Annotated in this window: 55 protein-coding genes (1 of these 55 only partly in view); 35 read left to right on the top strand and 20 right to left on the bottom strand. The window is 51.1% G+C overall.

Translation table 11 applies throughout. The annotated features are described in order from the left end of the window. Both QKW35_RS18175 and QKW35_RS18170 read right to left on the bottom strand, forming a co-directional pair. Positions 1-59: the 5' portion of a cupredoxin domain-containing protein gene (locus tag QKW35_RS18175; RefSeq protein WP_282355428.1), read on the bottom strand. The gene continues 310 nt to the left of window position 1, outside the view; the window shows 59 of its 369 coding nt (coding positions 1-59); the start codon lies at positions 57-59; its stop codon lies beyond the left edge, outside the window. A 14-nt stretch (positions 60-73) separates the two neighbouring features. Further along, complete coding sequence (locus QKW35_RS18170; RefSeq protein ID WP_282355427.1) at positions 74-2320, bottom strand: heavy metal translocating P-type ATPase; 2247 nt, start codon at positions 2318-2320, stop codon at positions 74-76. A gap of 372 nt (positions 2321-2692) precedes the next feature. Between QKW35_RS18170 and QKW35_RS18165 the strand changes: the two genes are divergently transcribed. The 6 genes from QKW35_RS18165 (at position 2693) to QKW35_RS18140 (ending at position 12112) form a co-directional block, all read left to right on the top strand. Then, complete coding sequence (locus tag QKW35_RS18165; protein WP_282355426.1) at positions 2693-3901, top strand: hypothetical protein; 1209 nt, start codon at positions 2693-2695, stop codon at positions 3899-3901. Positions 3902-4433: 532 nt separating this feature from the next. Then, entirely contained in the window at positions 4434-5651 is a 1218-nt protein-coding gene (locus QKW35_RS18160) for a TolC family protein (protein ID WP_282355424.1), read from the top strand. A gap of 31 nt (positions 5652-5682) precedes the next feature. Further along, the gene (locus QKW35_RS18155; RefSeq protein ID WP_282355423.1) at positions 5683-6846 is read left to right on the top strand and encodes an efflux RND transporter periplasmic adaptor subunit; all 1164 of its coding nucleotides are present in this window, start codon (positions 5683-5685) and stop codon (positions 6844-6846) included. 13 nt (positions 6847-6859) lie between these two features. Next, positions 6860-10045 carry an efflux RND transporter permease subunit gene (locus QKW35_RS18150; RefSeq protein WP_282355422.1) on the top strand — a complete coding sequence of 1062 codons (3186 nt, stop codon included), beginning with the start codon at positions 6860-6862 and terminating at the stop codon, positions 10043-10045. 91 nt (positions 10046-10136) lie between these two features. After that, a complete protein-coding gene (locus QKW35_RS18145; protein ID WP_282355421.1) occupies positions 10137-10805 on the top strand; it encodes a response regulator transcription factor in 669 nt (222 codons plus the stop codon). Then, entirely contained in the window at positions 10802-12112 is a 1311-nt protein-coding gene (locus QKW35_RS18140; RefSeq protein WP_282355420.1) for an ATP-binding protein, read from the top strand. The genes QKW35_RS18145 and QKW35_RS18140 overlap by 4 nt, the downstream gene beginning before the upstream one ends. A 148-nt stretch (positions 12113-12260) precedes the next feature. On the opposite strand, the gene QKW35_RS18135 is transcribed toward QKW35_RS18140, so the two are convergent. Then, a complete protein-coding gene (locus QKW35_RS18135; RefSeq protein WP_282355419.1) occupies positions 12261-12875 on the bottom strand; it encodes an OmpW/AlkL family protein in 615 nt (204 codons plus the stop codon). Between the two features lie 352 nt (positions 12876-13227). Beyond that, positions 13228-13398, bottom strand: a complete 171-nt coding sequence (locus tag QKW35_RS18130; protein WP_282355418.1) for a hypothetical protein — start codon at positions 13396-13398, stop codon at positions 13228-13230. A 277-nt stretch (positions 13399-13675) separates the two neighbouring features. On the opposite strand from QKW35_RS18130, the gene QKW35_RS18125 reads away from it, so the two are divergent. The 11 genes from QKW35_RS18125 to QKW35_RS18075 all read left to right on the top strand — a co-directional run bounded on the left by QKW35_RS18125 (position 13676) and on the right by QKW35_RS18075 (position 24525). Further along, positions 13676-14653 (top strand): dihydrodipicolinate synthase family protein, encoded by a 978-nt coding sequence (locus QKW35_RS18125; RefSeq protein WP_282355435.1) that lies wholly within the window; start codon positions 13676-13678, stop codon positions 14651-14653. A 3-nt stretch (positions 14654-14656) separates the two neighbouring features. Continuing rightward, the gene (locus tag QKW35_RS18120; RefSeq protein WP_282355417.1) at positions 14657-16174 is read left to right on the top strand and encodes an aldehyde dehydrogenase; all 1518 of its coding nucleotides are present in this window, start codon (positions 14657-14659) and stop codon (positions 16172-16174) included. 181 nt (positions 16175-16355) lie between these two features. Then, positions 16356-17705, top strand: coding sequence for an NAD(P)/FAD-dependent oxidoreductase (locus QKW35_RS18115; protein ID WP_282355416.1), 1350 nt, complete (start codon positions 16356-16358; stop codon positions 17703-17705). Between the two features lie 63 nt (positions 17706-17768). Next, positions 17769-18878, top strand: coding sequence for an FAD-binding oxidoreductase (locus QKW35_RS18110; protein WP_282355414.1), 1110 nt, complete (start codon positions 17769-17771; stop codon positions 18876-18878). 123 nt (positions 18879-19001) lie between these two features. Next, positions 19002-19721 (top strand): AzlC family ABC transporter permease, encoded by a 720-nt coding sequence (locus tag QKW35_RS18105; RefSeq protein ID WP_282355413.1) that lies wholly within the window; start codon positions 19002-19004, stop codon positions 19719-19721. Then, a complete protein-coding gene (locus QKW35_RS18100) occupies positions 19721-20047 on the top strand; it encodes an AzlD domain-containing protein (protein ID WP_282355412.1) in 327 nt (108 codons plus the stop codon). The genes QKW35_RS18105 and QKW35_RS18100 overlap by 1 nt, the downstream gene beginning before the upstream one ends. A 23-nt stretch (positions 20048-20070) precedes the next feature. Then, positions 20071-21009 (top strand): LysR substrate-binding domain-containing protein, encoded by a 939-nt coding sequence (locus tag QKW35_RS18095; RefSeq protein WP_282355409.1) that lies wholly within the window; start codon positions 20071-20073, stop codon positions 21007-21009. Positions 21010-21113: 104 nt separating this feature from the next. Beyond that, entirely contained in the window at positions 21114-22766 is a 1653-nt protein-coding gene (locus QKW35_RS18090) for a nitrite/sulfite reductase (protein WP_282355408.1), read from the top strand. Further along, positions 22750-23259 (top strand): DUF934 domain-containing protein, encoded by a 510-nt coding sequence (locus QKW35_RS18085; protein WP_282355406.1) that lies wholly within the window; start codon positions 22750-22752, stop codon positions 23257-23259. Before QKW35_RS18090 ends, QKW35_RS18085 begins: the two co-directional genes overlap by 17 nt. Next, entirely contained in the window at positions 23259-24083 is an 825-nt protein-coding gene (locus QKW35_RS18080) for a hypothetical protein (RefSeq protein WP_282355405.1), read from the top strand. Before QKW35_RS18085 ends, QKW35_RS18080 begins: the two co-directional genes overlap by 1 nt. Before the next feature lie 157 nt (positions 24084-24240). Further along, on the top strand, positions 24241-24525 hold the full coding sequence (locus QKW35_RS18075) for a hypothetical protein (protein ID WP_282355404.1): 285 nt from the start codon (positions 24241-24243) through the stop codon (positions 24523-24525). 429 nt (positions 24526-24954) lie between these two features. On the opposite strand, the gene katG is transcribed toward QKW35_RS18075, so the two are convergent. Both katG and QKW35_RS18065 read right to left on the bottom strand, forming a co-directional pair. Then, positions 24955-27162 carry a catalase/peroxidase HPI gene (katG, locus tag QKW35_RS18070; protein WP_282355402.1) on the bottom strand — a complete coding sequence of 736 codons (2208 nt, stop codon included), beginning with the start codon at positions 27160-27162 and terminating at the stop codon, positions 24955-24957. 225 nt (positions 27163-27387) lie between these two features. Beyond that, positions 27388-27681 carry a putative quinol monooxygenase gene (locus tag QKW35_RS18065; protein WP_282355400.1) on the bottom strand — a complete coding sequence of 98 codons (294 nt, stop codon included), beginning with the start codon at positions 27679-27681 and terminating at the stop codon, positions 27388-27390. A gap of 127 nt (positions 27682-27808) precedes the next feature. Here QKW35_RS18065 and QKW35_RS18060 point away from each other — a divergent pair, with 127 nt between their 5' ends. Both QKW35_RS18060 and QKW35_RS18055 read left to right on the top strand, forming a co-directional pair. Beyond that, the gene (locus QKW35_RS18060) at positions 27809-28708 is read left to right on the top strand and encodes a LysR family transcriptional regulator (RefSeq protein WP_282355399.1); all 900 of its coding nucleotides are present in this window, start codon (positions 27809-27811) and stop codon (positions 28706-28708) included. 157 nt (positions 28709-28865) lie between these two features. Continuing rightward, positions 28866-29195: a hypothetical protein gene (locus QKW35_RS18055; RefSeq protein WP_282355398.1), complete on the top strand. Its 330-nt coding sequence runs from the start codon at positions 28866-28868 to the stop codon at positions 29193-29195. Between the two features lie 10 nt (positions 29196-29205). Here QKW35_RS18055 and QKW35_RS18050 read toward each other — a convergent pair whose 3' ends face one another. Then, positions 29206-30078 (bottom strand): LysR family transcriptional regulator, encoded by an 873-nt coding sequence (locus QKW35_RS18050; RefSeq protein WP_282355397.1) that lies wholly within the window; start codon positions 30076-30078, stop codon positions 29206-29208. A 126-nt stretch (positions 30079-30204) separates the two neighbouring features. On the opposite strand from QKW35_RS18050, the gene QKW35_RS18045 reads away from it, so the two are divergent. Both QKW35_RS18045 and QKW35_RS18040 read left to right on the top strand, forming a co-directional pair. Next, positions 30205-30936: an SDR family oxidoreductase gene (locus tag QKW35_RS18045; RefSeq protein ID WP_282355396.1), complete on the top strand. Its 732-nt coding sequence runs from the start codon at positions 30205-30207 to the stop codon at positions 30934-30936. Positions 30937-30970: 34 nt separating this feature from the next. Continuing rightward, positions 30971-31558 (top strand): 2-hydroxychromene-2-carboxylate isomerase, encoded by a 588-nt coding sequence (locus QKW35_RS18040; RefSeq protein WP_282355394.1) that lies wholly within the window; start codon positions 30971-30973, stop codon positions 31556-31558. A 140-nt stretch (positions 31559-31698) separates the two neighbouring features. On the opposite strand, the gene QKW35_RS18035 is transcribed toward QKW35_RS18040, so the two are convergent. From QKW35_RS18035 to QKW35_RS18020, 4 genes are all read right to left on the bottom strand, one after another. Further along, the gene (locus QKW35_RS18035; RefSeq protein ID WP_282355393.1) at positions 31699-32043 is read right to left on the bottom strand and encodes a DUF2956 domain-containing protein; all 345 of its coding nucleotides are present in this window, start codon (positions 32041-32043) and stop codon (positions 31699-31701) included. A gap of 263 nt (positions 32044-32306) precedes the next feature. Further along, a complete protein-coding gene (locus QKW35_RS18030) occupies positions 32307-33305 on the bottom strand; it encodes a cytochrome d ubiquinol oxidase subunit II (protein WP_282355392.1) in 999 nt (332 codons plus the stop codon). Further along, positions 33298-34683 carry a cytochrome ubiquinol oxidase subunit I gene (locus tag QKW35_RS18025; protein WP_282355390.1) on the bottom strand — a complete coding sequence of 462 codons (1386 nt, stop codon included), beginning with the start codon at positions 34681-34683 and terminating at the stop codon, positions 33298-33300. Before QKW35_RS18025 ends, QKW35_RS18030 begins: the two co-directional genes overlap by 8 nt. Positions 34684-34750: 67 nt before the next feature. Further along, positions 34751-35296 (bottom strand): GbsR/MarR family transcriptional regulator, encoded by a 546-nt coding sequence (locus tag QKW35_RS18020; protein WP_282355389.1) that lies wholly within the window; start codon positions 35294-35296, stop codon positions 34751-34753. Between the two features lie 305 nt (positions 35297-35601). On the opposite strand from QKW35_RS18020, the gene QKW35_RS18015 reads away from it, so the two are divergent. Then, positions 35602-35910: a cytochrome c gene (locus QKW35_RS18015; protein WP_282355388.1), complete on the top strand. Its 309-nt coding sequence runs from the start codon at positions 35602-35604 to the stop codon at positions 35908-35910. A 100-nt stretch (positions 35911-36010) separates the two neighbouring features. Here the strand turns inward: QKW35_RS18015 and QKW35_RS18010 are convergent, their stop codons facing one another. The 3 genes from QKW35_RS18010 to QKW35_RS18000 form a co-directional block, all read right to left on the bottom strand. After that, positions 36011-36766 (bottom strand): SDR family NAD(P)-dependent oxidoreductase, encoded by a 756-nt coding sequence (locus QKW35_RS18010; RefSeq protein ID WP_282355386.1) that lies wholly within the window; start codon positions 36764-36766, stop codon positions 36011-36013. Positions 36767-36776: 10 nt separating this feature from the next. Beyond that, positions 36777-37544 (bottom strand): SDR family NAD(P)-dependent oxidoreductase, encoded by a 768-nt coding sequence (locus QKW35_RS18005; RefSeq protein ID WP_282355385.1) that lies wholly within the window; start codon positions 37542-37544, stop codon positions 36777-36779. A gap of 126 nt (positions 37545-37670) precedes the next feature. Then, positions 37671-38108, bottom strand: a complete 438-nt coding sequence (locus QKW35_RS18000) for a LysR family transcriptional regulator substrate-binding protein (protein ID WP_282355384.1) — start codon at positions 38106-38108, stop codon at positions 37671-37673. Between the two features lie 315 nt (positions 38109-38423). On the opposite strand from QKW35_RS18000, the gene QKW35_RS17995 reads away from it, so the two are divergent. Next, positions 38424-38789 (top strand): hemerythrin family protein, encoded by a 366-nt coding sequence (locus QKW35_RS17995; protein ID WP_282355383.1) that lies wholly within the window; start codon positions 38424-38426, stop codon positions 38787-38789. 6 nt (positions 38790-38795) lie between these two features. On the opposite strand, the gene QKW35_RS17990 is transcribed toward QKW35_RS17995, so the two are convergent. Then, positions 38796-39524 carry a sulfite exporter TauE/SafE family protein gene (locus tag QKW35_RS17990; RefSeq protein WP_282355382.1) on the bottom strand — a complete coding sequence of 243 codons (729 nt, stop codon included), beginning with the start codon at positions 39522-39524 and terminating at the stop codon, positions 38796-38798. A 542-nt stretch (positions 39525-40066) separates the two neighbouring features. Between QKW35_RS17990 and QKW35_RS17985 the strand changes: the two genes are divergently transcribed. Beyond that, entirely contained in the window at positions 40067-43024 is a 2958-nt protein-coding gene (locus QKW35_RS17985) for an MFS transporter (protein ID WP_282355381.1), read from the top strand. Between the two features lie 51 nt (positions 43025-43075). Continuing rightward, a complete protein-coding gene (locus tag QKW35_RS17980) occupies positions 43076-43954 on the top strand; it encodes a DMT family transporter (RefSeq protein WP_282355380.1) in 879 nt (292 codons plus the stop codon). Positions 43955-44071: 117 nt separating this feature from the next. Here the strand turns inward: QKW35_RS17980 and QKW35_RS17975 are convergent, their stop codons facing one another. Then, entirely contained in the window at positions 44072-44350 is a 279-nt protein-coding gene (locus tag QKW35_RS17975; protein WP_282355379.1) for an HlyU family transcriptional regulator, read from the bottom strand. A 137-nt stretch (positions 44351-44487) separates the two neighbouring features. Here QKW35_RS17975 and QKW35_RS17970 point away from each other — a divergent pair, with 137 nt between their 5' ends. The 3 genes from QKW35_RS17970 (at position 44488) to QKW35_RS17960 (ending at position 46418) form a co-directional block, all read left to right on the top strand. Then, positions 44488-45228: a DUF952 domain-containing protein gene (locus tag QKW35_RS17970; RefSeq protein WP_282355378.1), complete on the top strand. Its 741-nt coding sequence runs from the start codon at positions 44488-44490 to the stop codon at positions 45226-45228. 115 nt (positions 45229-45343) lie between these two features. Beyond that, positions 45344-45913, top strand: coding sequence for an NUDIX hydrolase (locus tag QKW35_RS17965; protein ID WP_282355377.1), 570 nt, complete (start codon positions 45344-45346; stop codon positions 45911-45913). Positions 45914-45974: 61 nt separating this feature from the next. Next, positions 45975-46418, top strand: a complete 444-nt coding sequence (locus QKW35_RS17960) for a hypothetical protein (RefSeq protein ID WP_282355376.1) — start codon at positions 45975-45977, stop codon at positions 46416-46418. A gap of 145 nt (positions 46419-46563) precedes the next feature. On the opposite strand, the gene leuA is transcribed toward QKW35_RS17960, so the two are convergent. After that, complete coding sequence (gene leuA / locus QKW35_RS17955) at positions 46564-48222, bottom strand: 2-isopropylmalate synthase (protein WP_282355373.1); 1659 nt, start codon at positions 48220-48222, stop codon at positions 46564-46566. A gap of 378 nt (positions 48223-48600) precedes the next feature. Between leuA and QKW35_RS17950 the strand changes: the two genes are divergently transcribed. The 5 genes from QKW35_RS17950 to QKW35_RS17930 all read left to right on the top strand — a co-directional run bounded on the left by QKW35_RS17950 (position 48601) and on the right by QKW35_RS17930 (position 52651). Further along, positions 48601-49089 (top strand): Lrp/AsnC family transcriptional regulator, encoded by a 489-nt coding sequence (locus QKW35_RS17950; RefSeq protein WP_282355371.1) that lies wholly within the window; start codon positions 48601-48603, stop codon positions 49087-49089. A 208-nt stretch (positions 49090-49297) separates the two neighbouring features. After that, positions 49298-49756: a hypothetical protein gene (locus QKW35_RS17945; RefSeq protein ID WP_282355369.1), complete on the top strand. Its 459-nt coding sequence runs from the start codon at positions 49298-49300 to the stop codon at positions 49754-49756. A gap of 40 nt (positions 49757-49796) precedes the next feature. Continuing rightward, a complete protein-coding gene (locus QKW35_RS17940) occupies positions 49797-50849 on the top strand; it encodes an ATP-binding protein (protein ID WP_282355366.1) in 1053 nt (350 codons plus the stop codon). Positions 50850-50897: 48 nt separating this feature from the next. Then, the gene (locus tag QKW35_RS17935; RefSeq protein ID WP_282355364.1) at positions 50898-51581 is read left to right on the top strand and encodes a response regulator; all 684 of its coding nucleotides are present in this window, start codon (positions 50898-50900) and stop codon (positions 51579-51581) included. A 239-nt stretch (positions 51582-51820) separates the two neighbouring features. Further along, entirely contained in the window at positions 51821-52651 is an 831-nt protein-coding gene (locus QKW35_RS17930; RefSeq protein WP_282355362.1) for a hypothetical protein, read from the top strand. A gap of 166 nt (positions 52652-52817) precedes the next feature. On the opposite strand, the gene bamJ is transcribed toward QKW35_RS17930, so the two are convergent. After that, a complete protein-coding gene (gene bamJ, locus QKW35_RS17925) occupies positions 52818-53291 on the bottom strand; it encodes a BamJ family beta-barrel-assembly machinery protein (protein WP_282355361.1) in 474 nt (157 codons plus the stop codon). Positions 53292-53414: 123 nt separating this feature from the next. Further along, positions 53415-54035 carry a TetR/AcrR family transcriptional regulator gene (locus QKW35_RS17920; protein ID WP_282355360.1) on the bottom strand — a complete coding sequence of 207 codons (621 nt, stop codon included), beginning with the start codon at positions 54033-54035 and terminating at the stop codon, positions 53415-53417. 118 nt (positions 54036-54153) lie between these two features. Between QKW35_RS17920 and QKW35_RS17915 the strand changes: the two genes are divergently transcribed. Next, positions 54154-55287, top strand: coding sequence for an MBL fold metallo-hydrolase (locus tag QKW35_RS17915; protein WP_282355359.1), 1134 nt, complete (start codon positions 54154-54156; stop codon positions 55285-55287). A gap of 168 nt (positions 55288-55455) precedes the next feature. On the opposite strand, the gene QKW35_RS17910 is transcribed toward QKW35_RS17915, so the two are convergent. Next, positions 55456-56295, bottom strand: coding sequence for an enoyl-CoA hydratase-related protein (locus tag QKW35_RS17910; RefSeq protein ID WP_282355356.1), 840 nt, complete (start codon positions 56293-56295; stop codon positions 55456-55458). Positions 56296-56647: 352 nt separating this feature from the next. Here QKW35_RS17910 and QKW35_RS17905 point away from each other — a divergent pair, with 352 nt between their 5' ends. Continuing rightward, positions 56648-56830 carry a tautomerase family protein gene (locus QKW35_RS17905; protein ID WP_282355354.1) on the top strand — a complete coding sequence of 61 codons (183 nt, stop codon included), beginning with the start codon at positions 56648-56650 and terminating at the stop codon, positions 56828-56830. The last annotated feature ends 188 nt before the right edge of the window (positions 56831-57018 follow it).

Raw genomic sequence — 57018 nt, 5'->3', positions numbered from 1 at the left:
CAAAACCACCATACGACGACAACAATTAGTACTAGGCCTATTAGGTTCACGATTATCATTATTTCCTCTCTATTTAGTGCTCAGCTGCTTTAAAAAAACGTAGACGATTGGCATTGCTTACGACCGTTAGAGATGAGAACGCCATTGCAGCACCAGCAATGACGGGGCTAAGCAATAGTCCGAAAAACGGATATAACACGCCTGCCGCAAACGGTATTCCTGCAATGTTGTAAATAAAGGCGCCAAAAAGGTTTTGTTTAATATTGCGCAAGGTGGCTTTGCTGACGGCTATGGCATCGGCGAGGCCGTGTAATGATCCTCTTATCAAGGTAATGTCAGCACTTTCAATGGCAACATCGGTGCCTGTTCCGATTGCAAATCCCACGTTGGCTTTTGCTAATGCTGGGGCATCATTAATTCCATCGCCAGTCATGCCGACGATTTCTCCTTGAGCCTGCAATTCGGTTACCTTGTTTGATTTGTCCTCTGGTAAAACTTCGGCAAAGTATTCGGTGATGCCGACTTTTTTAGCGACGGCTGCTGCTGTAGCCCGGTTATCGCCGGTAAGCATAACGACGCGGATACCATTAGTTTGCAAACGTTTAATTGCGGCAATTGAGTCGCTTTTTACTGGGTCTGCTACCGAAACAATACCGGCTAGAATGCCATCCACCGACAAGTACATGGGAGTTTTGGCTTCAGCTGCCATCCTTTGTGCTTCGTTAACGTAGCTCTCGATCGTTACCGATTGCTCGCGCATCAGTTTCTCATTACCGAATAGCAATGTTTTGTTATCAACTGTCCCTTTCACACCACGTCCGGTGATTGAATGGAAGTCGCGTACAAGGCCTAGTGGAATGTCCTTTGACTTGGCTGACGCAACTATAGATAGAGCCAAGGGGTGTTCTGAGCCTGTCTCGAGACTTGCGGCCAGACGTAGGATGTCATTCTTGTTCCAGTCCTGAGTACCGATTATTTCGGTAACCTCGGGGTTTCCTTCTGTGATTGTTCCCGTTTTATCAAGAATCATTGCAGTAATTTTTGATGCTGTTTGCAGTGCTTCGCCGTTTCGGATCAAGACGCCAGATTCGGCAGCCTTCCCAACACCAACCATAACTGACATAGGTGTGGCCAAGCCCAGTGCGCAAGGACAGGCAATAATTAATACCGTTGTGGCTGAAACTATGGCAAAAGCAATGGCAGGTTCAGGTCCAAAGTTCAGCCAGGCCAAAGCACTCAGGATGGCTACAATCATGACCACAGGCACAAAGTAGCCAGAGATTACATCAGCCAATCGGCCGATGGAGGGTTTTGAATTTTGGGCGCGCTTGACCATTTCGATTATGCGTGAGAGCGCGGTGTTTGTACCTACACGGGTTGCGCGGAATAAAAAGGTTCCTGATTTATTGATAGTTCCGGCAACGACCTCATCACCTATCTGTTTTTCTACAGGCATGGGTTCACCGGTTAACATGGATTCATCTACGGCTGTAGAGCCATCAGTGACGATACCGTCGACGGGGATTTTTTCGCCAGGGCGAACGCGCACTAGGTCTTCGAGTTCAACAGCTTCAATGGGGATATCAACTTCGTCGCTCTCGCGTATTACTCTGGCGGTTTTGGGGCGTAATCCGATAAGGCGTTTGATCGCCGCTGATGTCCGCCCTCTGGCTTTGATCTCCAAAGCGAGACCCAGATTAATCAGGCCGATAATCATTGCGGTGGCTTCAAAGTAAACATGGCGTGCCATCGCGGGTATCAGATCCGGAATGAACACAACCGTCATGGAGTAAATCCATGCAGTGCCTGTGCCTAATGCGATCAATGTATCCATATTGGCACTATGGTTGAGAAAGGACTTCCAAGCTCCAACATAGAAGTGTTTTCCGGCGAAGTACATGATTCCCAAAGTAAGCAGGCCAATTATCAGCCAAGCAGAGCGTTGGAGGTTTGTTGAAACCGTCATCTCTCCGATGAATAAGCCATAGACCATCAAGGGGGTGCCCAATGACAAGGCAATTACAGCCTCTTTCATTAAGCGTTTATAGTAGGTGGTATCTGCATGTTCTTGTTCAGTAAGAACATCGTGTTTATTCGGGTCTGCCACATGCCCGGTATAACCAATGCTTTCGAGTGCGTTAAGTAGATGATCATCGTTGGGTGTACCGGTAATTACGACGATCTTTTGCGCAAAATTCATCGAAACATGGTCTACGCCAGGAACGTTGGATAAAGTCCGTTCGATTTTTTCGACGCAGCTTGAACAAGCTGCGTTTTCAATAATTAATAGTTTTTGTAATGCTGAGTTTTCATCGCTCATGCTGAATGACCGTTATGTTTTGGTGGTTACATGAAGGCATTAACTTCAAATTGTTTATTAGGTTAAACCTTCCATAGGGTGGAACGTCAAGAGCGATTTATGTTGAGGTGTTTTTAGTCATGTTAAGTCGCTTTTGGTCAACGAAAATGAAACGTAAATGAAAACATTAAGATAGTCTTAGTATTTGTTTGTGGTTTTTGTTGTCTGTGTCCTTTTTTATTGAATTGTTCATCGCTTCATAAATAATTTGTGTGGATTCACTTGTTGAGTGTGGGGTGACCTCCCTTCTTCATCCCGCACTTTTTTTGAATCGCTTACAAGTTTTTGCTGTTATTCAGCATCCTTAATCCACCAATTTTTTGAGTGTGAATTATGAAAAATAAGACAATGATTTCGACGGCAGCGCTAATAGGTGCTTCTGCATTTGGTATGTCTCAAACGGTTCTGGCTGGTGACTACGAACATCTGCAAGAGCAGGTTACTTCTATGAAGGCAGAAATTGAGAAAATGCAATCCCAGCAGGGTAAAGGGACTGTTTCGACTCACTCAGATAAGGTGAGATTGGAGGTTTCCGGTCACGTCAATCGTGCGATTCAGGGAGTTGATGATGGTTCCGACACCTATCTCAACTCGGTTGATAACGATAATTCGTCTACTCGCGTTCGATTTATTGCGGAGTCTGATTTGAGCAGTGAGTTGGTTATGGGCGGAGCGTTAGAAGTTCAGCTTGAGTCAAACAGCACGTACAAAATTAATCAGCTGAATGAAGAAAGCGGCGATGGAACCGCGACGTTTACTGAGCGTCGTGCAGAAATTTATTTTGACCACGAACGTTTCGGCAAATTGTGGTTAGGGCAGGGATGGGCTGCAAGTGACAATGTTTCTGAGCTTGATTTGTCGGGTACCTTCCTAGCCAATGGTGCGTACGCCGGGGGCGGTGCAGGTCTGCTTTTCAGAAACGCGGATGGTTCTCTAGACTCCACTACTTTGTACAGTCTGACTAGCGATTTAGATGGTTTGGGCCGTAACGATCGTATTCGGTATGACACTCCCGAGGTTGGCGGCTTCTCTTTCGCCACGAGTGCAGTGCAGGGCGGCGCCTGGGATATCGCGGGGCGTTATGGATATGAGGATGATGGAATGCATCTGATGGCTGCACTGGCATACTCAGACTCTTCTCGAAAAGAAGATTCGGATATCGATTCCCGCGTAAATGGCTCTGTTGCTGTTCTGTTTGATAGTGGATGGAATGGCTTGGTGTCATTTGGTGCAGATGATTTGAAGTCCACCGGAACTCGGGCCGCTAACGGCGCAGATCCTTCAAACCTCTACACAAAAATCGGATACCGTACGACGTTAAACGACATGGGACTTACTTCATTCTCCGTGGACTATCGTTTGAGTGAAGAGCAGCAGCGAGCTGATGAAGAAGTCAAAGGATACGGTTTTCAAGTTGCCCAGCAAATTCGCGATTTCAAAGCGGATGTGTATTTCGGGGTGAATCAATACGAGCGTACTGCGCCTGGCAAAAACTTCGATGATATTACCGTAGCATTGGTTGGTGCTCGTATTAGATTTTAATAGCTGGATGCAGCGCTAGGGGGGATCTATAGCGATCGGGTTTGGGCTTCCTATGCTGTTGTTTAAGTGGTTAGGCGTTATGTTCGCTTTCTGTGATGCGGCGAACCGGGTTTATCTTTAGTGAGTGTGTCCTTGTCACTTGATTAGGAATTCCTGCTTTTACGTCTCTGCTTGACCAGGTAAAGCCGACTGGATAGTTTCAGTCGGCTTTTTTTTCAATATGGCTATTTATTTCGGTTAGTACTTATATGGTACGTCCTGTTCCGGGAGGGGAGTTTAAGAAGAGATTGTGTTTATCATTTTAGACTCATTTACACCGTTTATATTTGAGTTTGGTGGGTTTTAGATGCTTCAGTGTCCTTCTTGTTGATGTGAAAACCAGAGTGTCTTGGTTCTGATTTGTTGAATGTCAACGGTTTAAATCAGAAGTTATATTCAAGGTGTGCATATGCCTTTGTAAGCCCCCCAAAAAAATTGTCATTAAATTAGGGTGTCAGTTTGTTTGGAGCTGAGCTTGTTGAAAGGGTGTTAGATGAGAAAAGAAACAACCACAAAAAATATACTGGCAGGTAGTATTTTACTTTCTTTGTTAGCGTTGAGTACTTCAGTATCAGCTGCACAGTGGTCTGAATCACTGTTGGGTCAGCTACAGAAACATCCGCGATGGAAAGTTACGGATACTGAGGTAAACGCCGCGATCAAAGACCAGGTGGCGGCATCTCAACCATTGTATAACCCAGAATTGGAGTTGAGTTACGAAGACACATCGGAACGCGCGTATCAGATTGGTGTTTCTCAACAACTTGATCGAAGTGACAAAGGTCTGGTTCTTAGTCAAATTGGAGCGGTAAATGCAGACATTGCTCGTTTTGAGCAAATGAAAAAGCGTAATGAGTTGGCAGCGAAAGCGCTGATAGGGATGGTAAGCCTTCGTCGAGCGAATGAGGTACTTCTACTCGCCAGTAATCAGCAAAAAATTACACAAAACTTAGTAAATATTGCAGAAGAGCGCCTACGGGTTGGGGATATTGGTGCCCTGGATGTTCAGTTAGCACGCTTGGCATCAACTGATTCAACCAAATCATTGGTTGAAGCTCAAACAGAAAGGGATCGAACTCGCTTGGAGTTATCGACAATCTTGGGCGAAAGCAATGTGGCACTGCCTAACTACTTTGCCTACATGCAGCTGCCAGAGCCGGACTTTGAAGAACTGTTACAGCAAGAACCCGAGGTGCTTATTGCTGAAGCACAATCCAGGAAAGCGTTGCTTGATGTACGTAAGGCTGAGAAAGAAACCAAAGCCGATCCCTCTATTGGTATCGGTCTAGGGCGAGATGGCAATGACAATGTAGTGGCGCTGACCTTTAGCATGCCCCTATTTGTGCGTAACACATACAGTGCAGAAGTAGATGCGGCAAGGATGCGTGGTGAATCTGCGGACAAGCGACTACAGGATGTAAAAGCGCGAAAAGTCGCTGACATGACAAGTAGTTGGCGTGCATATAAACGTTATGACAAACAAATGCGTGCATTCCAGTCTGGCAGTCATGACAGTATGTCACGTTTAAATCGTCAGCTCGAAAAGCTTTGGCGCTTAGGTGAGCTGACCACCACTGCCTACCTCCAGAACTTGCAACAGACTAATGCCTCTCTTTTTGCCGAAATTGAGATTGAAGCACAAGCCGATTTGAACTTTGTCGAATGGTTGCGCAGTAGTAACCAAGTTTTAACGTGGCTCCAAAATCAGTAATACATCCCACAATTTCGAAGATGAGTAACTTATGAACGAAAAGAAAATTCAGAGTGTTCTGTTATCCCTTTTTCTGATGGGAGGCTGCACTGCAGTGTATGCCGGTGCTGTGGATGAACATAGTGATACGTTGGAGCTGTCTTTAGTTGAAACCCAGGATCATGATGATGTTGAGGCTGAAGATGGTGTAATTCACATTTCGCCTCAACAGCGCGAAATGATTGGATTGAAGGTTGAGCGAGTCTCGTTAAAGGATATGGCACAGACGTTGCGGGTGCCTGGTGAAGTTACTTTCAATGCCTACCGAAGTAGCGTTATTTCTCCCCGCTCCGACGTTCGAGTGGTTAAGCGCCATGTGATGCTTGGTGACCACGTTAAAGAGGGTGCGCCTCTGATTACGTTATTTTCAAAAGAGTTGGCCGAGAGATTATCAGAGCTGCGTGTCGCTGAGAAAGAGTGGGAGCTAGTAAATAAGATGGGACGAAAATTGGCAGGGAAACAGCGGTTTGTTGCCACTAAATCAGCCTTTTTACAGGCGAAAGCGCAAGTTAAGTCTTTCGGTTTGAGTGAGACTGAAATACAGCAGCAGCTGAATAATTCCCATTCAGAAAGTCTGGGGGAATTCGCTTTGCGCGCGCCTCATGATGGTGTGGTCCAGCGGGACGATTTTTTGGTCGGGCAGCAGTTGGCAGCTGGTGATCAACTGATTGTTTTAGTGGATGAGCAAGAAATATGGGTAGAAGCACAGGTATCCCCTAACCATCCGATTAACAGCCCGGTGGGTACAGCTGTACAACTTCAAATAGGTAACGGTGCTTATACCGGTTCTTTACAGCAGGTAGCACATACGATTGATGAAATGACTCGAACGCGGATGGTGCGAATTACTGTCGACAATAGTAACCACGCACTACATCCGGGGCAGTTCGCCCAAGTCGATGTCCCCACCCGGGAAACGAAACCACAGCTTGTGCTTCCTGAGTCAGCTTTTACGCGTACGCCAGACGGTGATTGGGGAGTATTTGTTGAACAGCAGCCTGGCGAGTACAAGCTTCAGGAGGTAGAGGTGATCAGAGATTTACGTGGCCAGCGTATCGTAGACGGTATCAAGGCTGGTACGCCTGTTGTGGTGGCAGGTACCTTCTTCCTATCTTCGGAACAGTCCAAATCCGGCTTCGATATTCATAACCACTAATAGGAGGACAGGCATGCTGAATAAGGTTATCGGGTGGTCGGTCACAAACCGGATTCTTATATTGATCGCTGTTATCGTTGCCTTGGTGGGTAGTGTCTTTTTGATTCCTCGGTTGAATCTGGATGCGTTTCCTGATGTAACAAATGTACAGGTGTCTGTGAACGCGGAGGCACCGGGATTGGCCGCAGAAGAGGTAGAGCAACTGATCACCTTTCCTATCGAGTCGGTAATGTACTCAATGCCAGATGTGGAAGCGGTGAGATCCATCTCAAAAACGGGCCTAGCAGGTGTAACTGTTGTTTTTAAGGAAGGTACTGATATCTACTTTGCGCGGCAACAGGTATTTGAGCAATTGCAGGCGGCGAAAGAGATGATCCCTGACGGTGTTGGCATTCCAGAAATGGGACCTAATACCTCAGGACTTGGGCAGATTTATCAATACTTCCTTAAAGCTGAGCCAGAGAGTCCATACGATGTAATGCAATTGAGAAGTTTGAACGATTGGGTTGTTAAGCTGCTTTTAATGCCGGTGGAGGGGGTGACTGATGTACTCTCTTTTGGCGGTGAGGTGCGGCAATATCAGGTAAATGTAGATGCAGAGAAGCTGTTGGCATATGGGGTTAGCGTTGATGACTTGGTTGTTGCCCTGGAAGAAAACAACCGCAATGCCGGCGGTTGGTACCTGGATCGCGCGGGCGAGCAACTCGTCGTGCGTGGTGTGGGGTGGTTGCGTAGTAATGCTTCAGGCCTGGAAGATATCGCATCGGTTCCGCTGAAAGAGGTGGATGGCACTCTGGTTCGCATCGTTGATCTGGCAAAGGTTGAGTATGGTGTAGAGATTCGCCAAGGTGCTGTCACAATGTCCCGAAAGACTGAAAACGGAGAGATTCAGAATCTGGGAGAAGTTGTGACGGGTATTGTGCTTAAACGCATGGGTAGTAATACCAACACGACTATTAATGAAATCGAGCAACGCATCGAATTGATTAACCGTGCATTGCCGGATGGGGTGACTTTCGAGGCGTACTATGATCAGGCTGATCTGGTAAAAAAGGCGATCAGTACGGTGGTCACAGCGCTTGTTCAAGCGTTCATCTTCATTGTGATTGTTTTGGCCCTTTTTCTTCTGAACGTGCGCGCGACGACATTGGTATTGTTGTCCATACCACTTTCTGTCGGGCTGGCTTTGGCCGTTATGGCTTATTACGGAATGTCAGCGAACTTGATGTCTCTGGGCGGCTTGGCAATAGCTATCGGAATGATGGTAGATGGCGCGGTCGTGATGATGGAAAACATCTTCAAACATTTGTCTCGACCAGATCGACGTCACGAAGGGCATACGGCACCAGGTGCTGAAGATCCGTTTGATGCACAGCATGACACCCACGGTATTGCGTTGCGTATCAAAATCGCAGCGACTGAAGTTGCGCGGCCGGTGTTTTTTGCTGTGATGATCATTGTGGTGGTGTTTGCGCCATTGTTCACATTGCAAGGAGTCGAAGGGAAGTTATTCCAGCCTATGGCTATCACTATCATCATTGCGATGTTGGCTGCGCTGCTGGTGGCTTTGGTGGTTGTGCCTGCGTTGGCAAGCTTGGTTTTTCGCACGGGTATCCGTGAGAAAGAGAGTTTTATCCTGAAGCCGATTGATCGAGCTTATCGAGCCGTGCTGTCTGTTGCGATGAATAATCGAAAGGCTGTCGTAATAGCTGCTTTGGCGGGCTTTATCAGTTCTGCTGCGCTCATCCCGAAACTTGGAAGCGAATTTGTGCCGGAGTTGGAAGAGGGAACGATAAATCTGCGCGTTACCTTAGCTCCCTCGGCAAATATGAGTTCAGCGCTAGCTGTTGCACCGCGTTTGGAAAGGGAGCTTTTGAGTTTTCCAGAAGTGACCTATGCCTTGAGTCGTATAGGTCGAGCCGAGTTAGGCGGAGACCCAGAGCCAGTATCGAATATAGAAATTTATATTGGTCTGAAGCCAAAAGAAGAATGGACTTCTGCATCAACCCGGCAGGAGCTGCAGTCTTTGATGCAGGAGCGGATGAATGTTCATCCGGGTTTGCTGTTTACATTCTCTCAGCCGATCGCTACCCGTGTGGATGAGCTTCTTTCTGGTGTTAAAGCACAATTGGCAATCAAGTTGTTTGGTAGTGATCTGGATACACTCGCAGCTAAAGCGCGTGAAATTGAGGCGGCCGTCAAGCAGGTTCCTGGAGCTGCTGATGTTTCTATGGAGCAGGTCGAGGGCGAGGCTCAGTTAGTAGTGCGTCCTAATCGCGAAAGTCTCTTCCGATATGGCCTTGCTGTCTCTGATGTGATGGATTTGGTCGAAACCGGTATTGGGGGCACAAGTGCAGGTCAAGTTATCAATGGAAATGAGCGTTATGATATTTATATTCGCTTGCAATCAGATCAGCGCAGCAACATTGCGGCTATTCGAGATCTGCGAATGCAGTCGGTAAATGGGGCTCGTGTCCGGTTGGGGGATGTCGCTCAAGTGACAATAGAAGAGGGGCCACCTCAGATTCGCCGCGATGATGTTCAGCGTCGTGTGGTGATACAGGCAAACGTGTCAGGCCGAGACATGGGCAGTGTAGTAGCGGACATTTACAAAAAAATCGAAGACGATGTGGAATTACCCGCCGGTTATACTGTCGACATTGGTGGTCAGTTCGAGAACCAGCAGCGGGCCCAGGCCCGGTTGATGATAGTCGTTCCATTATCCATCGCACTGATTGGATTGTTGCTCTACTTCTCGTTCGCATCTTTGGGACAGGCAGCATTGGTCTTGCTGAACTTGCCATTGGCGCTGATTGGTGGAATTGTCGCGCTGTTTATTTCCGGTCAATACCTATCGGTACCGAGCTCTATCGGTTTTATTACCTTGTTCGGTGTAGCGGTGTTGAACGGCGTAGTTATGGTCGAAAGTATCAATCTACGAGTACAGGATGGTGAGAAATTGCAGCAGGCGATCTTTGAGGGAGCGTGTTCCCGTCTGCGTCCTGTTCTGATGACCGCGTTAACCTCAGCGTTGGGCCTGCTTCCGATCTTGATGTCTAACGATATTGGATCCGAGATCCAAAAACCTCTGGCAACGGTAGTCGTGGGTGGACTGATTTCGTCAACATTACTGACCATGTTGGTGTTGCCAACTTTGTATAGCGCATTTTCACGCTTTAAATACCAAGCAGAGCAATAATCGAACAATGGATGTGAGGCCGTGGGCTGATGAATGCGTTCGTTAGGCCACGGCTTCTTGTTGTAACAACGCAAGAGAAGGAAAAGCAATCGTGAGATTGTTATTGGTAGAAGATGATCCGCAGTTAGCGGAACAATTGAGTGTCAATCTCCATTCGGCAGGTTATATCGTTGATGTCAGCAGAACAGCTTCTGATGCAGATTATAAGATGAACGAGATCCGCTACGACATCGCAATACTTGATCTTGGTTTGCCGGATCGCAATGGTATTGAAGTACTGACCGGCTGGCGTGGTATCCACAATCACACACCAGTATTGGTATTAACGGCGCGCAGTGAATGGGAGGAGAAGGTATCTGCATTTCGAGCGGGTGCTGACGATTATCTGTGCAAGCCATTTCATCGAGGAGAGTTGGAAGCTCGGCTAGAGGCGTTGCTGCGTCGAAGCCAACCGCACCGATGCCCGCAGTTGGAAGTAGGCGGTGTGAGACTAGAACCCGAAATGCAACAAGCGGTTATTGTCTCTACCGGCGAAAGCCTGACACTTACGTCTACAGAATACCGTTTATTACAGCATTTTATGCGCAGCTCTGGGAGGATCATCAGTCGGCAGCAGTTGTTAGATCATTTGTATCAGTTTGATCATGAGCCAGAGAGTAATATCGTAGAAAGCTATATTCGTCGTTTGAGGTTAAAGCTTGGTAAGGGAGCCATCGTTAACAAACGCTTTCAAGGTTATATCTTTAGAGGGGTGGAATGATTTCTATAGAACGGTCGCTACTTAAGCGTATTTTTATTATGGCGCTTGTTCTAATATCGCTCAGCACCTTTCTGCATCAATGGTGGTTTAGTAGTGTGTGGCTGAATATTCATCAGGGTCAGTTAGTTCGTGAAGCGGAGGCACTGAAAAAACATCTCAATGAGGAACAAATGGATAAGGTTTCTAGTGTTAAAATTTCACTTCCGAACCACAGCTCACATATTTATATAGTAACTCAACGGAATAAGGTATGGAGCTCTGCTCCTGACGTTGTTCGGTCCATGCCTCTGAGAGCCTGGCAGAATACGGCTGGTTATTTTGAGTACACTGGAAGCGAAGGAAAAAAATTCTTGGGGTTAGTTGACATTCTCGATGACGAATTTTCAATTATTGTGATAGAGGATATCTCATTTTCGTCGTTGGAGTTAACAAAAGGGCATCGATACCTTTTAGCGATTTCTTTAGTTGCGGTTATTTTTCTAATGTATCTGCAAAGAATACTGATAGTAAATGCTTTCTCCCACCTCAATCTGCTTATCAAGGAGGTTAATATGATGCAGCGAGGTGATGCTCCCAGATTAAAGAGTAGCTCGATTAAGGAACTAGAGCCTTTGGTCGGTGCAATCAATCAGTTGCTGGGTTTTTTGGAACACAAGTCACGTCGTAATCGTCATGCTATTGGTAACTTATCACACGCTATGAAGACGCCTCTTGCTGTTATACGCCAGGTAGCCGAGCGAGATGATAATGGCCTGATCAATAGTGATCGGGATTTACTTCTACAGCAAGCAGAACAGCTGTCATTGATTGTAGAAAGAGAATTAAAGCGGGCGCGAATTTCTGGACCAGGGAGTAAGTCTCAGGTATTTTCAGTGGAGCACGTTATTCAGGATCTTTCCGGAACAATCAAGATGATCTACCCGCAAAAGCCCATATTTGTAGAGGTGGATTGTGCTACCAATGTTGTTTTTCCCGGAGATCGTTCGGACTTTATCGAGTTGATGGGAAATCTGTTAGACAATGCAGGGAAGTGGTGTAAGAGTACGATTTCCGTGACGGCGAAATCCAGTGAGAGTTTCCTCTTGATCGATATTGTTGATGATGGTCCAGGAAGCGGTCTGGATGACCCGAGCCATCTGCTTCAGCGTGGTGTTAGAGCTGATGAATCAGAGCAAGGACACGGTCTTGGGTTGAGTATTGTTGTGGATATTGTGGATCAATATGGTGGTAGGGTGGATCTATCAAACGATGATAAGTTGGGTGGGTTGAGAGTTTCCTTGATGATTCCCTATAGGCAGGGTCATTAATCGAATATGATGTTGGAAGTTGTGTGTAACAAGTCCCTGTCTTTTTTGGGTGTCGCTGTGGCTTAGCTAGAATCATACGCTAAAACTGAATGTGACGCAGCGAGTGCATTGACTCGCTGCGTTTAGGTTTTAATTAACCTCTCGTTTATTAAAACTTATAACCCAATCCGACCATGTACACCCATGGGTCAATTGACACTGTTCCAATGTCCGAACCATTAAGCGTGGTATCTGAATCGATGTCTATATACCAAACCGCAGCGTTTAACAGGACATTTTTGGATATTGCATAATCGATGCCTGCTTGCGCAGACAGTCCAAGTGAATCGTCGAGTTTAAGTCCCCCAAGCGTGCTTTTTTCAGAAAAGAAGGTTGTGTAGTTTATGCCGACTCCCAAATATGGTTGCAGCGTTGAAGATGCTTCCAACGGGAAGTATTGGAGAGAGAGTGTTGGTGGAAGCTGTTTGGTTTCGCCGATTTTAGCGCCATTGGCCATAATGTCATGTTTGAATGGTGTAGCTGCAAGAAGCTCCAACCCCATGTTGTCGCTTAACATATAAGATGCGGTAATACCTAATTGCTCGTTATTACCCAAACCACCGTTTATTGAATCCAAGGTGCTCCCGGATTCCATTGTCTCATTTGGCTGCACCGATATAATGCCAGTACGAACTACGATGTCACCTGATTCGTATGCGAAACTACTGAGCGGCGTGGTGATAAAAGCGATTCCGAGAATTGTAGGTTTTAGTAGGCTTTTCATGGTTTGATCCCTTTTGAGTGGTTGTTGATCAATGTATGAGGTATTTAAACATCAACGTATTTTAAGAATGTTGATTTGAGTTCATGTGTTTTTTGAATTTTTATTTAAGGTTTGGTTAGGTGTTGTGGGTCAAAAAATAATGGTTATTCGGCAAATATTCATTTTCAATTAACTTTTGTGTGTAAGTGAAATTTTTTTGGAGATATATTTAAAGCGCAATGAGGTGATTTGTTTTTATTTGAAGGGAAGTTTTTGAAGTAAAGTGTTGGTTTTGTCGGGTTGTTTTCAGCGGGGAACGGATGGTTATCTGCCCCCAAGGGGCAGATAACCCACTAACGTTAATTAAATGGATTTAGTCATTACCTCTTTGATCCAGTTGTCGCCATTCCGGGGTAAAACGCATTACCCGTGAATCCCAATCGTCATCATAGTCGTGTGATGGACGTATAGGGTCTGCAGATACACTACCTACGACCACCAACGCGGCAATCACTCCTAGTAGGGATTTGCTGATCAGATTCATTTTTTTCTCCTCTTCAAGATGAACCGTCACTATAGGAATAATGGTTGAATCGAGGATGAAATTTCATCTAATCAATGTTGTGGAGTCACCTTGATTAAGGAGTACGGCGCAGCGCTTACTTGGCGGGTTTTTCCATAACCTGACGTTATGTTTTGCGCGAAAAAAAGGTTGATTGTGGGCTATCGGATCGCCTCGTTACCATTGTGTGAAGCTCGGATAACACATCGAAGAGATCAAAATCCGATCCCAAAGAACAATGATAACTAAGGTGAAACAGATGCACTTCGAAGGGATATATACCCCGGTGATCACCCCGTTTGGGGAAGATTACTCAATCGATTTCGATGCTTACGCTGCCCACGTACAGTTCCTGCTGGACTCTGGTGTACACGGTCTGATGATCGGTGGTACCACGGGTGAATATTACGTAGAAAGCCACGAAGAGCGTGTAGAACTGCTGAAAGTCGCACGTGAAGTGGTGGGTGACAACATCCAGATTATTTTTGGTACAGGTTCCGTTAACCCGGATGCCTCTATCAAGCTGGCAGAAGACGGCGCGAAAAACGGCGCTGATGTCCTGCTGGTGGCAACACCGCCTTACTCTCTGCCAACACAGCGCGAGTTGGCACTGCATGCACTGGCGGTTGATCGCGCAGCGAATCTGCCGATCATGCTGTACAACTATCCGGATCGCATGGGCGTGAACATGGAAGAGGAATTCCTCGACCGCGTGGGCCGCTCCGCTAACTTCTGCGGTATCAAAGAGAGCTCCGGCGATATCAACCGCCTGCACATGCTGGCGCGCGACTACCCGCACATTCAGGTGTCCTGTGGCATGGACGACCAGGCGCTGGAATTCTTCGCCTGGGGTGCAAAGAGCTGGGTCTGTGCCGGTTCCAACTTCCTGCCTAAGGAACACATCGCACTCTACAAAGCGTGTGTACAGAACAATGACTTCCGTACTGGTCGTCGCATCATGTCTGCAATGATGCCCCTGATGCGTGTCCTGGAGCAGGGCGGCAAGTTCATCCAGAGCGTTAAGTACGGTGTGACCCTGGACGGCCGTTTCTCCGGCGAAGTACGCAAACCGCTGCGTGGCCTGAACAAAGACGAAAAACGCGCAATGGCTCAGGTGGTGAAAACCCTGAAGACCACCATCGCTTCTATCGAAGCGGAAGCACCGGCGCAGTTTGTTGAGTCGATTAAAGCCAGCATCAGTGAAGTAGAAGTAACCAGCAACGAGGCGGGGGAATAAGCCATGTCTGATCTGTTAACCCTGGAAGAGTACAAGGCAATCGCCGCTGAATTGACTCCACCTGCGATGAGCTTTGTTGACGGTGGTTACCGTCCATCCGTTTCCGGTAACACCTTCGAGACCGTTAATCCGGCGACAAACGAAGTACTGGCCAACGTTGCGGCATGTAATGCAGAAGACGTTGACTTCGCGGTAGCCAAAGCACGTGAAGCGTTTGAAGACGGTCGCTGGAGCAAGCTGCATCCGGGTGAGCGTAAAGAAGTGCTGATCAAGCTGTGCAAGCTGGTGAAGCGTAACAGCCGTGAACTGGCAGTACTGGAAAGTCTCGACTCCGGTAAGCCGATCGCAGACTGTGAAAACATCGATATCCCCGAGTTCATCCACACACTGACCTGGCACGCGGAAGCGATCGATAAGATCTACGACCAGACTGCTCCTGTGGGCTCAGATGCAATCGCCATGGTTGTACGCGAGCCGGTTGGTGTTGTGGGTGCCGTCCTGCCTTGGAACTTCCCGCTGCTGATGCTGGCGTGGAAGATCGCTCCGGCACTGGCGGCTGGCTGTTCCATGGTTGTGAAACCGGCCGAACAGACGTCACTGACTGCACTGCGCATTGCTGAATTGGCTGCTGAAGCCGGTTTGCCGCGTGGCGTACTGAACATCGTAACCGGCGGTGGCGCTGAAGTGGGTGAGCCACTGGGTATGCACATGGACGTGGATATGGTGACCTTCACCGGTTCAACCGTAACCGGCCGTCGCTTCCTGCGTTACGCAGCGGATTCCAACCTGAAAAAGGTAGTTCTTGAGCTGGGTGGTAAGAACCCATGCATCGTACTGGATGACGCGGAAGACCTGGACAAGGTTGCCGAGCAGGTATGTGCAGCAGCGTTCTGGAACATGGGCGAAAACTGCTCCGCCGGTTCCCGCCTGATCGTACAGGAAGGTGTCAAAGACGCGCTGCTGGAACGTATCCAGGCACATGCCCGTGACTGGAAAGTGGGTGACCCGCTGGATCCAAACAACGCGCTGGGCGCGATGATCGACAAAGGTCACTTCGCTAAAGTGTCCAGCTACCTCGATGAAGGCAAATCTGCCGGTCACGATCTGGTACTGGGTGGCGAAACTATGGATGGCATCTTCATCCAGCCAACCATCTTCGACGGTGTAAACAACAGCGATAAGCTGGCGCAGGAAGAGATCTTTGGTCCGGTTCTGTCCGTGATCACCGTATCCAGCTACGACGAAGCGATCGCTGTAGCCAACGACACCGAGTACGGTCTGGCAGCCTCTGTGTTCACCGCTAACGCTAAGAAAGCGTTGCGCGCTGCACAGGCAGTACGGGCGGGTACCGTAACCGTTAACTGCTTCGGTGAAGGTGACATCACGACGCCATTTGGCGGCTACAAACAGTCCGGTTTCGGTGGACGTGACAACTCCATTCACGCCCACGACCAGTACACCGAACTGAAGACGATCTGGGTTGATCTGAGCGACGATGCCGTAGACGGCTGCCTCGACTGATCGCACTGATCTTCTTAATCCGGAGCCTGTGACCCGCTTCTATCGTCCGCGACTAGCTTCTCGGATGTGGTCCAGGCTCTCCTTAAAGCGTTATCTCCAACAGGAGAGGGCCACCCCTGTGTCTCGGCTCAGGGCGGCCTGCGCCTGAAGGACAGCATTTTGGTCCGGATGGGAACAAAGCATGAGCAAAAAAATAATAACAGTTAAGCGCTTACCAAAAGATCCTGGCCCTGCTGCCTGGAACCGAATTTTGACGCCTGCACCGGAATATCCAGCATTGGCTGGCAGCGTGCAGGCAGACTGGGTGGTTATTGGTGGCGGATTCACCGGTCTTGCAGCCGCGCGACGGCTGGCACAGCTGACCGGCAACGACAGTATCGTTGTGCTGGAAGCGGGCCGACTTGCAGATGGACCTGCCGGACGTAACAGCGGTTTTATGATCGACCTGCCGCACGAGCTGAATTCTGAAACCTACGCGGGTGCACACGACCACGATCTGCAGCAGATCCGTCTGAACCGTGCTGCCATTGCCTTCGCGGCTGAGATGGCCGAAGAGTACGGCATGGGACGCAAAGTCTTCGATCCATGCGGCAAAGTGACCGCTGCAGGTTCTGATAAGGGTATCGCCCATATCGAAAGTTACCGCAAACACCTGGACGCACTGGGTGAACTCTACGAATTGCGAAGTGCGCTGGACATGAAAGATTGGACCGGTAGCGATTTCTACCGCCAAGGCCTGTATACGCCGGGCGCAGTGATGATCCAGCCGGCGGCGTTTGTCCGCCAGGCCGCACGGGGCTTAAGCGACCGTGTGTCGATCTATGAAAACAGCCCGGTGGTTGAGATGGCGTTGGGTAGCGATCACCTCCTAACGACGCCAAAAGGACAGATCCGTACCAAAGGGGTGATCCTCGCGGTGAACGGCCATGTACAGTCATTTGGTTTCTTCCCGCGTCAGTTGCTGCACGTATTCACCTTTGCATCGATGACCCGTGCACTGACGCCAAGTGAAGTAAATCGCCTGGGTGGTGCGGACGATTGGGGTATCTTGCCTGCTGATCCGATGGGGACCACCGTGCGTCGTTCATCCAATTTGATGGGCAGTGGCGACCGTATTGTGATCCGTAACCATGCCACGCTCAACCAGTCGATAGAAGCCAACGAGAGCAACTTGCGACGTGCAGCGAAACTGCAGGATCGCTCGTTTGCCAACCGTTTCCCAATGCTGAAAGGTGTCGAGATGGAACACCGCTGGGGAGGACGTTTGTGTCTTTCCTGGAATTCCATGCCCGCGTTTGGCGAAGTGGAAAACCGGGTGTGGTCTGCCTGCTGCCAGAACGGTCTGGGCACGGTTAAGGGCACGCTGTCCGGCATGATGGCGGCCGAACAGGCGGTGTTGGGCAGCTCCGAAATGCTGACCGAATTCCTCGACCATCAGCAGCCTAAGTTATTGCCACCAGAGCCATTTTTGTCATTAGGGGCTAATATGACAATGCGCTGGAAAGAGTGGCAAGCCGGTATCGAATTATAGGGCCTGTCAATGCTAAACAAGAATAATGAACCCACAGGTCTTGTACCTGACCGGGAGAGGCTGATGAGCGAATTTAACACCTCTGACTTTATGAATCCGATGCTGACCCAGACCTGGACCAACGGTCGTCATCTGGTCCGCTGTGTAAAAGTCATTGCTGAAACCCACGACGTAACCACGTTTACCTTCGGCATGAGCCAGCCGGTGCTGTTCTTCTTCAAACCGGGGCAGTTTGTCACACTGGAGCTGGAGATTGATGGTGAGCGTGTGATGCGTTCCTACACTATCTCCAGTTCCCCTTCGATCCCGTACAGCTTCTCCATCACCGTGAAGCGTGTGCCGGGTGGGAAGGTGTCTAATTGGCTGCACGACAACCTGAAATCCGGTGACCAGATTGCGGTACACGGCCCAGTGGGTCAGTTTAACTGCATGGATTTCCCGGCCGACAAGGTGCTGCTGTTATCCGGTGGTGTCGGTATCACGCCAGTGATGTCGATGGCACGCTGGTGGTTCGATACCGATTCCGAAGTGGACATGGTGTTCGCCCACAGTGCACGCACGCCGAACGACATTATCTACGCCAAAGAGCTGGAGTATATGTCGACCCGTATTGATAACTTCCAGATGCACCTGATCTGTGAGCGCAACGAGATCGGGCAGGCGTGGGGTGGTTATCGCGGCTATATGAATCTGCATATGCTGAGCCTGATCGCGCCTGACTTTATGGAGCGAGAGGTGTTCTGCTGTGGTCCTGAGCCGTATATGGAAGCGGTGCGTAACATGCTGCGGGACGCCGGTTACGACATGGACCGCTACCACGAAGAGTCCTTCGGTGAAACGCCGGCCAAAGATGTTAAGCAGGCTGAGAAGCATGCCGATGAGGCCGAGCTGGAAGAGCAGCAGCCAAAAGAAACCGTGCAGATCTCGTTTGCCGATAGCGATGCCACAGCGGCAGTCGAAGTGGGTGTCACGCTGAATGAAGCCGCAGCAGAGGCGGGCGTAAACATCGCCAAAGCCTGTGGTGTTGGTATCTGTGGTGCGTGTCGTGTGAAGGTCGTGAGCGGTGATGTGGAGATGGCCCACAACGGCGGTATCACCGAAGAAGAGATCGAAGCAGGGTACGTGCTCTCTTGCTGCACCCAAGTTAAGGGTGACGTACAGATCGAAACTTAAACCCAAGTTCTTTTTGAGCCCTCCTAAGGTTCATAGCACTCTTTGCAGGGTCCCTTCCCAGGTCCCCTGCTTTTTTAGTTTGGGCGCAATAAACCAAAGGAACGGGTTGTCGGAGGTAGGTGGATGCAATTCAGTGCATATCGAGCAGAATTCTGGCAGGGCGTGCGTGACCTGCTGCCGCTGGTATCCGGCGTGTTGCCCTTTGGCTTGATCGCCGGTGCCAACGGTGTGGCATTGGGGATGAGTCCTGAAACCATCATGGGTATGACGGTGCTGTTCTTTGCCGGTTCTGCGCAACTGGCTGCCTACCAACTCATCCAGGAAAACGCGCCGTTTGTGATTATCCTCGTCACCGCGGTGGTCGTGAACCTGCGCTTTGCCATCTACAGTGCCACTTTTGCACCGCTACTCGCGCCGATGAAGCGAATCAAACGCTGGCCACTGGCCTATATGCTCTCCGACCAGGTGTATGGGTTGTGCTCGGTCCCCGCGCAGCAGCAACGCTCGGACGGTGAGCGGCTCTGGTACCTTATCGGCGTAGCAACCTCCATGTGGCTGAGTTGGGTACTGTCAGTGGTCGCCGGGATCGCATTGGGCGCCAGTATTCCGTCCGAGTGGTCGTTGGAGTTCACCATTCCTCTCGCCTTTCTGGCGATGTTGGTGTCCACGATTACCCGTCCGATTTTGCTGTTCGTCGCGGTCGTATCTGGCCTGAGTGCGGTGTTGTTTCAGATGCTGCCGTATAACAGCGGGTTTATCGTTGCGGTTGCCGCAGGTGTGAGTGCCGGATTGCTGCTACCTAGACTGTTGGGCCGTCCGGTCAAACCGCAGGAGGGGCGCTGATGGATACGGTTACGCTCTGGTTGCTCTTTTTCGCGGTGGGTCTAGGCACCTTTCTGGTGCGAGTCTCCTTTATCGAACTGCATGGCGCGACCCGAGAACTACTGGATCGCAGCAAAGACATTTTAATGCTGCTACCGCCGGCAATTTTGGCGGCGCTCTGTATCCCCGCGATTCTGTTTACCCGTCCCGCGACCGAATACCAGCTGGATATTGCCCAGGTGATGGCTGCACTGGTGTGTATTCTGATTGCTAAGTTTAGCCGCAGCGTATTCTGGCCGGTGGTGGGTGGGATGATCTGCCTCTGGTTACTGCGCTGGTTGCAGTAACTAACTGACGAAAAGAGGCTGGTATGGAACAAAAACCGATCTTCCTGCCTCCGCTAAATGCGCTACGCACCTTTGAAGCGGCAGCACGCCTTTGCAGTTTTAAGGATGCAGCGGATGAGTTGTGCGTCACACAGGCAGCGGTCAGCCGTCAGATCAGGTATCTGGAAGAGTCACTAAAAACTGATCTGTTCCTGCGGTCACACAGGCGGGTGGAGCTCACCGAAGCAGGGCGAAAGCTCTACGCCACCGTACATCGAAGTCTGATCGATATTGCTGAAACCAGCCGCGAAATTCATCACAGTTCAGGTCCAGCCCACCTCAATCTGCATGTGACCAGCTCCTTTGCCCAGCTTTGGCTGGTGCCCCGATTGAACGCGCTTCGCAGTCTGTATCCTGGTATACATCTCAATCTCGTTAGCGTGGATGAAAACCCACTGGTCGCGGATAAGTTTGATGCCGCGATCACGTTGGGGTTGGAAGAAGATGCGGGTTACCAATCCGAGTTCCTGTTCGCCGAGGAGATCTTTCCGGTGTGCACACCTGCATTTCGAGATGCCCACCCTGAAGTCAACACGTTGCAGGGGCTCATACAGCATCCGTTGCTGGATCTCGATCCTCAGTTCTGGAGAGCACGCTGGTGGTCGCCCGTAGATTGGAACTTCTGGCTGCGGCAGTGTGGTGTTGATGCCTCACCGGTTAAAGCCGAGATGACCTTCAGCCACTTTCCGATGTTGCTGGATGCGGTGTTGCAGGATGTTGGTGTAGGACTGGGGTGGCGACACCTGGTTCAGGATCGGTTGGACGATGGCCGCTTGATTCGACCGGTACGCGATAGCTACCCAGCGCCAGCGCGTGGGCACTACTTTGTGTGTCGAAACGATCTGGCTCAGCTACCTGCAATGCAGATGTTGCGCAGTTGGGTGCTGGAGCAAACCGCTGTGCTTCGGAACGAACACTCCTGATTTCTATCTGTGCTCCTATTTATTAAAAAATTGTACCTGTACCCGTTTGGGCGGAACCCTTACCGTGTGAGCTATTACAACAAATAGCGTGAGTCCTTTCCTCGATGTACAGATATGATGAGCTTGATCATCAGGTTGTCCGCAACCGAGTTTTACAGTTCAGTAACCAGATGGCGCGCTACCTCAAGGGTGAGATCAGTGAGGAGGCGTTTCTGCCTCTGCGTCTTCAGAATGGCTTGTATGTACAAAAACATGCGCCGATGCTGAGGGTTGCCATCCCTTACGGCATGCTGTCGTCAAACCAGTTAAGGATGCTGGCCCGTATCTGTCGGGATCACGACAAGGACTACTGTCATATCACCACGCGCCAGAATGTGCAGTTCAACTGGGTGCAGCTGCACGAGGTGCCAGAGATCCTGAACCTGTTGGCCAGTGTGGAGATGCACAGCATCCAGACCAGCGGTAACTGCATTCGTAACACCACCTCCGATCCGCTGGCAGGTGTGTGTAATGACGAAGTGGCGGATCCAAGACCGTACTGCGAAATCATCCGTCAGTGGTCATCCCTTCATCCCGAGTTTGCCTTCCTGCCGCGTAAGTTCAAGATCGCCGTGATTGGCGCAGACGAGGACCGAGCGTCGGTCCGCTTGCACGATATTGGCCTTCAACTGGTGCGTGACGACAGTGACGCGCTTGGTTTTAAGGTCTGGGTGGGCGGCGGCTTAGGCCGCACGCCGATGCTTGCGCAGGTGGTGCGCGAGTACCTGCCGCAGGAACAGTTGCTGGGGTATCTGAAGGCTATTTTGCGTGTTTATAACCGTTATGGCCGCCGCGATAACAAGTACAAAGCACGTATTAAAATCCTGGTGGGCAGTTTGGGTATCGAGGCCTTTACCCTGCAGGTGGAAGCGGAATATCAGAAGAACTACCGCGACGATACGCTGCTGACGACAGAAGAAATCGACTACGCGAAGTCGTTTTTCAGCGCACCGGAGTATGCGCCGCTGATTGCTGAAACTGCTGCTAAACCCGCGCAGGGCTCCGCCTACGGTCGTTGGCTGGAGCGCAATGTGAAGCAACACAAAGTACCGGGCTACCGGATTGTGACGATCTCGCTCAAGCATAAGAACCAAGCACCCGGTGACATCACAACTCACCAACTGGAGCAGATTGCAGACTTGGCGCAGCAGTACTCCTTTGGCGAAGTCCGGTCCACCCAGCAGCAGAATCTGTTGCTGACCGATGTGAAGAGTTCGGATCTCTATGCGCTCTGGAAACAGCTGGACGCGCTGGACCTCGCTACGCCAACCGCAGGCACATTGATCGACACCGTCTGCTGTCCGGGCGGGGATTTCTGCAACCTGGCCAATGCTCGTTCGCTGCCTATCAACGAGGCGATCCTGCAGCGCTTTGGCGATCTGCAGCAGCTCTACAACCTGGGCGATATTAGCTTGCGTATTTCCGGCTGTATTAACGCTTGTGCGCATCACCATATCGCCAACATCGGTATTCTGGGTGTCGATAAAAACGGTGAAGAGTTTTACCAGATAACTCTGGGAGGTGAGACGGGCCAGCGCTCTGCCGTTGGCAAGGTTCTGGGGCCATCGTTGCCAATGGAGCGGGTCGCCAGTGCGGTCGAAAAGATCATTGATGTTTACGTAGAACACCGCGCGGATAAGAACGACAGCTTTGCCGCTGTTTACGCGCGCTTAGGTAAAGCCCCGTTTAAGGAACGCGTTTATGCCTCACATTCTTAAAAATGGTTCTGTGCAGCTTGATAACTGGCTAATGGTGGCGGAAGAAGCCGCTGAACCGAACTCTCTTACCCAAGGCCAGTTGATTCTACCGATTGAGCAATGGCTCAAGCTGCAGCCTGATTTCGAAGGGCTTGAACACACGCCTGGCTTCTGGCTGGATGCGGGGCAGGTGACCGACGAGATGGAAGTGGTGATCAATGCCGCGCCTGTCGTGGCGATCCGCTTTACCAGCTTCACCGATGGCACCGGGTTCTCCGATGCCTCGCTCGTGAGGGAAACCTTTGGTTTCACGGGTGAACTGCGAGCGACCGGGGCTTTGCTGCCCGACCAGGTGCCATACCTGCTGCGTTGTGGGTTTGATGCGATTGTACTCTCAGAACAGAAAGATCTGGAACAGGCGCTTCAGCTGCTCAGCCTCAGCGCTGAGAGCTATCAGGGCAGTGTGACTTCACCGCGAACACCGTTCCATCGACGCACGCAGAAGCTAAGCTGATGGAGATCATCCGTAGCACTCAGGCACTGAGTGATGACGTACGGAATGAGATTCTGTTTCGTGGGGATTTGGTGGTGTTTTGCCAGATCCCAGCGCTGCAGGCACTACAGGGTTTGTTAGATCGGTTGGTTCGGCAAACCCTGGGGGATTGGTTTGAGGATGTTGATGTGTACTCAAGTGACTTCAGTGCACGGATGGCAGCGTTGCAACAGCGGTTTAATGTAATGCCTCAAACACGGGAGTTGTTTGCCCACGCCCTTGCACAGAGTGGAATGGATGTTACGCGTAATTTTGCGGATAAGTTGTTCCTGCGGTGCGTTCCGCCTACGGAAAATTCGCAGGCGCAGTTTAGAGGCAGTATCGGCTATCACCGGGACACATGGGGCAGTAATATCCAGCAGCAGATCAACTGGTGGACGCCGCTGTATCCCATCTCGGAAGCGAATACCTTGGTTTTATATCCTGACTATTGGAGCAAGCCTGTCGCCAACACGACTGCAGAGTGGTCGTTCGAAGCGTTTCGTGAAGCCCGCCGCTTGGCGCGATCCCAATCCTCAGATGCCCAGATCGATTACCCTTACGCCCCAGAAGCGAAAGAGGCGATCAACAGTGACAACGGTATTCCGATCCTAATCGAACCGGGTGATCTGCTCTGTTTCTCCAGTGCTCACCTTCATGGCAGCAGCCCTGAACCACGCTCAGGGTTCCGCTTTAATCTGGAAATGCGCTCATATGGAGCTAAGGGCAAACCAGGTGTGACGCCGCCCGAAAATATCGATAACGCCCAGAGCGAACCGAACTACCACTGGTTTAAGCCGTTATAAAAGGCAGCGACATGTTTTCTCATGCCTCGCAGTTACTTAGCCATGTCCGCAACCAGGACAGATCGCAACGGATTGCCTTGTCACGGTAGCCTTTCTCTCATGCTGTGTTAGCCTATACAGAGCAATCGCTATTTGCACGAATGAAAGAAGGTTAAGTATGAGAAGATCAGGATACAAGCGTGCCAATCCGAAGAAGGTCGGTCGGGGTATCATGGAAGCAGTAAAAACCGAAGGGCCTTACAACGATTGGGTGGGCATGCCTCAGTACTACATTCACCGCATCACCGTAGACTCTGAGGAATTTAGTTACCTGTCACCTGACAAAGAGCTGCCAATCGAAATCGGCAAGAAAGTGACCTTCAGGTACAAAGAAACCACGAAGGATAAGATGATCGACAAAAACTCTCTGGGCGTTGTGATTGACCCAAGTGAGTTGATGTAAGGTTCTGCATTACCCGCAGGGCGGGGGCATCTGACCGGATGCTCCTCCTTCCCGCCCCAAGCAACACAATCCGTGCTTGTTGATCACGCCACGCAGGCATCGCTTTCATAAAGTGACCCGCGCGCTAACGCCGTCTCATCATCAATCTCCGGTTGCCAGGACTTCAGCCACAGTGGGACACCCCGTTGCACGTTCTTTTGTGATTTCAGGTTTCCGGTTTCAGCTACACCGTATTTGTATAGATCTCTGATCTACCTTTAAAGACAGGGTATTCGAGTGGTACGCGGCATGAGTGGCAGAGATTGGTCATGGTTGGCCGCCTTGCGCTAACACGCATTGTGATGGATAGGTTTTGCGTCACACTTTGGAACGCGCAAGAAAAAGAGGCCTCTGTAGGCCTCTTTTGGCGAACTGCACACCTGATCAGTTCTACTTCAGATCAAATCGATCCGCGTTCATCACTTTCACCCATGCATTCACGAAGTCGTGCACGAACTTCTCTTGTGAATCATTGCTGGCGTACACCTCGGATAGGGCGCGCAGCTGTGAGTTGGAGCCGAACACCAGATCAACGCGGGAGGCGGTCCATTTGAGGGCGCCGGTGTGACGATCACGGCCTTCGAACTCGTTCGCTTCTTCGGTGATCGGTTTCCATTCGGTGCTCATGTCGACCAAATTGACGAAGAAGTCGTTACTCAGTACACCTGGTCGGTTGGTGAACACGCCACGCTTGGACTGGCCATAGTTGGCATCCAACACACGTAAGCCACCGACGAGCACAGTCATTTCTGGTGCGGTCAGGGTGAGCAGTTGGGCGCGGTCTAACAGCAGCTCTTCCGCGGAAACACTGTAGCGAGCTTTCTGATAGTTGCGGAAGCCATCAGCCACTGGCTCCAGCACGTCAAAAGATTCTGCGTCGGTTTGATCTTCGCTAGCATCGGCGCGACCCGGTGTGAATGGTACGTTGATACTGAAACCAGCATCCTGCGCCGCTTTTTCAATGGCTGCCGATCCACCCAGTACAATTAAGTCGGCTAGTGAGACCGCTTTGTTGCCGGATTGAGCATTGTTGAAGTCACGCTGTATTGACTCGTATTTGCGCAGTACTTGATGCAGCTGATCAGGCTGGTTCACTTCCCACTTATTCTGGGGAGCCAGGCGGATACGTGCACCGTTGGCACCGCCGCGATGGTCTGATCCACGATAGGTTGAGGCAGATGACCAGGCGGTGTACACCAACTGCGGCACGCTCAGGCCGGAGGACAGAATGGTTTGTTTCAGCTGAGCAATGTCGCTGGCATCCACCAGATCGTGATGAACTGCTGGCAGCGGGTCCTGCCAGATGAGGTCTTCAGCCGGCACTTCCGGACCCAGATAGCGAGACTTAGGTCCCATATCGCGGTGAGTTAGCTTGAACCAGGCTCGGGCGAACGCATCGGCGAACTCGTCGGGGTGCTGGTGGAAGTGCTCGGAGATCTTGCGGTAGGCCGGGTCTTCACGCATCGACATATCAGCGGTGGTCATCATAATACCCACGCGTTTGGATGCGTCTTCGGCGTCAGGGGCATGGTCGTTCTCCGCCAGGTTTTTGGGTATCCATTGATGGGCACCGGCCGGGCTTTTGCTCAATTCCCAGTCATAGCCCAGCAATACATCGAAGTAACCGTTGTCCCACTGGGTTGGGTTGGGTGTCCACGCACCCTCTATACCACTGGTGATGGTGTCGCTACCTTTTCCGCTGGCGAACGTGCTTTTCCAGCCGAAGCCCATCTCTTCGATCGGTGCCGCTTCCGGTTCCGGCCCAACATGGGCGGCATCACCTGCACCGTGGGCTTTACCGAAGGTGTGACCGCCAGCAGTCAGGGCGACGGTTTCGTAGTCGTTCATCGCCATACGGGCGAAGGTTTCGCGCACGTCCTTACCCGACGCGATCGGATCAGGATTGCCGTCAGGGCCTTCCGGGTTCACATAGATCAGGCCCATCTGTACGGCGGCTAGCGGATCTTCAAGTTCGCGCTCACCGCTGTAGCGTTTGTTGTCGAGCCATTCGGTTTCGCTGCCCCAGTAAACGTCCTCTTCTGGTTCCCAGATATCTTCACGGCCACCGCCAAAACCAAAGGTCTTCAGGCCCATGGATTCGATTGCTACGTTACCGGCCAGAATGTACAGATCGGCCCAGGAGAGTTTATTGCCATATTTCTTCTTCACCGGCCAAAGCAGGCGACGGGCTTTGTCCAGGTTGCCGTTGTCTGGCCAGCTGTTAAGAGGCGCGAAACGTTGGTTACCGGTGTTAGCGCCACCACGGCCATCGGCACTACGGTAGGTGCCCGCTGCGTGCCAGGCCATACGAATCATGAACGGGCCGTAATGACCGTAATCCGCTGGCCACCAGTCTTGAGAGTCGGTCAGCACGTGCTCGATATCGGATTTAACTTCGCTGAGGTCCAGTTTACTGAACTCGTCAGCGTAGTTAAAACCGCTGTCCATCGGGTTGGACTTGCTGTCGTTCTGGTGGAGTATTTTGAGGTTTAACTGGTTGGGCCACCAATTCAAATTCTTGGTGCCGCTGCCGCCCATGCGCGTGTTGCCTCCGTGCATAAACGGACATTTGCCTGCAGAAGTGTTCTTGGTATCCATTGTGTTCACCTGCTTGAAACTGTTGGTTGAGTGCTAATTCAACGACGGTGTATTCAAGGTAGGACAGATTAAGGAGAGAGCACAGTTGGTTTTATTGAACGGGTTGATAGTTATTTTTTAGCGAACGAAAAAACGCCTCGGCTGATGCAGGCTGGCGTCGAGTCAGGCCGGTAGATATAGACGAGAGAGCAAGTTTCAATCTATCGGCCATCGCGAAGGGAAAGGTTAACCGATACGGCTCATCTCACTCACTGAGAAGTTGGCTACTGCGCCGTCGACCGCTGCCAGATAGGCTTTCAGGTGGTCGTTTTCCATGTGTGCCTGCCACAGTTCACGGGTTTCCCAATTCTCGAAGAACAGAAACACCTCTGGTTGGTTGTTGTCCTGGTGCAGGTCGTACTGGATGCAGCCGGTTTCCGCACGGGTTGGTTCGATCAGCTTGATCAATTCGGACCTCACCAGCTCGACTTGGTCTGGTTTGGCCTCAATACGTGCAACAATGGTGAGAGGAGTGCTCATGGTGTATTTCCTTGGTTCATGGTCCGTTTAATGGAGCAATGATAGCAATGGATAGAGACATTGTGTGCGAATCTAATTAAGCTAAAAACAGGGTAATCATTTAGTTAGTTTCAATATATTTTTGATAATGAATACGTCCGATCTTGCTCTGTTTATTCGTACGGCTGATACCGGCAGTATCACCGCGTCGGCTGATCAGTTGGGGATTACGCCTGCTGCGGCTAGCGCCGCGCTGAAGCGACTGGAGAAGCAGCTCGAAGTGCAGCTGTTTATCCGCTCCACCCGTCAACTGCGCATTACCTCCGAGGGGGAGCGGTTTTTGCTCTATTGCCGTAATGCTCTGGATTCGCTGGAGGAGGGTAAAGCCTCGCTGGATGCCATGCGCGGCAAAATCGCCGGGGAGATCCGGTTGTCGGTTTCTTCGGATCTGGGACGCAATATCGTGCTCCCCTGGTTGGATGAGGCGATGGAGGAACACCCCGAGCTTTCATTGCATCTGAGCGTGGGGGATTCGCTGTCGGACTTTTATCTGGATCGGGTGGATGTCGCGCTGCGCTATGGTGAGCCGGAAGACTCCAGCATGGTCGCGTTTCAGATCGCAACGGCAAAACGCATTGCGTTTGCGTCACCAGAGTACCTGGCCAAATACGGTGAACCCACACATCCCGAGGAGCTTCGCGAACATAACTGTTTACGCTACCTGATCGGCAGTCGGGCATTCGATACCTGGGAGTTTATGAAAGACGGTGAGCGTCACAAAGTTCAGGTGAAAGGAAATCGCGAAAGTAACGATGCGGATATTGTGCGACGCTGGGCGGTTGCGGGTAAGGGAATCGCATTTAAATCTGGCCTGGATCTGAGCGCGGATCTGCGGGCGGGCAATATCGTGAGGCTGTTGCCTGAGTACGAGTCTGAACCACTCAATGCATGGTTGCTCTGCCCAAGCCGAAAGCAGGTTACACCAGCAATACTGATGTTGCGCGATCTGTTGCGAGAGAGATGTGCTGAGGTGTTATCGGAGCTGTGAGCAGCAGACGTAGTAAGGTGCCTCGGACTTGACCAAGATCTACTCCCACAATCACAGGATTACCTAGAATTGATCGGACATTCTATTATTTATGTATCCGGCCAGTTGCACTGGCGCTGGCGGGATACCCAACGTGTTGTAATCGGGGGTAACACCTATGAGCACCGGCCTAACCAACGCATTACATATCCTGGCGCAATGGCAATGCACGCCAAACCAAGCACTGGCAATTCTTAAACTCGATCCTGATCAACCGTTTCCTGAAGTCCTGAGTGATGAGCAATGTGAGCGTGTCACCTTCGTACTCAACATCCATTCGGATCTCAGTTCTATCTATAACGATCCCGAAGAAGTATACGGCTATATGTCAGCACCGCACGACGATCCGTACTACGAAGGTAAGTCGCCGCTTGAGCTGATCGGTACCGGCGATCGCACTGTGTTTGGCCGGGTGTGTTGGCATATTGATGCAATGCGGGTGAATTGACACCCGCACCTCACTTCCAACGCGCTGTGCTGGCAAACTCCACAAAGCGCGTAACCTCTTCCTCGCTTTCGCCTGATCCCCATTCAAAGCCAATTGCCCGATGGTCCTGCATCTCCTTTAGCGGACAGGTCACAATGCCGGGCGAGCGGTAGCCTTCGGGCACAATCGCAATGCCAACCCCCGCTGCAACCAGTGCCAACGCGCGTTCGTCCTGATTGGTCACGTAGGTGACATTTAATCGTATACCGTATGACTTCAACAGGGTTTGGATGATGCGTCGATGCTCGCAGTGGGAGCGGGCTATGAACGACTCTTTGGCGATGTCTTCCAGGCTCACCAGCGGTGATCGACCGAGGTGGTGATCGGGAGACATCGCCACTACATAGGATTCACGAAACAACTCTCTGGTGTGCATGAATATGCGAGTGTTGCCGGGTTGATCCGATAACAGCGTCAGTGCCAGATCGATACGATCTTCCCGCTCCAGTCTTTCGATCTCCGGTCCGCTGGCATCAATTACGCTCAACGTCAGGCTTGGGTTTTCTCGACGGTACTGTTCGATCAAGCGCGCGACCTGGGTGATGGGAAGGGTATTGATTACGCCCAGTCGAAGAATACGCTGCACGTCGTGCAAGCGTAGCTCGTCTTTTGCTTTGGAACACTCTCCCACAATGATCTTTGCCCGTTTTAAGAGCATTCTGCCTGCTGGCGTAAGTACCACGTTACGCTTATTTCGGGTGAAGAGTTTCACCCCCATCTCCGATTCCAGTTTGGAGATGGATGCCGAAAGGGCGGGTTGGGACACAAAGGCACGCTCGGCGCCACGGGTGAAGCTTTCCGATTCGGCAGCCGCCAGGAAAAGTCTTAATTGCTGTAGCTCCACATCGTACCCCTCAAGAGAATAGCCATAACTAGTAGTTATCGTAATTATTCAAATAATCGATTTTAATTATTTTATGCTGCGTCATACACTTTTTCTAGTTATCACGCAGACAAGAAGGAAAGGGGCATGACAACAACTCAAAGGCCTATAGCACTGATCATCGGCGCGGGTGATCACCTGGGTGCGGCCATTGCCCGACGCTTTGCCAAAGAGGGATTTCACATCGTCGCCACCCGCCGTCGTGGCGACCTGAATACCTTAGTCAATGAGGTTCAGACGCTGGGATCTGAGGCGAGGGCGATGCATTCGGATGCACGGGATGAAGATCAGGTGATCAATCTGGTCGAGACAGTGGAATCCGAACTGGGGCCAATCAGCGTATTGGTCTTTAACGTCGGCGGAAATGTTCGCTTTAGCATTACTGAAACCAGCAGCCGTGTGTACCGCAAGGTGTGGGAGATGTGTGCTCTGGCTGGTTTTCTGGTGGGGCGGGAAGTGGCGAAGAAAATGCTCACCCGTCAGCAAGGGACGATTCTGTTTACCGGCGCGTCGGCCAGCGTTCGCGGCAACAGTGGCTTCGCTGCATTTGCAGGTGGTAAACATGCGTTGAGGGCGCTGGCACAGAGCATGTCGCGTGAATTGAGCCCGCAGGGGATTCACGTGGCCCATGTGGTGGTTGATGGCTTGATTGAGAACCAGGCGACTAAGGAGTTCCTGCCTGATCTCTACGCCAGTAAAGGCGATGACGGCATTATCCAACCGGACGAACTGGCGGACGTGTACTGGCAACTGCATAACCAACCGCGCAGCACCTGGACCTTCGAGCAGGATGTGCGTCCGTACGCAGAGCCTTGGTAATCCAACAGACGAACAACAATAAGAGGAATTATTGATGAGCAAGACGGTAGATTTTTATTTCGACTACATCAGTCCGGCGTCCTATATCGCCTTTAAGCGTTTGCACGATATCTGCGAGCGTACGGGCGCAACAATCAACTACAAGCCGATGTTGCTGGGTGGTGTTTTCAAAGCTGTAGGCAACACCAGTCCGATCACTGTTCCGGCAAAGTGGGAGTGGATACAAAAAGACTTCGCCCGCTATGCCGAGTACTACGGCATTCCGTACCAGATGAATCCGCATTTTATCTTCAGCACTGTCAGTGCCATGCGTGGTGCGATGTGGGCGCTAGAAGAGGGCTGCATCGAGGCTTACTGCCAGGCGATGTACAAAGCCGCGTGGGCCGATGGGAAGGATCTGTCCGATGCAGAGGTTTTGACCGATGTGCTCAATGAAGCGGGTTTTGATGCTGCACAAGTGATGGAAGCGATGACTCAGTCAGAGATAAAACAGGCGTTGATTGCCGCAACCGGAGAAGCCTCCGAGCGTGGCGTGTTCGGTGCGCCGACAATGTTTGTCGATGACGAGATCTACTTCGGGCAGGATCGGCTGGAGTGGGTAGAAAGGGCACTGACAGACTGAGATTTGCACTTTCTGAACACCGCTGTAAAACAGTATCTGAGTTTGGGGCCGAAATGTCCGCTTTGCTACAAAGCGGACACAGACCATTTTCCCGAAATGGAAACCGCAATTTGGGTTAAGAACGCAGCGCCAGCAAAAACTCAGTTCCCTTGTTGCTGGAACAGGTAAGCGGCGAACGCCAGCCAAGAGAGTAGAAGTAGAATCCAGGGGAGTTTAGAGCCGGGCTGAGCCGTCGTTGGTATGTTAGATCCCGTTCCTGAGGAAGCGGCAGACGCTGCAGGTTTCTCCTTTTTGCGCTGGCGATCCAGCTCGCGGGCCTTGGCTTTCTGCTGTTTCTTGTACTGAGCAATCCCTTTCTCGATTCCCTGGGCGATCAGTTTGGTCTGTTCCTTGGTCTGGCCCGGCTTCTGGGTGGCACGGGCGATTTTCAGTGCGTCCGTTTTGGTTTCGTCCGATACAACTTCTTTTCTCGGGGACTTTGCCATGGTTCGCAGTTTCCTTCGCAGCGGCTAAAAAGGCAAGTATACCGTTTTCACGTTGGCGTGCTGGCTCTTAGACTGGAAAGTCTGCTTTTAATCGTGGACTCACTTCAATTCTTAACTGGAATGTCGGCGGTTCGATATGGCTATTGGTGAAATGTCACAGGCTCCCGATTGGGAGCCTGTGTATTGGTCAGTTAAGGGCAAGCCGAATCGGACTAGACAAGCTTAACCCATAACGTACGCTCAAGCTTTAGCTCACTAAGCCCTCAATAGTATTTCAGTTCGTCTACTTTGCCCCAGAAAACCCGATAAGCAAACGCGGTGTAACAGAGGATAATTGGGACTACAACAATCGCGCCCCACAAGATAATGGTCAGAGACTCAGGTGCTGCCGCTGCGTCCCATATGGTGAGCTGTCCCGGTACGATGTATGGGAAAAAGCTGACCGCCAGGCCGAAGAAACACAGCAGAAATATCGCCACGGCTGAAACAAAGGGTATCCAGCAACCACGATCGCCTGAGGCCGGTAGTTTCGATAGGGCACGGTAGTTAAACGCAAACAGCAGCATGCACAGGATTGGTAACGGAGCCAGGTAAAGCACATTTGGCCAACTTAACCAGCGCCCATACACCGTCGGGTTAATCCAGGGGTTGACCACTGAAACCGCAAAAGTACCGACAATACACAGTCCCACCGCTTTTTTAGCCCAGCCAACGGCCCGTTTTTGCAGTACACCTTCGGTTTTCATAATCAACCAGCAGGCCCCGATAAAGGTATAAGCGGCAGCGACCCCTAAGGCACTCAGTAGGCTAAATCCCACAGCGGCCCAACTTTCCTCAAAGCCCATAACATACATGCCCAACATATAACCCTGGCTGAGTGCTGCCAGCAATGAGCCAATTTTGAAGACCCGGTTCCAGGTGGGTTTATGGCTAAACGGTGCTTTGGCCCGGAAATCAAATGCTACGCCACGGAGTACCAAACTGATCAATAGGATGGCGGTGGGCAGGTAAAGCTCACGGAGGATCAGGCTGTGTGCTGATGGAAAAGCGATCAGCAATAAGCCGACTGCCAAGACCAACCAGGTTTCATTTGCGTCCCAGAAGGGGCCGATTGACGCGACCATGCGATCACTATGCTGATCATGTTCCAGAGGCAGTAATATCCCCACCCCCAAATCGTAGCCATCAAGTACGGCATAAAGAATGACAGACAGACCCATCAGCGCGATAAAAATGATCGCAAGTGTGTTGGCGTCAAACATAACGTGCCTCTCCTTTGATCGTGTTTTGGCCTGTACGAGAGCGTGCGTCCGCGATCTCTTCCGGTTTGATCTCTTCGATTTCCACCGCGCGCCGCGCCATAACAAAGAGCGTATGTAGATACGCACCAAGCAGCACCAGATAGAGCACACAGTACATCACCAACGAGATGGCGACATTGGCCGGGGCAATATCAGTTGCCGCTTGTTGTGCCGTTAAGACGCCACTGACTAACCAAGGCTGACGCCCAATTTCTGTGACATACCAGCCTGCCAGGGTTGCAATCCAGCCAGAGAAACTCATAGCGACAATTGCTTTAAGCGTCAGCGCGGACACCTGGCCCTTGCGCATTAACTGGAAACTACCGAACCAGGCAATGGCCATCATTAGCATGCCGATACCAACCATAATCCTGAATGCATAAAACACTGGCGCAACTGGCGGATGGTTTCCTTCGAATTCGCTTAAACCTTGTAATTCGCCGTTAATGTCATGCTTGAGGATCAGGCTGGCTAAGCCAGGGATGCCAATTTCGAAGTGGTTCTCCCGTGAGGTTTCATCCGGGATAGCAAACAGCAGCAGAGGGACGCGGCTTTCGGTTTCCCAAATGCCCTCCATCGCAGCAATCTTCTGTGGCTGATTTTCTAGCGTATTCAGGCCGTGAAAATCGCCTACCAGCGCTTGCGTAGGTGCCAGCACTGCAGCAACGAATAAGGCAACTTTAAGGGTTAGTTTTGGGGCTCGTTTATCGTCTCCTTTTAACAGGCGATATGCACTGATACCGGCAATTAGAAAGGTCGCCGTTAGCGCCGACGCCAGCACCATATGGATCAGGCGGTAAGGAAACGAAGGGTTAAAGATAATTTCAAACCAGTTGGTGGCATGTGCGACCCCATCACGCATTTCGAAGCCTTGAGGTGTTTGCATCCACGAGTTTAACGCCAGTATCCAAAATGCCGATAACGCTGTGCCGACCGCCACTATGATCGTTGCCGCGGTATGGACACGGTTCGACACCCGGTTCATGCCAAACAACATGATGCCGAGAAAGCCAGCTTCCAGGAAAAATGCGGTGAGGACTTCGTAACCGAGCAACGGGCCGGCAATGTTCCCAACCGTTTCCATGAAGCCTGGCCAGTTGGTACCGAACTGAAATGACATGGTGATTCCGCTAACCACCCCTAAGGCGAAGGTTAACGCAAAGATTTTTACCCAAAAGCGGTAGGCGCGCATCCAAACAGGATCACCGGTCTGGTTAAAACGAACTTTGAAAGCGACTAAGAACCAACTCAGCGCAATGCTGATTGTAGGGAATAAAATGTGGAAACTTACATTCGCGGCAAACTGCAGGCGCGAGAGCATAAGGGTTTCTTCAACCATAACCCACCTCAAGAAAATGTTGAAACATGAGAGCATCGAAAGGAAGGCCTGATGCTCATGACAATTGCTAGCTGTTATGCAACAGGCGGTCCTTCATATCGATTACTTTGCTGACGCCCGCGCCAAGCTTCATCAGCGTGTTCAGCTTATCTGGGCTCATGTTTTGTAGCTCGCCCGCCCAATTGGTGATGGTTTCCAACAGGTCATGAATTTCGCCCATTTTCTCCTGGGCATAGCGTTCATTGTCATTAGCGGGCTCATCCATGAGGTTGTCTCGCAGGAGCGACAATGTTGGATCCACTTCGCGTTTACGGCGTTCTTCAAATACCCGTATGGCCATGTCCCAGATATCACCGGCGGGTGAATAATACTCTTTACGGTCTTTTGGGCGGTGACTGACCTGCACCAGCCGCCAGGCCTGTAGTTCCTTGATCGCCATGCTAATGTTGCCGCGGGATATATTAAGTTGCTCTGCAATATCTACAGCGCTGAGCGGTTCTTTACTGATGATCAGCAAGCCGTACAGCTGGCCAACGGTGCGGTTAAAACCCCATCGGCTTCCCATCTCTCCGCAATGCATTACGAAAGATTCAATCTTCTCTGTCATTTTCATCAGAACATTCCGAACTTTCAGTATTTTCTGAAAGTTTAAATAAAAATTGATCTGGGTCAATTGGTTTTTATCAGATTCTTGCTTTTTGGGTTGTATGTTGAGCGCTTTTTGCTACGCGGGGGAGGGGTTGGTCAGTGTATCTGAGGTCATGCTTTTGGTGACCGTATGGATTCAGATCTAACCTACCTAACTCTGTTCCCGACCCTAGTGCCATCTATGCTACAGAATTTTCTAAACCCGCCATCGACCAGATGCTGGAGTTATTCGAAGATACTTGGTAATAGGTTGCATAATCCAAAGCATCTATGAAGCTGCTCAAAAAGGCTGTTCGCAACAACGACTTTGATACGATCAATGATGAGGCGAAGGCCATTAGTCGCTGGGCATTGAAACTTACGGAGTACTTTCCTAAGAATTCGAATCCACATACATCGGAAGCGCTTAATCTAATCTGGGAAGAGTTTGAGCAGTTTGAGACGCGTGAAGAAACTCAAATCAAGGCTTCAGAGCGACTTCAGCAGGCAGGTATAAACAGAAATTCCAAGGCTGCTGCTAAGGCATATTCTGAATTAGCGCAGTCCTGCAAAGCGTGCCTCGATGATTACCGTGAGTAGCAGGGGATATCCAGCCTTGTTTTGATATGGCATAGCAGCGTCTGTAGCTTCGCGTATTTTTTGGCTGATTGCAGCCTGCAAGCGGACGCTGCTTCGTCTGTTAAAACGGCAGTGGCAACTTAGCCGTTCTTCCGCCATCCACCACAAACACCTGACCGGTTACAAACGCCGCTTCCTCTGATGCTAGAAACGCCACCATTGCACCGATGTCGGCGGGTTCGCCGGTACGGCCGATTGGGTGCAGGGCGTAAAGGTCCTGCCGGGCTTGTTCCGGGTTGGACTGGGCGTTGATGTAATCGTTACTCAGGTCTGAGTTTATCCAGCCCGGTGCGATGGCGTTACAGCGTATACCGTCCTTGCCCAGATCGACGGCGAGTGCGCGGGTAAAACCGTGTACACCTGCTTTGGAACCGCAGTAAGCCGCGTGATATGGGTTTGCACCGATGCCTTCGATTGAACCGATATTGATGATGCTGGCGCTGTCTTTTCCGCGCATCTGCTCCAGCAGGGCTTTTGCCAGGAAGACCGGTGCGCGCATGTTAACGATCATCATCTGGTCCCAGTCATCTTCGCTCATCTCGTCGAGGGTTTTCTCGAACATGAAACCGGCGTTGTTGACCAGAATATCGCAGCCACCCAGTTCAGCTGCTGCCTTTGCGATCTGATAGGGTGCTTCCCGCTCGGTCAGATCTGAGTAGATGTAGGAGACGCTTTCGTTTTCCGACAGGTCATTATTCAGAGGCTGACGCTGTGCGATTAGTATACGGGCACCTGCCGCCAGTAGTTTTTCCGTAATGCCACGGCCGATACCACGACCACCGCCGGTAACAACGGCGAGTTTGTTGTTCAGATTCATTGTTTGGTCCTCAGCCTGATACCGGCTTCGCGCCGGTTACTTCAACGGTTTCACCTGCTATATAGCGTGCTTCGTCGGATGCCAGGAAGGCGATCGCATCGGCAATATCCTCGGGCTCGGCGATACGGCCCAGCGGTACGGTTTTATTCAGCTCATCGATCGCTTTATCTGGATCGAGTCCTCGACGTTCAAAGCCGGAGCGGATCATCGGTGTGTTGATTTCGTGCGGGCAGACGGCATTTACACGTATCTGCATGGGTGCGCAGTCACGGCCCAGGTTTTTAGTGAGTGCAGCCACCGCACCTTTGCTGGTGCAGTACGCAACGTGACCGGGACCTGGATAGGTACCCCAGACCGACGAGGTATTGACGATAGCACCGCCACCCCGGCGCTTCATGTGTGGGACCGACGCCCGACATAGAAAAAATACCGCGTTGAGGTTTACATCCATCGCCGTAAACCACATCTCGTCCGTGGTTTCTTCGATGGTACCGCGGGGGATGATGCCTGCGTTATTGAGCAGAATATCCACGCCACCAAAGGTTTCTGCGGCGGTCGTGATCAGTTGCTCGCAGTAATCTTTTTCGCGCAAGTTGCCTGCAAGATAGGCGACGTTACTACCGTAGTTTTGGGCTTCGCTAGCTGCTTCCTGTAAGCCTGCTTCGTTCATGTCCGCCAGCATCATCTGCGCGCCCTCTTTGGCGAACAGCGTGACCAGTGTTCTGCCCACACCACCAGCCGCACCCGTAATAACCACCACTTGGTTTTCAAATCGCATTGCACTGTCTCCTCTTATTGTTCTTGTGAAGCGATCTCTTGAGGCGATTTTGTCCAAGCGGGCCGGCGGCGACAAACGATCATTTTGTCGTGTTCGCTTAACTATTTGTAAAGTGATTAAGTGCTGTTATGTCATATCGGCTGTATGCCGCTGGTTATTGGAGGCCTGACGCATACAGTTAGAGACCGCTTCCAGCGTGGTGTCGTCGATCTCCGGGCGGTAGATCATGTTGATACTCAGCGTGCGATTGCTTTTGATCAGGTTGCTCGGGACTTTGCTGGTGCGGTTGGCATGCAGAACGGACTCGGGTAGCAGGGTGATCGCGAGGTTTTCTTCGACGGCAGACGCGAGTTTATCAACCACCGGGCTTGAGAACACAACCTGATAGGAGATCTCGGCGCGCTTAAGATCGGCAAGGAAAATATCTCGCAGGATGCAGTCACATTTCAGCTGTGCGATCGGCAACTTGGTTTGTTCTTCAAGCGGTGAGCTAAGCGGGGAGGACCAGATAAGACGCTCGTTCCAGAGTTGCATCTCGTCACTGTTTTCGGATTCCCCTGACACAACTCTATCGAGCGCGGTGAGATCAAACCGCTGGTGGCCAAGGCCTTTGACCTTAAGGATATCTGTGAAGCGCAGGAAGTGTTTTTGTCGAAGCGGTTTGTGGGCAAGCTGGTGTTGGTGCCGCCACGGACGACTGATATGTGATTATTTATTCCCTTGTCGCGGTCCCGACCGTCACAAGGGAATCAGCTACCAATATCACGATCTCCTGATCTTTGTCACTTTGCAATGGAATCACTCTGGCACCCACTTAATCGGGCACTTACGCTTAGTAGATAAGTCGAATAAAAAGAACCCAAACGGAGTTCGGTCATCATGCAAAAAACAAGCGATGTGATCTGGCAGGATACGCAGCACCAGCAGCTGTTTCGCCTGATCGATCAGATTAAGGAGTCCAATATCGATAACAGTGTATTTAAGAAGTTGAATGACTACGCGGAGTATCACTTCATGTTGGAAGAGCAGTACATGGAAACGCTGAATTACCCTGATCGAGATACCCACAAAGCGGCCCACGATAAGTTTCGCCGCGAGCTGGCAACCATGTTGGAAGAGCACGAAACCTACGATGAGGATCTACGACAGAGCCTCTCATTATTCCTGCGCGAGTGGCTCAAGCGTCATGTGCTGGGCACAGATAAAAAGCTGGAGCAATTCATCATGGAATCCAGCGTGAAGTAGCCGTGCTTACATCTGTGAAATTGCACGCCATAGAATCAGGGCGCTGGAGCTTAGCGATAATAGTGCGATCACCGGTTTTAGGTAGTTCGCCTTGAAATAACGGTCCAGCCAGATCGATCCCAAAAATCCCACCAGTACCGCTGGAAGCATCTGTAGGGTGAGTGATACTTGCTGTGCAGATATCTGCCCGGCCACTCCCAGCATGCTCAGCGACATCAAAGTGCCAACAAGAAAGTAAAACCCCAGTTCTGCACGAGCCTGTTGAGGTGAGCTGTTTTGGTACACCAGTGCAATTGCCGGTCCCCCCACGGAGGTTGTTGTGCCCATCAGGCCAGAAAAGAATCCGGCAACGATGAGGTTGCGTGGTGTCTGATGTAGCTGAGCAGTATGGTAGCTAAGAGCTACAGAAAAAATGATCAGGACAGCGAAGCCAATCATTAGAATCGGCTGCGGCAACAGGACGAGCAAGGGAATACCGGCGAGTACACCGGGAAAACGTCCGTACAACGCCAAACGAATATTGCCTGCTTTGAGGTTCTGTCGATTACGAACGGTATTCAGAATACACAGTGAGCACCCAAGCGAAAGAATGGGCGCAGGCAGAAATGCTGGCTCTATCAGAATCAAAACAGGTGCCGCGATAACCGCCATACCGATGCCCGTCAGGCTTTGGAGTGCTGCACCCAGGGTTACGGAAAGTAAGGCGATGGACAGAAGAAGGGGATCGAAAAGCATCGGCGGATCATAACAGCGAGGAATCGGAGCATGGATTATCCAGTGTCAGGTTCCAAGCGTGTAATGAGTTTATCTAATCGGCCAATGAGATATGCTAATGCGTGATTTATTATCACAAAACACATTATTAAGCTTATATTATCGCGCCGTCATAACGGCTTTTAGCGGTATTTTTTACTGTAGGGATTTATTTGGTTCAGGGGGCAATTAATCACCCCAAACACATACAAAAAATCCTTTGATTTTGTGGAATATCTCCAATAGCATGCTCGCAAATTGATCGACTTAGCTCGATCGACGGGCTGATCTATCGACGCGTCAGCCCATGTGTAACACCTACAATCAGACATAGCCGATATGCCGTAGTCACGAACCTTTCCGAACAGAGGGTCGAGACCACAGTTATCGGCTTTTGTCGTTTTTTAACCTGCATTGTTTTCAAAACCTGCGCAGGTGGACTTAAATGTAACGACTAAACAGGCGCTGACCGAAATCGTAAAACTAGACGGTGGGGGCGCCACTTAACTGTAGAGAGCTCTGCCGTGACTGCGACATTTATATCGCTCATTTCGCTGTTTATCAGCTGTTTCATCCTGTTCCTTGGGAACGGTTTGATGAACGTACTGATGCCGGTGCGAATGGAGTTGGATGGAATCAGTACCGATGCGATCGGTCTGGTGCAATCCCTCTATTTCGTCGGCCTGTTGCTGGGCGCAATCTACAGTAAGAATCTTATTATGCGTGCGGGGCATATCCGCATGTTCGCTGGCTGTGTGTCGATGGGCGGTGCCAGTATGCTTGTCTGCAGCCTCGTGGATGATGCGTATGTGTGGGGGGGGATGCGTTTGGTGGTCGGCTTCTGCAATGCGTGTGCATTTGCTGCGATGGAAAGTTGGCTGAGTGACGCCTCCACCAAGAATACACGTGGCAAGGTCCTGGCGATCTATAACGCAGTGGTGTTGGCAGGCCTGTTTGTCGGACAGTTCTTTATGAACTTCTCCGATCCTGCGACAAGCACTCTGTTTGTCGTGTCCGGCGTGTTACTTAGTCTGGCGGTTGTGCCTGTGGTAATGAGCCGCCACAAAGGGCCAAAGATTGAAGATGCTACTTCAATGCCGCTTCGAACACTGTTCAGAATTTCTCCTCTGGGGGTGGTTAGTTGCTTAGTGTCGGGTGTTATCTACTCGGCCAGCTTCAACCTTTTGCCGTTATTTGCGAAGGACTATGGCATCGTAGGGTTCCAGTTGTCACTGTACGTGGGTGCGGCAATCGCGGGTGCATTCTTGCTGCAGTTCCCGGTTGGTTATCTTTCGGATCGCTTCGACCGTCGTACTGTATTGCTTGGGCTGTTGGCGGTATCTGCCGTCAATTGTCTGCTGGTGATCATTGCCGCACCTCTGGGTATGATCTGGGCAGTGTTTGTTGCCACCGGTATCACCTGTGGCATCATCGCGTGTACCTACCCGCTGAGTATCTCCGAGGCGTTCGATAAGTTGCGCCAGAACGAGATGGTTGCCGCGATGGGCAGTATGATCCTGGCGTTTTCTCTGGGGGGCGTTATTGGTCCATACAGTGCTTCATGGGTGATGAAGGTGTTTGGTAACAGTGCGTTGTTCTACTTCCTGGCTGTTATCCAGGTCGCTCTCGCTGTATTTGTTATCTATCGCATGCGAGTACGTGAAGCACTGCCTGTTGAGGATCAGGAAAGCTTTGTTATGCAGGGGGCTGCAGTTCCAGCTATTGTAGATCTTGACCCGCGTACGGAATACGTAGAGCGTGAAGCGCCTCTTAGTGCTGAGGCCCAAACCATTATGGGTGTCGCCGAGTACGATCCGATAGAAGCCGTTCGTGTGGCAAAAGCGATCATCAAGAGCAATCCGCTGCGGGCGACAGAGTTAGCGGGTGCGGTCGCCAAGGTTGAGAACCTGAATGTACTCAGCCTGTATGAAGCGATGAATGACGTGGTCCCGTTCCAGATTCTGGAGGTCACCAATGCGATCGTAACCAGCCGACCTGAATTAGCGTCTGAATTGGTTAAGAAACTTGCAGAGTGGTATCCGGAGCAAGTTGTGAGCGTAGCGGCGGAGATTGGTCGCGCGTTGCCTGAACAGCGCGTTGAAATGGCCCGTATTGCTGCTGAGCATGCACCAGAATCGGCGGTAGAGGTAGCTCGGTACTATGCCCAGGTATTGGCTGAGTACCGTGAAAATCTGCGTCCGGCAGATCGAGAAGGTGATACCAGTGAAGCGGATGCGGTAAACATCGCCGCAACGCTTTGGGATGCGTCTCCAGATCAAGCACTGGATGTGGCAGCGACATTTGTGGATGCCGTACCTGATAGTGCGGTATCTGTAGCGCAGTTGTATCTGCATCGTGATCTCTTGGCAGCGGCGGCGGAGGTCGAAATCAGTGAAGAGGAGAAACAGGGCTCTTCATTGGACGAGCTGGAAGCTGCATATTCTCGCCGCTCTGAGCTGGGTAGCCACAAAGCTGAAGTTGCACAGAGCGATCAGCCGATTGAAGCGCCAGATGTATCTCCAGAAGAGATTCAGCAGGGGGCGGCAGAGCTGGTTCAGCGTTTGGCTGAAGTTGCACCGGATCAGGCAGTGGACGTGGCTGTTGCGGTAGTCGAGGCGGAGCCCGAGGCGGCTGCGGCTGTTGCTTCCGAAGTTGCGAATACCTGGAGTGATTCGACTGAGAATGAAAGTGCTGACGGTGCGCCGGAAGAAACATCGGACGTCAGCGAAGCGCTAACTGAAGAATCTATAGGCGATGAATCTTCTGAAGAGCTGCAGGATGCAGCGGTTGAGTTGGTGCAGCGTCTGTCTGAAGTGGCGCCTGACCAGGCCGTTGATGTCGCGGTTGCTGTTGTAGAAGCTGAACCAGAAGTTGCGGCCGTTGTGGCTTCTGAAGTTGCCAGTACCTGGAGCGAATTGGATGAAGAGGCTGATTCAGACAAGCCGCAGGCGCAAACTCAGGAGCAGGTTGTTTCTGGAGCGGAAAGTGATTCTTCTGTAGAAGAATCTGAGGACACCTATGAGGCTGCAGTTGAGTTGGTACAGCGTCTGTCTGAAGTAGCGCCTGATCAGGCGGTGGATGTAGCTGTGGCGGTTGTTGAGGCAGAGCCGGATGCAGCCGCATCCGTGGCTGCTGAGGTGGCGAGCACGATGAGTGATGCCGCTGAGCTGGATGAAACTGAGAATGATGAAGCAGGTGTACCTGAAGATGCACAGGACGAGTCTGAGCAGGTGATCAAGGGAGAAGAGGAAGGATCCCACGAAGCGGCAGTTGAGTTGGTTCAGCGTCTGTCCGAAGTATCTCCAGACAACGCGATGGATGTGGCGGTTGCCGTTGTTGAGTCTATTCCTGAAGCTGCATCCGATGTGGTGGATGCGATTAGTGAAGGCGAAGAGGCTAAGGAAGAGGAGTGGATGATGGGCCTCGACGAAAAGCCTGAAGACTTTGACGAGCAGGCGGATCGCAAACGCAAACCGGACTAATCGTTAGCTTTGGTAATACGCATCACCTAAGTTGGATCAGGAGTAGAAGTATTGAAAACGGAGTACATGAAAGGGTTTACGCTCACCGCGTTGGGCGTACTGGTACTCAGTTTCGATGCGCTCCTGATCCGACTGATCCATTCTGAATCCTTCGATCTGCTGTTCTGGCGCGGTATATTGATGAGCGTGGCGGTACTGATCTGGTGTCGTGTGCGTAAACCAGACCAGCCGCTGTTCAGCTTCGATGCGGCCTTTATTCGTTCAGCCGTCTTGTTTGCGGTTAACGCAATCTTCTTTGTCTCTGCCGTGAATCTCACCTCGGTGGCCAACGTGCTGGTGATCATATGCGCTCAGCCACTGTTTGCCGCCATCATGTCCCGCATCTTCCTAGGTGAGAAATCACCGCCGATTACCTGGATTGCGATTGTGATCTGTATGGGGGCAATCTTCTGGGTGCTGGCAGGATCGTGGAACAGCCCAAGCATACTGGGTGATTTGTTAGCGCTGGGCGTCGCATTGATGCTGGCAGGTAAGTTCGTTAACGATCGAGCTTGTTCGCATCGAGATATGACACCGGCATTGATTACGTCCGGATTGATGATTGCTGCAGTCAGTCTGGTGCTGGGTTCTCCGTTCAGCTTACAAGGTGCAGCGTGGGGGTGGATGGTACTGCTTTGTTTTGTTGTAGTGCCGCTCGCCTTTATCATGATCACCCTCGGACCAACCCGTATTCCTGCAGCCGAAGTCGGCATGCTGATGCTACTTGAAACCGCCACGGGCCCGCTCTGGACCTGGATTTTTCTTGATGAAGTCCCGTCAACCCAAGCAATTCAGGGTGGCGTTGTCGTGGTCAGCACCTTGCTGATACATGGGGTGTTTCAGTGGCGAAGAAGTAAGCGTCTGGCTGCCAACGTATCCTCTAGTGGTTAAACTGCTCCTCAAAGCTGCCAGTCAGATAGGTGGTGAACGAGAAGTGGCGTATTGTGAGAGTGATTCCTGCTTCTCGTTCTTGATGGGATGAAGAATTACTTCATCCAACGATCGGAATCAAAAAATCCGATCACCCTGCTGGTCAATCATCTGCTTCGCTTTTCGGATCATCTCCTGCGCGCAGCTGTCGGCACTGGGCAACGTATCAGCTCGGATAAACGCATGAGTCTGGTCGCCCTTGGTGATGGTACCGTTTATACGAAAGCCAGTATCTTCCTGAGCAGGGGCAGGAGTGATGGTAAAGCCGTTGTACTCTACAGATGGCATCGCCTCGGGTTCTTTTGGTTTAGCTTCGCCACCAGAAAAAATAGACTTGAGCGAGGAAAACAGACTCATTTCATACCCTTTGTTGCAGGTTAATAATTACTGTAAATTAGACTGATACCTATCTTAGCTTAGCTGCTCCGTTTAAGGGAGGCGGCAGAGGCAAAGAACATAAACACGGAAGAACATGGAAGAGGTATATAGGCTTTATGGCAAAAACCACAGCAACCTATTGGAACGTTCTTAATCCGGAAAATGCAGGTAAGTGGCAGTCGATTCCAGGTACGGAAGGTATGCTGGATGAGTTAACTCTGGCGATTGATGAAAACACGGGTGACTACACCCGCTTAACCCGATTTAAGGCGGGCGCTGATACCAAGGCGTTTGGGGCTAAGTCCCACGATTATCCCGAAGAGATCTATATTGTGTCTGGTCGGTTATACGATGCTGCCTTTGATATGTGGCTTGAGGCGGGGCACTTCGCCAGTCGTCCGCCGGGTGAATTGCATGGGCCGTTTCTCTGTAAAGAGGGGTGTATTGTTCTGGAGGTCTCTTTCCCAAGCCAGTCGATAAAAGCCCCTCCACCAGATGTGCGTACACTCTATCGTGTCATCCGAGCAGAGGTGTGGGATCAGGCTCAGGAATCAGGTTTGGTGCCTCGGTGCGGGAATGACAACACTCGAAACCGTATTCATCTGAACATGCCGGAAGCGGTTGAGACGATCGCTGCCCGGTATTTTGAGCCTGAAGAGTGCCCGGTTGTACTTGAAGTGGATATCACGGCCTTTGCTGATCGGGTCGAGTGGATCGAACCCGATCAGCAGAACAACTGGTGGCAACCGTTGGCTGATGTAGCCAATCTACCGGTCGCATCTGTTGTAAAAGTGCATCAGTTGGAACACTCACGTGTGGATGGCGAAAACATTTACAAGATTCTGCTGGGGCCTTAAGCGCGAAAGTTTTGGAAATAGATGGCGCGGTCTTTTGATGTATGCTGCACTGCGGCATCGTATTTTCGTATTGCTCGAAAGCACCTTTATCAGATAGCAGACGAAACACCTCGCTATGACAAAGCTTAGAAACTTCGTTCTATCACTGACTTTTCTTCCCGGGTTAGTGGCGGCAGATGAGCTACGAAACGTTAACGCTGGAGTAACCCCATACGCTTGCACCGACTCCGGTGCACAGTACCTTTTGGCGTTTGATCCTCACCCGCGTCGCTTAGCGTGGGGTGCTTTTGGCGGTGGTCCCAAGAAGGGCGAAACAGCGTCAGAAACCGCACTACGTGAACTGCGGGAAGAGACCAATTGCGTTTTCTCCGAGGCGTTTCTTGGTCAGCTTGTGTTGAAGGGACCGAGTAAGTCCGGGAGCTACTACAACTTCGTCGCTGAAGTACCCTATGTCACCAAGGATCACATCAAAGAGCGGCGTGCCTGTCGCGATGTAGAGCGCTTTAACTGGCAGTGGGTGTCTCACGATTCATTGATCAAAGGATTGCAGAGTGACGCGTCTGATCCACGGGTAGAGGTGGTTTCAAGGCCGGGGCATACGGTACGGATCTGGAGTGGGGCGGCGAAGTCGTTGCGTACTGCAATGAAAGCTGGGTATCTGCCACTTGGTGATCCGTGTAGGTGAATGATTCTTTAGCTTCTGATCGGGTCAGCTACACTTTAGGTTTTCCGAAGTGCGATACGTAATGGATTGGGTTAAAGAAGCGGAGACACTGTTTGCGGTTGATAAACCTGAACACTTCACCGATTACCGCCACTGTTGCGAGTGTGCGGAGCATGATGACACGTTATGCAGCACCGATGTTCACCAAATTGGTCTTGAGGCGTTGGGCCATCCGGGATGGGACCCAATCTGTTTCTGTTCTCCCGAAGGTAAAGTCTACTATACGCCAGCGTTTGTGCGTCTGAGTTTAGCGACGATGGCGGATGAGTTGTACATCGACCAGTTCCTGTTTCATCTGGAATACGACGGCCCGGGTAATGACTATTACAAGGCTTGCACCCCAGAGCAACGCACTTTTATCACACGCTTTCTTGAATATTTGATTCTGGATTTCAGCTCGGAAATGGAAAATGGTTGCTGTGCTGACAGTGCACTAAGGGCATTAGAGATCTGGTCTGTGAGGTAGAATATATGAGCGTGTTTTGCGATTCGAAGGATTGCATAAACAGTTCGGTACGCTTAAACAAAAAGCCCGATGAGGTACATCGGGCGTTTTTAACCTGAAATAGTGTCAACCTATATCAGGACAAGACAGGGAGAACATTTGATGCTTAGGCAGCCTGAGTTGCCGCCTGCGCACTGCGGCTAAAGGCTGTCAGTACGGCCTGCAGGGTCGCTGCGGAGGTATCTGCAGCAACCGCAACAGCAAAGTGTTGTTCGCCGTTCAGGTTAACGCCCACGCAGGCACGCGCCTTGGCATCGGTGCCTTTGGATACCGCGAATTCATCGAAGTGGGTCACTTCAATTTCGCAGCCGAATTTGGCTGTCAGTGCTTCACACAGCGCGCCGACTGCACCAGTGCAGGTACCCTGAAGGGAGTGGCCTGCCACGCGGATCTCTGCCTGGGTCTGTTCACCTTCGGTGTGCAGGTCATAGCCGTCCAGCATCCACTGTGCGTTAACGTTTTCAAAGTTCTCGTCGTACAGGGCTTTGATCTCTTCCGGGGAGATCTCGCGTCCGCTCTGTTCGGTGGCTTTCTGAACCACTTTACTCAGGGCTGCGTGCATCCACTTCGGCAGTTCGATACCGTAGTCACGCTCCAGTACCAGTGCCACACCGCCTTTACCACTCTGGCTGTTGATGCGCACAACCGCATCGTATTCACGGCCGATATCCAGTGGATCGATCGGCAGGTAAGCCACTTCCCAGTGCGGTAGGTTTTTCGCTTCGTGGTAGGCCATCGATTTGCGAATCGCATCCTGGTGGCTGCCGGAGAACGCGGTGTATACCAGCTCGCCCGCCCAAGGGTGACGCGCAGGTACCGGCAGTTCGTTGCAGTACTCGACGGTTTCGTTAATTTCGTTGATGTCAGAAAAGTCCAGCTTTGGATCGATACCCTGGGAGTAGAGGTTCATACCCATGGTGATGATGTCCATGTTACCGGTGCGCTCACCGTTACCCATCAAGGTACCTTCAACACGGTCTGCGCCAGCCATCACACCCAGCTCAGCCGCGGCAACGGCACAACCACGGTCGTTGTGAGTGTGCAGGCTGATGCGAACGTGCTCGCGTTTTTTCAGCTTGCGGCAGAAGTATTCGATCTGGTCAGCAAATACGTTTGGCGTGGACATCTCAACGGTGGATGGCAGATTGATTACGACCTTCTGACCGTGCTCTGGCTGCCACACGTCGATCACCGCGTCACAGACATCAACGGCGTAATCCATCTCGGTACCGGTGAAGCTCTCCGGCGAGTACTGGAAGGTCCAGTCAGTGTCAGGGTGTTCTGCTGCGTACTGTTTCAGCCACTTGGCGCCCTGAATAGCTATACCGGTGATGCCGTCACGTTCCATGCCGAATACTTGTTCGCGTTGAACGGTAGAGGTGGAGTTGTATACGTGCACGATCGCTTTTTTCACACCACGCAGGGATTCGAAGGTGCGCTTGATCAGCTCTTCGCGTGCCTGTACCAGCACCTGAATGCATACGTCGTCCGGGATCATCTCCTCGTCGATCAGTTTGCGCATGAATTCGTAATCAGGCAAAGAGGCGGAAGGGAAACCCACTTCGATCTCTTTAAAGCCGAGTTTTACCAGCAACTGGAACAGTTTGGTTTTCTTCTCAACCGACATTGGGTTGATCAGAGCCTGGTTGCCATCACGTAGATCAACGCTGCACCAGTCGGGAGCTTTAGTGATCTGCTTGTCCGGCCAGGTGCGATCGGTCAAAGCAAGCGCTGGAAATGGACTGTATTTACGATGGTCAAACATGACGGTGTTCCTGAGTCTTAATGTTGCTGGTTTATTTATATTGTTCTGGCTACTCAACTGCAAAAGCCCCGCGATCATAGCTGAAACGGGGCTTTAGTCATCCGGCGCTTTTGGCGCTTGGGTGTTCGGTTCGATAAACCGGGAAAGTGTCAGGCCGCAACAGCTTTTGGCTGCGAAGCCACCGATGGGAGGTAACACCACCGGGGAACTGCTCTCCTGTGTCTGAGTTGCCCTGGGGCTCATCAGTCAACGAGGAATAGTGTAGGGAAAATGCCCCGCAATTAATCCGCTTAATTCAAGGAATTATCGCAAATTGCGCAATTATATATAAGGGTTTAGTATTTATTGGTAAATAAAATTGCGTTTAGTGGATTTTGTATGAAGATAAATGTCGATCTGGACCGGTTTGATATCAAAATATTGCACGAATTGCAGCGAGATGGCGGGCTTTCCAACCAGGATTTGGCTGAGCGAGTCGGGCTGACTGCAGCGCCATGCTCGCGACGGGTTAAACAGCTGGAAGAGAACGGTGTGATTGCCGAGCGGGTGGTGCGATTGAACGAGCGTGCGGTGAACCTGAACCTGATCGCCATCCTGCATATCAGTATGGATAAGCACATCCCGGAACGTTTTGAAGAGTTTGAGCGTGCGATCGGTAAGATGCCGGAGGTGATGGAGTGTTTGCTGATCACTGGTCACGAAGCGGATTACCAGCTGAAGATTGCTGTACCGGATATGGATAGCTATCACAACGTATTGCTGGGAACGATCACCCGAATCAAAGGTGTGACTGGGGTAAAGTCTTCCTTTGTAATGCGTAAGATCGTGGATAGCTGTGCGGTGCCGTTAAAGTACATTCAACGTTGAGACGTACGGATTAGTGAGGGGCATGGTTAAAGCTGCAGCTTTGTGTTGCCTGCGCCGTTGTTTTTCTAATCACGGCCGTCTTTTCGACGTTTCCATGTATCGAGTGTAAATGTGAGTTAAATGTGAGTTCTGTCTGTTTGTCTGTCTTGGTATCGGATGGCGGGGTATATTGGCGCCATCTTTATAGTGGAAAGGGTGTTTCCAAACAATGAAGCAGGGGGCGCTGCTACGGCAGTTTGTTGTATGGATTTTGCTGGCAAACTTGCTCAGCATCGGATTTATGACTGTGGTCGGCAAGCAGGCGCTGGATCGCAGTGCACGAGACACCGTAGGGCGCTCGCAGCAAGACCACTTGAGCGGTATGGCCCGGGTATTGGCGCGCCACTATGCCTATCATGGTGAATGGCAACCGGTGATTGATAACACGCAGCTGTGGTGGACGCTGGCGTCGCCGATGGCGATGATGCCCAATCCGGACGGCAGTGCGGCCGACCTCTCCGATATGCTCAAAAATCACACCTATCTGCATCCGATGCTGACATCCGAAAGCTATGGAGGACCTGCCTCGTTGGTTGCTAAAGATCTGCATGTTCAACCGATGCCAAGTGCAGATGCAGGCCCACGAGATCTTGCACCCCCCCCCGCGTCGACTGCCGTCATTAACTGAAATTGCTGGATCGCTGCTGCTCTATGATACGGATGGCAATTTGCTACGCGGAGACCCCAAGCACGAACGTATTACCTCGGTGGAGGTGCCTATTATTGTGCGGGGAGAGGTGGTCGGCCTATTGAAACGCCCCCGTCCCCTGCACGAGATTCAGAAGATAAAGTTCAGTGTTTGGAGTACGGCAACCGAAACCTTGGTGTGGGGATTGCTGATTGCACTCGCCTTTTCGCTGCTTTCGGCGTACGTGGTCAGTAAGAACCTAACCCGACCGCTTATTCACATCTCCACAACCCTGCGCAATTTGGCTTCCGGGCACTTTGATGCCCGTGTGCCCGTAATCAATAATGTCGCCTACCAGCCGATCTGTGATGACGTAAACTTTCTTGGCCGTGCGCTGGAGGAGAGTAAAGAGACACGTCAACGCTGGATCAGTGATATCTCCCATGAGTTACGCACGCCGGTTAGTATCCTGAACGCGGAAATCGAGTCAGCGGAAGCGGGAATTCAGGGGTCGTCCGAAGATATGCTGAAGTCCATGCGCGAAGAGGTTGTACAGCTGAATCAGTTGATCAACGACCTCAAGATGTTGAGTCATTCCGATCTAGGGGGGCTTAACTTTGAGCGAAGCGAATTAAAGGTTGATCAGTTTTTAGCGCTGCTTGCCGATAAGATTCGAAACGCCGCAAGCAAACGCAATTTAAACTTTGAGCTGAGTCTGGCCGCATTGCCTTCTAACGTGACCTTGTTCGCAGATGAAAACCGCTTGCGCCAGGTATTTGATAATCTGCTTCAGAACAGTCTGCGGTATACCGACAGTGGCGGCATGATTCGATTGACAGCGACCATTGCGGACAACCGGTTGCAGATCCTGTGGGAAGATTCCGATCCATCGGTACCCGACGAATCGCTGCCCATGCTATTTGAGCGCTTGTACCGAGTCGAAGGCTCACGCAGCCGTGCAACCGGTGGTTCAGGCTTGGGGTTATCAATCTGTAAGAGCATTATTGATGCGGAGGAAGGTGAGATCACAGCAGCTCACTCCGAACTTGGCGGCCTCGCCATTGGAATAATGTTGCCACTCGAGCGGGTCTGATAGACCCAAACGGGTTAAATAGTGCGAAGTTAATTATGGAACAACCCTATGACGGATCATTTGCCAACAATACTGATTGCAGAGGATGAGCAGAAGCTAGCACGCCTGTTGAGCAACTATCTGCAAGCTCAGGGGTATCAATGCCACCATGTGGACCGGGGAGATCGGGTTGAGCCTTGGCTGGCGGAAAACCATGCCGACCTGTTGTTGCTGGATATTATGATGCCCGGCAAGGATGGGTTCGATGTCTGTCGCGATCTGCGTGAACACTCGGATATCCCGATTATTATACTGACCGCGCGGGTGCAGCAGGTGGACGAACTGCAGGGGTTGGATCTCGGTGCGGATGATTACATATGCAAGCCGTTTCAGATGGTAAACGTGGAGGCACGTATTCGTGCCACACTTCGCCGAGTAAAACGCCTTCAGGTACAGGAGCAGCCTAAGGAGTTGATTGAGCTGCTTTGCGACTCAATCAAGCTTCGGGTTAATGGGCACGATATTCAGCTTACCGCGTCGGAATACCGTTTACTGGAAGTGCTGCACAACCATAAGGGCCAGATCTTTAGTCGGGGACAGTTACTGGATCGTATCCATGATGATCACCGTGTTGTAACCGATCGAACTATCGATACCCTGGTTAAATCGATTCGTAAGAAGATCAGTGCGGTGTATGACGAGCGGGTGCTGATTCACTCGGTGTATGCCATGGGCTACAAGTTTGAGATTTAGTGACTAGATACCGGTTGCTCAAAGAAGGCTTTCCTGATCAGGTTTTAATTCACTGCTTTCCGTCGCTTCTTCCTATGATTTTTTGTGGTTTTGTGGGTTTAAACGGATCGGTTATAGATACATCCATCGTCCTTCAGGTACATTAGCGCCAGATTCTGATTGAAACCGGTCGGAATCGACTTGTCTGTATCTGGATGGGTCGATTCTCCAGCACACTGTTTGATGGAAAGTATGTTTTAATGCGATCTGCACTCGGCCTGTTAGGCCTTATCTCTGTAGTCTCTTCCCCTGTCTATGCGTACGAGCGTGATCAGGCATGCGCCACAAATATATACATGGTTGAAAAGCGCGAACACAAAACAGCGGGCTGGGAGCGCTTCAACGAGGTTCCAGACAGTGTGCCACCAGTGATGGCACAGATCTTCGAAGAGATTGGCACGGTGCCGATTGATGCATCCAATGCATGGATAACGCGTTTCTTTACCGTAGCACCTGAGATGGAGCAGGTGAACGGCAAGCAAACCCGCTTTACCTGGCATCAGAAGGCAGGCCGCAACGAAGTGCATCTGGTTGTTACCAAGCAGCAGGGCTGTATCAAGCAGATTATCCTTTCTTACCCAAACCGCACTGGAAAAGGCACCCACAACATTGAAAGTCTGATTCAGGAAAACATCATCCCGGAAAGCAGGCTGGTCTCAGTGCCGAAAAATGCAAAGCATCGCTGTGAAATGAACCTGATCGAAACCCAGAGATACAGCTACCGTGTGAATCGCAAGGGGCGCTATGCGCGGGAAGAGGATCTGCCGCCGTTTGTGGCCGTTACCCTGCGTGACTTTCTGGGAAGCGGTTTACACGGCTCTGAGCGAACACTGTATGACCTGGGAAAACCCAAACGGGTAAAAGGGAATCTGCTGTGGGACGTAAAAGATGGTCACGGGAAGCCGTACACCATTGAGGTGGATATGGAAGCGGGCTGTGATAAAACCATGACGATCCGCTGGCGAAGCAAGCTTGGTGCCCGACTCCAGGTTGAGCGTGAAAACGTCTTAGCGACAGTCCAGAAACCCTGATCGCTTCTAAGTGAACGTGATTTACGTTTCTTTGTGGAATAAAAAAGCCATCTTTGGGATGGCTTTTCTGACATAGATTGGATTCAAATTCTACAGAGATCCATCAAGTAAAATGGGCGTCGCCAGGTCTATGCTCCGGCCACCTGGTTATCTCCCTTTGATGGGTTTACCTGATGTCCAGCAGTTCCACATCAAAGATCAGGGTGGAACCCGGTGTGATGATGCCCGCAGATCCGTTACCGTAGGCCAGATCGCTGGGAATAAAGAAGCGGGTCTTTTCACCGACGACCATCAACTGAACGCCTTCAGTCCAACCCTTGATAACCTGATTTAGACCAAACTCAATAGGTTCACCACGCTCAACGGAGCTGTCAAATACCGTTCCGTCGATCAGCGTACCGTGATAGTGCACTTTCACTTTTGATGTGGCTACAGGGTGTTCGGTACCACTGCCTGCCTGCAGTACTTTATATTGAAGGCCAGATGCGGTGGTCATCACGCCTTCTTCATCCTTGTTTTTTGCGAGAAATGCTTCGCCGGCCGTTTTATTTTGTGCCGCGGCCTGTTTGTTCTTCTGGCTGTTTCGAAACAGGAAAAACACGATAAGGATCAGCAGGATTGGAAAAATAAAGTCTAGCATTTCAGGGCCTTATGAAGCTGCGTAAGTGATGCTTTATGATGCGTTGCGAAGATAGCGTATGCAACTTTTTGTCTGCTGGATATTCTGTTCCTGGCCCAGGTTGCTGTAAGAGCCGAGGTCGGACTAATTGGTACCGGCTTTTTCATAATGGCTGAGGAACATTTCGACCGTATCGTGGATGATGAATTCGGCCGCCTGGGTATCGGGGAAAGGCTGATTCATCAGTAGCTGTGGCCAGAACGCAGATGCTTTTATTAGCCCGAAAAACTGGTTTGCTGCATAGGCAGGCTCAACGGGTTTCATACGACCGTCGGAAATCGCTTTCTCGATCCATTTATCCAATCCCTGATCTGATTGCTCAAATCGCTGGCGGGCCTCGTCAGCGAGTTTCGGGTCGTGCACACATTCAACCATCAAGATTCTGGCCAGATCAAGAAAGCGCTGTGATTGAAGCAGTTCTAGCTTGTGGTGACCAAAGCGAACCAACTGCTCCTTAAGCGAAGTGTCTTCATCATAAACGAAAGCATCACTGGCGCATGCAACTTCAAACATCTGCTGCACCAACTCCTGGAACAGCAGCTCTTTGCTGGCAAAGTGGTTGTATACCGTACGTTTGGAGACTTCCGCGCGTGCGGCCAGTGCATCCATGCTCGTGGACTGAAAGCCTTTTTCGCGAAACTCCAGGATGGCCGCATCGATGATTGCGGCGCGTTTTCGCTCTGTGAGTGTTAGGTTCTTATTCACTGTTCGATGGGGAATTCATAAGTTTTGTAAAGTATACACTGCGAAGTTTACTTTTATAAATCCAATAATTACACTGCACGGTGTAGTTTACTTATGGGCAGGGTCCTGGACGGAATAGATGAAGATATTGGGCATGGTGATTCTGGGAGGATTGCTGAGTGTGGCGTTGTATGCCTGCGCGACCCAGCCAAAAGAGGCCGCCTTCAACCATTCGGAAGACTTTGGCGATGGTGAGTTTAAAAATGAAAAGCAATTTAGGATGTCGGAGGCGGGCACCGTGGTAAAAATTCTATGGCGATACCTGACCGAAAAACGGGTAGATGCAAAACCGGCCGATCCTATCCCGGTACAGCCGCTAGCTTCCGAGCAGTTGGTGGCTGAGAACCAAACGGGTGTTGCTATCTACCGGTTGGGGCACTCCAGTCTGTTGTTGGCGGCAGAAGGGGAGTTCTGGTTGATTGATCCGGTCTTTTCTGAGCGGGCATCGCCGGTCAACTGGGCTGGCCCTAAGCGATTCCATAAAACGCCATTGACGCTGGAGCAACTGCCAGAGATCAAGGGTGTGTTGATCTCTCATGACCACTATGACCACTTGGATAAGAAAACCATCGCGTTTTTGAAAGCCAAGGTAGAAAGTTTTGTTGTACCGCTGGGTGTTGGTAACCACCTGCGCGCATGGGGTGTTTCGGATGGTCGCATTCACGAGCTTGATTGGTGGGACAGCATATCGGTGGGTCAGCTTGAGCTAACAGCGACACCTTCACAACACTTTTCGGGACGTGGCCTAAATGACCGTAACAAAACCCTGTGGGCATCGTGGGTCATTCAGGCACGCGGCAAGAAAATCTATTTCAGCGGTGATAGCGGTTATTTTGCGGGCTTTAAGGAGATTGGTGAACGATTGGGGCCATTTGATCTGACAATCATGGAAAACGGAGCCTACAACGAGAATTGGCCGATGGTGCATATGACACCTGAAGAGACGTTTCAAGCTCATCAGGATTTGGAAGGGAAGGCGATGCTGCCGGTACATAACGGTACCTTCGACCTTGCCATGCACCCATGGTACGAACCGTTGGAACGTTTGAATGCGTTGGCTTATGCGAAGGGTGTACCGATGATCACGCCGGAGATGGGGCAGCGGGTGTCGCTGGATAATCTGCAGGTCGCAGAAGGCAATCGCTGGTGGCGCGGCGAGGAGACCCGTTTGGTATCGGTGGAGGCTGGGATGGAGTTAAAGCAGTCTTTGTAATTTTTGAGGATTTTTGCTGGATGTCGCTTCGTTCGATCTAGTCTACTACGTCTGATAGGTTGTAGGGCAGGCTTCAGCCTGCCGGTAGCCTAAAGGCTACCCTACAGGCGCAGTGTAGATTATGTAGAGCTACACTGCGGCATCCAGCTAAGGCGCAGATCTATACGCCTAATTCCCCTGATACTCCCCCGGGCGTTTTTCAATAAACGCGTTGATCGCTTCCATATGGTCGTTGGTGTTGTGGCAAATGCCCTGGAACACAGCGCATAGTTCCAGGAAATCTTTCAGCTCCTGGCGCTGAGCGGTTTTCAGCAAGCGTTTGGTCATGCGCAGTGCCTGAGGTGGCTTGGATGCCATCTGTTTGGCCATTTCCATTGCGCGTGGCAGTAGCTCTTCCGGTTCAACCACGTCCAATACGATACCCAGTTCTTTTGCTTCATCCGCTTTAATCACACGGCCGGTCAGGGTCAGCTCTGCGGCGCGTTGGTAGCCGATCAGGCGCTGCAGGAACCAGGCACCGCCATCACCCGGGATAATACCCAGGTTAACAAAGGTTTCGCCAAACACGGCTTTGTTGGACGCGATACGGATGTCACACATGCAGGTCAAATCAAAGCCTGCTCCAATCGCAGGTCCGTTTACAGCAGCGATCACCGGTATTTCGGCATTGTAGATCGCCAGTGGAATACGCTGGATACCCGCACGGTATTTCTCCTGTACTTCATATACGTTACCGCCAAAGGCTGCGTCCTTGTGTTCGGTGTCACGCAACTGCATCTCTTTGATGTTGCCACCAGAAGAGAACGCGCTACCGGCACCGGTAAGCACTAGAACAGACACGTCAGGATTATGATTGGCCCAAGCAACGGTGTTACAGATGTCATCAATCAGATTACTGCCGGTTAAGGCGTTGCGCAGATCATCGCGATTGAAGGTGAGCAGTGCGACACGATCATCAAGCGTCAGTGTAGCGTCTGAAAGTGTCGGAAACTCCGGGGTGCTGACCATAACTCTTATCCTTCTATATTTGTTCTTGTGTAGGTAAGAGGATAAGAGATTGTGATGAGTGAGTCTAAGGGAAAGTACTTATTTTCGGTCAGGTTAAGGAAATCGTAGAGTCAATGTGTCAAAAATTAACCAATTGGGCAAATTTGACACAGCGTCTGTGTGCCCCGGCTTTGGCCTTTGGGTGACAAGTACTACGTTTTCAAGATGTTATAGATAAAAGCTAAGGCTGGCATGGCACATGCTTTATCTTGAGTAGAGGACCGGTCTCTCCATTCTGGCCTAAGGCAGGTGGAATCTAACAAAGACAAAACGACCGGCAGCAAGACAGTGATTAAAGAGATGGGTGAAAGCTATGCCAGTTGCAAGAATTGATCTTTTGGAAGTATGTAGCCAAGAGCAGAAAGAACGTTTAGTCCGCGATGTTGAACAGGTGATCAGCAAAGCGATCTCCGTGCCGGTAAACAGAGTAAAGATTGTCCTGGTGGACCAGACGCTGCTTGTTGATACGGCGCCGCATACAGCCTACGTGTGTTGATACGACGTAATAGGTTTGTTGTCGAACCACAGCTAGCGTTGGGAGAAAACAAAAAGGGTGCCGAAGCACCCTTTTTCGTCTTGAAGGGGACGATTAGCTGAACTGGTTGGAGGTGTTTTTCGCACCGCCCGCTTTCAGCGCGTTCTCACCAGCGTAGTATTCTTTGTGGTCATCGCCCAGGTCGGAAC

The organism is Pontibacterium granulatum (assembly GCF_029961155.1).
Classification (GTDB): domain Bacteria; phylum Pseudomonadota; class Gammaproteobacteria; order Pseudomonadales; family Balneatricaceae; genus Pontibacterium; species Pontibacterium granulatum.
This window is presented reverse-complemented; position numbering and strand designations above follow the sequence as displayed.

Excerpts from the sequence above, each read along its gene's own strand:
- QKW35_RS18170 (WP_282355427.1), bottom strand. The coding sequence starts at position 2,320 with ATGAGCGATGAAAACTCAGCATTACAAAAACTATTAATTATTGAAAAC.
- QKW35_RS17965 (WP_282355377.1), top strand. The coding sequence starts at position 45,344 with ATGACAAAGCTTAGAAACTTCGTTCTATCACTGACTTTTCTTCCCGGG.
- QKW35_RS18095 (WP_282355409.1), top strand. The coding sequence starts at position 20,071 with ATGGAACAAAAACCGATCTTCCTGCCTCCGCTAAATGCGCTACGCACC.
- QKW35_RS18030 (WP_282355392.1), bottom strand. The coding sequence starts at position 33,305 with ATGTTTGACGCCAACACACTTGCGATCATTTTTATCGCGCTGATGGGT.
- QKW35_RS17970 (WP_282355378.1), top strand. The coding sequence starts at position 44,488 with ATGGCAAAAACCACAGCAACCTATTGGAACGTTCTTAATCCGGAAAAT.
- QKW35_RS17975 (WP_282355379.1), bottom strand. The coding sequence starts at position 44,350 with ATGAGTCTGTTTTCCTCGCTCAAGTCTATTTTTTCTGGTGGCGAAGCT.
- QKW35_RS17960 (WP_282355376.1), top strand. The coding sequence starts at position 45,975 with ATGGATTGGGTTAAAGAAGCGGAGACACTGTTTGCGGTTGATAAACCT.
- QKW35_RS17935 (WP_282355364.1), top strand. The coding sequence starts at position 50,898 with ATGACGGATCATTTGCCAACAATACTGATTGCAGAGGATGAGCAGAAG.
- QKW35_RS18020 (WP_282355389.1), bottom strand. The coding sequence starts at position 35,296 with ATGAAAATGACAGAGAAGATTGAATCTTTCGTAATGCATTGCGGAGAG.
- QKW35_RS18135 (WP_282355419.1), bottom strand. The coding sequence starts at position 12,875 with ATGAAAAGCCTACTAAAACCTACAATTCTCGGAATCGCTTTTATCACC.
- QKW35_RS17945 (WP_282355369.1), top strand. The coding sequence starts at position 49,298 with ATGAAGCAGGGGGCGCTGCTACGGCAGTTTGTTGTATGGATTTTGCTG.
- QKW35_RS18045 (WP_282355396.1), top strand. The coding sequence starts at position 30,205 with ATGACAACAACTCAAAGGCCTATAGCACTGATCATCGGCGCGGGTGAT.
- QKW35_RS18010 (WP_282355386.1), bottom strand. The coding sequence starts at position 36,766 with ATGAATCTGAACAACAAACTCGCCGTTGTTACCGGCGGTGGTCGTGGT.
- leuA (WP_282355373.1), bottom strand. The coding sequence starts at position 48,222 with ATGTTTGACCATCGTAAATACAGTCCATTTCCAGCGCTTGCTTTGACC.
- QKW35_RS18140 (WP_282355420.1), top strand. The coding sequence starts at position 10,802 with ATGATTTCTATAGAACGGTCGCTACTTAAGCGTATTTTTATTATGGCG.
- QKW35_RS17990 (WP_282355382.1), bottom strand. The coding sequence starts at position 39,524 with ATGCTTTTCGATCCCCTTCTTCTGTCCATCGCCTTACTTTCCGTAACC.
- QKW35_RS18035 (WP_282355393.1), bottom strand. The coding sequence starts at position 32,043 with ATGGCAAAGTCCCCGAGAAAAGAAGTTGTATCGGACGAAACCAAAACG.
- QKW35_RS18075 (WP_282355404.1), top strand. The coding sequence starts at position 24,241 with ATGAGAAGATCAGGATACAAGCGTGCCAATCCGAAGAAGGTCGGTCGG.
- QKW35_RS17915 (WP_282355359.1), top strand. The coding sequence starts at position 54,154 with ATGAAGATATTGGGCATGGTGATTCTGGGAGGATTGCTGAGTGTGGCG.
- QKW35_RS18015 (WP_282355388.1), top strand. The coding sequence starts at position 35,602 with ATGAAGCTGCTCAAAAAGGCTGTTCGCAACAACGACTTTGATACGATC.
- QKW35_RS18090 (WP_282355408.1), top strand. The coding sequence starts at position 21,114 with ATGTACAGATATGATGAGCTTGATCATCAGGTTGTCCGCAACCGAGTT.
- QKW35_RS18110 (WP_282355414.1), top strand. The coding sequence starts at position 17,769 with ATGAGCGAATTTAACACCTCTGACTTTATGAATCCGATGCTGACCCAG.
- QKW35_RS18005 (WP_282355385.1), bottom strand. The coding sequence starts at position 37,544 with ATGCGATTTGAAAACCAAGTGGTGGTTATTACGGGTGCGGCTGGTGGT.
- QKW35_RS17995 (WP_282355383.1), top strand. The coding sequence starts at position 38,424 with ATGCAAAAAACAAGCGATGTGATCTGGCAGGATACGCAGCACCAGCAG.
- QKW35_RS17950 (WP_282355371.1), top strand. The coding sequence starts at position 48,601 with ATGAAGATAAATGTCGATCTGGACCGGTTTGATATCAAAATATTGCAC.
- QKW35_RS18080 (WP_282355405.1), top strand. The coding sequence starts at position 23,259 with ATGGAGATCATCCGTAGCACTCAGGCACTGAGTGATGACGTACGGAAT.
- QKW35_RS18060 (WP_282355399.1), top strand. The coding sequence starts at position 27,809 with ATGAATACGTCCGATCTTGCTCTGTTTATTCGTACGGCTGATACCGGC.
- QKW35_RS17910 (WP_282355356.1), bottom strand. The coding sequence starts at position 56,295 with ATGGTCAGCACCCCGGAGTTTCCGACACTTTCAGACGCTACACTGACG.
- QKW35_RS17930 (WP_282355362.1), top strand. The coding sequence starts at position 51,821 with ATGCGATCTGCACTCGGCCTGTTAGGCCTTATCTCTGTAGTCTCTTCC.
- QKW35_RS18065 (WP_282355400.1), bottom strand. The coding sequence starts at position 27,681 with ATGAGCACTCCTCTCACCATTGTTGCACGTATTGAGGCCAAACCAGAC.
- QKW35_RS18165 (WP_282355426.1), top strand. The coding sequence starts at position 2,693 with ATGAAAAATAAGACAATGATTTCGACGGCAGCGCTAATAGGTGCTTCT.
- QKW35_RS18105 (WP_282355413.1), top strand. The coding sequence starts at position 19,002 with ATGCAATTCAGTGCATATCGAGCAGAATTCTGGCAGGGCGTGCGTGAC.
- QKW35_RS18120 (WP_282355417.1), top strand. The coding sequence starts at position 14,657 with ATGTCTGATCTGTTAACCCTGGAAGAGTACAAGGCAATCGCCGCTGAA.
- QKW35_RS18150 (WP_282355422.1), top strand. The coding sequence starts at position 6,860 with ATGCTGAATAAGGTTATCGGGTGGTCGGTCACAAACCGGATTCTTATA.
- QKW35_RS18115 (WP_282355416.1), top strand. The coding sequence starts at position 16,356 with ATGAGCAAAAAAATAATAACAGTTAAGCGCTTACCAAAAGATCCTGGC.
- QKW35_RS18125 (WP_282355435.1), top strand. The coding sequence starts at position 13,676 with ATGCACTTCGAAGGGATATATACCCCGGTGATCACCCCGTTTGGGGAA.
- QKW35_RS18085 (WP_282355406.1), top strand. The coding sequence starts at position 22,750 with ATGCCTCACATTCTTAAAAATGGTTCTGTGCAGCTTGATAACTGGCTA.
- katG (WP_282355402.1), bottom strand. The coding sequence starts at position 27,162 with ATGGATACCAAGAACACTTCTGCAGGCAAATGTCCGTTTATGCACGGA.
- QKW35_RS18155 (WP_282355423.1), top strand. The coding sequence starts at position 5,683 with ATGAACGAAAAGAAAATTCAGAGTGTTCTGTTATCCCTTTTTCTGATG.
- QKW35_RS18160 (WP_282355424.1), top strand. The coding sequence starts at position 4,434 with ATGAGAAAAGAAACAACCACAAAAAATATACTGGCAGGTAGTATTTTA.
- QKW35_RS18055 (WP_282355398.1), top strand. The coding sequence starts at position 28,866 with ATGAGCACCGGCCTAACCAACGCATTACATATCCTGGCGCAATGGCAA.
- QKW35_RS18025 (WP_282355390.1), bottom strand. The coding sequence starts at position 34,683 with ATGGTTGAAGAAACCCTTATGCTCTCGCGCCTGCAGTTTGCCGCGAAT.
- QKW35_RS17905 (WP_282355354.1), top strand. The coding sequence starts at position 56,648 with ATGCCAGTTGCAAGAATTGATCTTTTGGAAGTATGTAGCCAAGAGCAG.
- QKW35_RS18130 (WP_282355418.1), bottom strand. The coding sequence starts at position 13,398 with ATGAATCTGATCAGCAAATCCCTACTAGGAGTGATTGCCGCGTTGGTG.
- bamJ (WP_282355361.1), bottom strand. The coding sequence starts at position 53,291 with ATGCTAGACTTTATTTTTCCAATCCTGCTGATCCTTATCGTGTTTTTC.
- QKW35_RS18100 (WP_282355412.1), top strand. The coding sequence starts at position 19,721 with ATGGATACGGTTACGCTCTGGTTGCTCTTTTTCGCGGTGGGTCTAGGC.
- QKW35_RS18040 (WP_282355394.1), top strand. The coding sequence starts at position 30,971 with ATGAGCAAGACGGTAGATTTTTATTTCGACTACATCAGTCCGGCGTCC.